A 57,671-nucleotide genomic window follows, 5' to 3' on the forward strand; every position below is an offset into this window, starting at 1 on the left:
CTCACCCGTCCGCCGCTAATCAACAGGAGCAAGCTCCTATTGATTCGCTCGACTTGCATGTATTAGGCACGCCGCCAGCGTTCGTCCTGAGCCAGGATCAAACTCTCCATGAAAGTTGATTAGCTCATTTTGTTACGTTGGCTTAGTTTCTATAATAGAAACTAATATTATTGTTTGTTGACGTTTTTGTTTGTTTAGTTTTCAAAGAACAATTTGGAGCGGGTGATGGGAATCGAACCCACTACATCAGCTTGGAAGGCTGAGGTTTTACCAGTAAACTACACCCGCATATAAAAATGTAAATGGTCGGGAAGACAGGATTCGAACCTGCGACCCCTTGGTCCCAAACCAAGTGCTCTACCAAGCTGAGCTACTTCCCGTTAAAATGGTGCGCCCTGAGAGATTCGAACTCCCGACCTTTTGATTCGTAGTCAAACACTCTATCCAGCTGAGCTAAGGGCGCTTATTTTTAAAGCAACTTTTAAATTATATCAAATCAACTTCACTTCGTCAACAACTTTTTTTGGTGCGGCCGAGAGGACTTGAACCTCCACGGGGTTGCCCCCACTAGGCCCTCAACCTAGCGCGTCTGCCATTCCGCCACGACCGCATATGAATTAGTGACAAAATCAATGATAACATTATACTCTAATTAATTCAAGAGGTAATTTATGGTGCGGGTGAAGGGAGTCGAACCCCCACGCCTTGCGGCGCCAGATCCTAAGTCTGGTGCGTCTGCCAATTCCGCCACACCCGCAAATGGTAATCGAATGGTGAGCCATGAAGGACTCGAACCTTCGACCCTCTGATTAAAAGTCAGATGCTCTACCAACTGAGCTAATGGCTCATACTTAGATGATTCCCTAATCTTATATCAAGGTAGTCAGATGCTCAAAAGAACTCACGTTCTTCCTCGCAGACTCGAAGCCGATTCACTGTAGCTTCGCTCGTTGCTCTACCAACTGAGCTAATAGCTCATACTTAATTTCAAAAAATGGCTGGGCTAGCTGGATTTGAACCAACGCATGTCGCAGTCAAAGTGCGATGCCTTACCGCTTGGCTATAGCCCAGTGATACATAATCATTTAAAGATAAAGAAACAGGAAATGAATCAATTTCACTCCCCATCCCTGATGACCCCTACGGGATTCGAACCCGTGTTACCGCCGTGAAAGGGCGGTGTCTTAACCGCTTGACCAAGGGGCCGAAATAATATATGGCGGAGAAGGAGGGATTTGAACCCTCGCGCCGGTTACCCGACCTACACCCTTAGCAGGGGCGCCTCTTCAGCCACTTGAGTACTTCCCCATATAAATGGCTCCGCAGGTAGGACTCGAACCTACGACCGATCGGTTAACAGCCGATAGCTCTACCACTGAGCTACTGCGGAATAATCAATATTTCTTTCAATAAGGCGTTTGCCCTATCGACTCTTTACATTATAAAGACCGATAACTATAAAGTCAACATTATTTTTACATAAAAATTATTACCAAGATGACAGAGAATTATAACTCCATCTCTTTAACTTTTAACAATTTGCCTCTACACTTACCACACACATATTTCGAAGTGTTAATACTTCTTTTTCTCTGATAAGTTTGCTTACAGCTTGTGCATTGATAAAAAAGTATTTTTTTCGCTGTTCGCTTTACATTTCTTTCAGGCAGTTGGCTGCAGAAGCGGGGTGCGTCTACCTGCTTTAATAAAATCTTAAAATCTTGGTCCTTGTGCTGATATCCCCTGCCTTCAAGATGAAGGTGATAGTGGCATAGCTCGTGCTTAATAATGCCGATTAACTCTTTCTCCCCCAGCTGTTCTAAATACTTTTTATTGATATCAATATTATGGGTGTTTAAAAGATATCTCCCTCCTGTTGACCGTAATCTCGGATTAAACAACGCTGTATGTTTAAACGGCTTACCAAAGTATTCAAGAGATATCTTTTCAACTAATAATTGAAGTTCTTTTTGCTCCATTTTTACAGTTCCCCACTTTCTAGCGAACATGACAACCTATTATAGCATATATTGTATATACCCTTAATTAATGATGTACTTTTCGGGAGGTTTTACACTATGCCAACTTGGTTGCAAAACCAAATGAAAAGGGCTTTCTATGAGAAGGACCGCTATCAGATTAAACTGCTAAACCAGTGCTGGTTTTTTTACAGAAAAAAACACTGCTCCTAAAAGCAGTGTTCCTCTATTTACAGCACCTATAGCCCCCGACCCTCTTTCTGACTATAGGTGCTTCTATTATTTTAGGAAGGCGGCAGCATAGTTAAGGCAACACGGCCCTTTTTCATATCTACAGAGTCCACCCAAACCGTAACGACATCACCTACTGAAACAATGTCCAAAGGATGTTTGACAAAACGATTGCTGAGCTTAGATATATGAACAAGCCCATCCTGTTTGACACCGATATCTACAAACGCACCGAAGTCCACAACATTCCGGACGGTTCCTTGAAGTTCCATTCCTGCTTTTAAATCTTCTAGCTTTAAGACATCTTTTTTCAGGAGCGGACGAGGCAGGTCATCACGCGGATCTCGTTCCGGTCTTACTAAGGCATCAATAATATCCTTTAAGGTTAACTCACCTACGGATAATTCTTCAGAAACTGCTTTTAAATCAAGTCCATTTAGTGCCGTCTTTAACTCTTCTGAACCTAAGTCATTTGCAGTAAAACCTAGACTTGTTAATAACTTTTTAACCTCATCATAGTTTTCAGGATGAATTCCGGTCCGGTCAAGTGGCTGTTTACCGTCGAGCACACGCAGGAAACCGATGGCTTGTTCATAGGTTTTTGCCCCTAAACGCGGTACCTTCTTTAATTGCACCCGGCTTGTAAATTTCCCTTCCTCCTCGCGCTTTTTAACAATATTATTGGCAGCGGTTTTGTTTAATCCTGCCACATACTGTAGTAACGAAGAAGACGCGGTATTCACATTCACACCGACCTGGTTAACGGCGGTTTCTACCACAAAATGCAGCGATTCGGAAAGGCGTTTCTGGGCAACATCATGCTGATACTGACCAACCCCCACTGATTTTGGGTCAATTTTCACCAATTCTGCTAATGGATCCTGCAGGCGTCGCGCAATCGAGACAGCACTTCTTTCTTCAACCTGAAAATTCGGAAACTCTTCTCTAGCAAGGTCGGAAGCAGAATAGACACTTGCACCTGCCTCGTTGACGATAAGATAGAAGATCTCTTCATCCATCTCTTTTAAAATATCAGCGACAAACTGTTCTGTCTCCCTTGATGCAGTACCGTTGCCAATAGCAGCCATTTCTACTTTATACTCACGGAGAATGTTAATAAACTTTTCACGTGCTTCTTTTGTTTTTGAAACAGGCGGATGTGGATAAATCACATCAATCTTTAACACCTTTCCCGTTTCGTCGACAACCGCTAATTTACAGCCTGTCCGGTAAGCCGGGTCGACACCAATGACCACTTTGCCCTTTAAAGGGGGCTGCAGCAGCAAATTACGAAGATTTTCCGAAAAAATATGTATAGCTTGCTCTTCCGCCTTTTCCGTTAACTCGGCACGGATTTCCCTTTCGATGGATGGCTGAATTAATCTTTTATAACCATCCTCTATCGCTTCTTGTACGATCGGAGCGGCAGGCGAATGCTGGACACGGATCCACTTTCTTGATAAATAAGCCGTAATCATATCTGCATTCATCTTAATTGAAACACGTAAAATGTCCTCCTTTTCACCGCGGTTTAAAGCGAGAATTCGGTGTGGGACAATTTTATTAACCGGCTCTTCATATTCATAGTACATTTCATAGACATTCTTTTCGTCTTTTTCTGCTTCTTTTACAACAGATGCAACCGTGCCGGATTTAAACGTTTCTTTACGAATCCATTTACGTCCTTCAGCATCATCAGAAACCATTTCTGCAATAATATCCTTGGCGCCTGCAATCGCGTCTTCAATCGTAAGAACTTGTTTTTCCTCCGATAGAAACTCTTTTGCTTTTTGCTCGATGGTGTCTTTAGGAAACGTCATCAGCCACTCTGCAAATGGTTCTAATCCTTTTTCTTTAGCCACAGTCGCTTTTGTTCTTCGTTTTTGTTTATAAGGTCTGTATAAATCTTCTACTTCTTGAAGCTTCTCAGCCTTTGTAATGTCTCTGCTTAATTCATCGGTTAATTTCCCTTGTTCTTCGATAATTCGCAAGACTTCTTCTTTTCTTTGCTCAAGGTTTTGAATGTACTGCCAGCGTTCTAAGATCGTCCGGATCTGCACCTCGTCTAGGGCCCCGGTCATTTCTTTTCTGTAACGGGCAATAAACGGTACCGTGTTTCCTTCATCAAGCAAGGAAATAACACTTTTTACTTGTTTATAGGATATAGTCAGCTCAGCTGCAATTTTACTTAAGAGCTGATTATCTTTTACAGCTGTATCGTTCACGCAACAATCCTCCATTTCTTTTTCAATTTATTGTATCAAATTAGAGCAATGGTTTCATCAAAGGCCCCTGCCACCTTTTGACAAGCCTCTTTTCGTAAACTTTGTTGCTCCTGCACCTTGAATTAGGGTCATTTACTAAGTTTCTGGCAATTTCCGCGAATATTCTTACGGAAAAACGCAACGAAATACCTAGTTATACAGGTTGATGAACGTATACGAAAAACAACAATCTATGCGAAAATAGCCTTTGACATAAAGAAAAGCAAGCTAGGATCAGCTTGCTCATAGGCAGAAAAAACAGAGGCAGGTTATGTATGAAAAAACGCTCTTTTAAAAGAGCGTACTTTAAACTAAAATTCGATGAGACCTAAACTTACCTGTAAGGCTTCATCCACTTTCTCCATCATTTCGTCATCGAGATGGGTGATTTTATCGGTTAACCGCTGCTTATCAATTGTACGAATTTGCTCTAGCAGAATGACCGAGTCACGTTCAAATCCGTAGCGCTTCGCATCAATTTCGACATGAGTAGGAAGCTTAGCTTTTTGAATTTGAGCTGTAATCGCTGCAACAATCACTGTGGGACTAAACCGATTCCCGATGTCGTTTTGGATGACAAGTACTGGTCGGACGCCGCCTTGTTCAGAACCAACAACTGGGGATAGGTCCGCAAAATAAACGTCACCACGCTTGACAATCAAAGGATTATCCTCCGCTTACAAGACGTTCAACTGTGTGTTCTGCCTCATATTCTGCTAAAAATGCTTCTGATGCAATTCTAAGATTGATTTTTGCCATTTCCATGTATCCACGTCGCATCGACTCGCGAATTTGTCTCTTTTTCCGTTCACGTAAATACATTTTTGTTGCTTGGTAAATAAATTCACTGCGGTTCACATTTTCTTGCTTAACGAAACCATCTAACTCTGTTAAAAGATGTTGCGGTAACTTCACTAAGATTTCCGTAGTTGCGCCAGTTTCAGACACAAACATACACCTCCACCATCACTACACACCATTTTTATCTAACCAGAATTTCATTCTGATGCTTAAATTTAACTGCGCTTCTGTCTGCGCCCCTTCGCGGTAAGTCATCAGCGAGTTTTAAATTTAATATCTGTACCATATTCAATAATAACACTAATCAAGCCCAATTCATAGACTAAATATAATTCTACTGTATTATAAGCCAATAAAAGATGCTTTTATGCACAATTTACCGCAATATCATAAATATGTTTAAATTTCTGTATTTAAGCCTGTGACTTATTAAGCAAGCCATTTTTTATATCGACAATTTTGCCATTCTTTTTATAAAGCCGCGGCACACGATTGGTTATAATACATGGGACTTCATAATTAATGGTTTCAAGCTTTGCAGCAATCTCATTTATAGAAATGAATTGCTGACCCTGCCGGCCAATTAGTGTGACATTTGTTCCAACAGGCAAATTAGCAGGTAGACGAACCATACACTGGTCCATGCAAATTCTCCCGACAATTGGGGAACGCTTTCCGTCCACTAACACTTCCTGCCCTTGCAGCCTGCGAATCCACCCATCAGCATAACCAATTGGGATAGTACCAATCCACTCATCTTCCTTACTTTCGTAAGTCGCCCCATAGCTGATCTTATCCCCTTTTTTAACCTGCTTCACATGGACAAGCTTCGTTTGCAGTGAAAAGGCCTCTTTCAATGGGAATGGAATCTCTTTTTCCATTTGAAGAGAGGGTGTGAGACCATACATGGCGATTCCAAGCCGGACTGCATTAAAATAGGCATTAGGAAATCTGATTGCTGCCGCACTATTGCTGGAATGAATATACTTCGGCCGCTTTGTTAATACCTTTAACAAATCTTCAAATAACGCTAATTGCTGCTGAAAATAACGGTTATCCAAGTCATCTGCTGTGGCAAAATGAGTAAAGATTCCTTCAAAATGAAATCGTTTATCCCCTAAAATCAATTGTTCTACGGTTGATAACTCTTCACGACTGCGGACGCCGATTCTTCCCATTCCCGTATCCACTTTGATATGCAGAGAAACCTTGTCACCAACAGACAAATGTTTTTGTGCCTCCTGAAGCCACGCCTGTTGAAAAACGGTAAGGGATATATCATACTTGGCTGCCACTTGAACATTTTCAGGCCGAGTTGCTCCTAAAACCAAAATGGGGGCATGAATTCCTTTATGTCTAAGTGCAACCGCTTCATCCAGTATAGCCACAGCAAGAAAGCTTGCTCCCGCTGAAAGGGCTGTTTTGGCTGCTTGAACATCACCATGACCATAGGCATTGGCCTTTACCACCGCAATAATTTCCACTTGACCTGGTAAATGTTTTTTTACAGAAGATACATTTTCAGCGATACAATCCAAATCAATTTCTGCCCATGTATCTCGATAAAAATAGACTTGCTCTTCCATCTGTCCACTTCCTAGTTAAAATGCATTTTTTTATTTTACCACAAAATTGGATTATGATAATTTATTTTAAGCGGGTGTCCGCTTTTTTGTTCAAAAATATCATACTACTTATAAACGCCAAAAAACAGGCACAAGGCCTGTTTTTCATTGATTATTATTTTACGGAGTCACCTTGAACAGATTTCGCTATTTCAACCATCTCGTCCCTAGTCAGGTTTTTGGATGCGATCATATAATCAACACCGCCTTGTGACCATGAAAGCGAATGATCCGACAGCGCCCCAATTGTTGCACCTAAATCAACAATATCACCTTCCATTAGCGTCGGATTAGCGGAGGCAACCTTTGTCGATACTTTTTCCTGTACAAGTGTATAGGATTTTTTTCCATCATAGGTAAGGACAACCCGCTTACCATCCTCAATTTTGACTGTTTTTTCTTCAAGTAACTTAGTGCCTGTTAATTCAAATGTTGGATACTTAATCGTAAATGACTGATCTTTATCTTTGCCGTTTGCCATTGCTGGTAAATTCAATTGTGCCCGTGTCATATTCTTTTTCATATCGAAATCGTCCTTGTCAAAATCAGCGTTAAATTTCACCTTTGAAAACTCCACCGTTACAAGAGGATTCCGGTCAGGGTCCATTACTTTGACTACAGCAGGTGATAAATCACTTTTATTCAGCTTAATCTCCTGATATGGAAGCATACTATTATTTTGATAACGTGTCTTTGTTTCAAAGATATAAAAGTCCTTTGTGGAAGAAAATTTAGCTTCTTTATCCGCTACAATATCCTTTATTAAAGATTCATACAAATAAGCTTGGCTGCTATTTTGCGGCCAATCACTTTGGAATCGGAAGCTTTTATTCAATGCAGGTGTAAGAACAAATACACCTTCTTTATTTCTTAAGATCATTTGACTTTGGTCTTTCTCAGCATTTTTTAAATTAACGCGATAGAAGGTAGGATCTTTATGCCAGATTTCTACATTATAAATCTGCGAATCCGTGCCCATTTTCAGCGTCATTTTCGCATTCACTTTATAGCTGGTTAAATCACTCTGCTTACCCTTTAGCTCCTTTACCACATCGTCTTGTGATTTTGATCCACAGGCAGCTAGCACGAACATGACCATTAGCCCTGTAATAAGCAGTAAAAACTTTTTCCTCATTCCTTCAACCCCTTCTTGTCTCATTTCATATGATTATCAAAGAAGAGAAAGGCAGGAATCAGGCATATAAACCATAGCTGACCTTGTCTCTCCTATTTCCCTATGAATATATGAGACAACCATGGGGATTATTCTTACAAAGAGCAAAATTGAAGTCGCAGCGCCTTGACCAGGCCCCTGGGCCCTAGGCGCCGCAGCTAGATAGTGTTCAAGTCAAATATGGTTAATTATTCGAGCACTTGGTAATAACTTCTAACCTTCTAGTACCACTTGAGCAACGGCATATTCCCCGCTATGTGAAATAGACAAATGTGACTGGACCTCTGGTTTTCGAAAAAATGGTTTTCCTGAGCCATCTGTCTCAATCTCCATGTCTTGAAAAGATAGTTCTCTTCCTATTCCAGTCCCAAATGCCTTGGAAAAGGCTTCTTTTGCCGCAAACCTTCCAGCTAAGAACTCCACTTTTCTTGACTCAGATAAGTCTTCATACTTTTTCTTTTCGTTAACCGTTAAAATTCGATCGACCAACTTGCTTTGCTTGTTGATCAATTCACGGATTCTATGCAATTCAATGATATCAATGCCAATTCCTTTAATCATGGTTTATCATCCTTCTATTTAATTTACAGTCAGCATAATAGTGTACAAGACCAAAAAACGGTTAAGATGTAATTGAAAGGGGGTTTTAACCATATTTAACAGAACCGAAAGCTTTCGTGAATTTATCCGCTTTTATCCGATGGTCTCTCTAATTACAACGATTCACTTAGTATTATACTTTTTAACCATTCTTCCCATATTCCCAAACAATTGGTTCTTTGAGACTCTCTCAGGCGTGAACCTTTATATTATGGAAGGAGAAGTTTGGAGACTAATCACTCCTACCTTTATGCATAGCGGTTTTTCACATATGTTGTTTAATAGTTTTTCCCTTATCCTATTTGGACCCGCTTTGGAACGGATGCTGGGGAGCGGCCGATTTCTATTCATTTACCTTTTCTCCGGTTTCGCTGCTAATGTGGCTACACTAATATTTGAGCCATTGACCTATACCCACGTTGGTTCAAGCGGGGCCATTTTTGGTCTATTTGGCTACTATATTGCCATTATTATTTTCAGAAAGAGAATGATGTCCCAGCAAAATACACAAATTATTCTCGTTCTCTGTGCAGTCAGCTTAATTATGACCTTCCTGCAGCCCAATATTAATGTAGTTGCTCATCTGTTTGGATTACTGGGTGGCTTTCTAGTGGGTGCTATTCCATACTTTAACAAAAAAGACCTTTCAGATTCCATTCAGACCACTGCATCTTGGGCCAGCAGTCAAAGGAGAAATGTCTCCTTTCAATCCCCGGTAAAAGTACTAATCTGGGCTGTGATAATCATCCTAGCCATTCTAGGGTTTTGGAAATAAATTAGGTAAAAACGACATTTAAAGGGAGTAACCCATGTTTATTCCGGGCCGCTCCCTATTTTACGCTCCCGTGAATACCATCGATAAATGCTCTGAAGGTCAGCCTGATCCATGTCGACCACACGGCCTCCTGTATTGACAGCCCCCGACTTGACAAAGACTTCAAGCGTTCCAAGTTTCTTTTTATCTTGAAAATAACTAACGCCGGCCTCTAAACTTTGTATCTTATTTTTCCTCATATAAATGGTGGTCCTCTTAAAACTTCGGAATTTTAAGCTAAGCTGATCCCGGCTCAATCCCCAGCCTGCCGATTTATAGTTTACATATGCTCTGATCGTCACTAGCACGAGTAAGCCTAGAGAAAGCAATCCCCAGCTCTTTAAAAAAATCAACGAAAGTAACACAATCGGGATAGCCACGTACCAGCCGCGAAAAATATACCTCCACATTGCCCGTCTTGGTAATGGCTTAAAATCTTCGGTCATTTCATATTCCGGTAAATAGGGACCTATAATAGCTGGAATATCCTTTACTTTTACGATAGGCAAGAGCATAACATTTGCGCCCTCTATATTGACAGAGGATCCTCCTGCACTTTCCAAGTATACCGTTCCAAGTCCAAGCATTTGTCTAATCAGATTTTCACTGATTCGGATTGCTTGAATTCTATTCAGCGGAATCGTCATTTGTTTTTTTTCCAGAAGGCCTTGTGAAATAACGAAATCTGTTTCTGTCTGAATAACCGTGAAACCTGTATATTTAAGCATCGTGATCATTAACGAAATAATCCATAAGAGGAAAAATCCTAAAAACACAATGAACGTTATGAGCATTATATTATGAACAGCCCATGTTTCTACTCCGCCAAATACCTTTTTATAAGGGATTAAGTCATCTAGCTGTGGAAAAATCGCGAAAACAGCTGAAATCACTACCCCCATTCCGCCTGATGTCAAGGAAAGCAAGAGTAACTTCTTTGTAGTAAGTGTAAACATCGGCTTTATCTCCACTGTCGTTTTAAGAGCATCCTGTTTAGCCGCATTGACATGTGCTTGAATCTGCGCAGCTTCCCTTTTTGGTATTGCCGATAGCACGGCTTCTGCCTCATCACCGCTGCCCGCTGTCTCAATCTCCACCTTAGCAAGTCCAAATAATCGCTGCAGCAGCCCTTCCGTTACGTTTATGCTCTGAATCCGTTCGAACGGAATGTTGCGTTTTTTACGAAGGAATACACCATATTCAATCCGCAGCTCATCTTCCTCAAATCGATAGGTATACCGGAGCCAGGACAAGATTCCCGTAATGAGAGTAATAAGCACCGCTATCAAGGATAGAATTAGAGAGATGAGCAATGCTGTTTTACTATCCCGTCCCCCAGAGATGTTGAGGAAAATCATGGGGAGGATGAGATTTCTTATTCTTTTTCCAGTCGTGACAATGCTGGCAACCGGGTGAAGTCGTTTTGGTTCAGACATCTTCTTCTGCCGCCCTTGCTAATTTTGAAATAAACTTTCGCAGTTTTTCTGCTTCATCTTCTTCTAAAGCAGGGATTTCATGTGCCGTTGCTGCTGTATGTATGAGAACAGAGGCTAATTTATACTTTCTTAAAAGCGGTCCTTGAATAGTATCGACATGTTGTACACGAACCATCGGAACTAGTGTCCGTGTTTTAATAAAGATTCCCTCCTCCAGTTCCACTTCTTCCTCACGCACCTCATATCTCCAGCTCTTCCATCTAAAGAGCGGAGAAATAACTATATGATAGAGAGGAAAAATCACTCCCAGGGTTATTAAAATAATGGAAATCCAAAAAGGAGCATTAAAAACCTCTAATATTAACAGAATTACTGCAGTTATCATCCAGCCAATCACTGACCTAATCACACCGGATATTCTCCAGACCGTTAATGCCTTCCTTGAAATTCTATTTTGCGGTTTTGCTAACAAATTATAGCCTCCTCCAAATCGTTAGGAAACACTCTCTCTAGTATCAATATATCCCATATGAATACGCAAAAAAATATCAACAAATAATCTTTTAATTTATATTTATTTATGATAACGTATAAAAACAAAAAGCATTAACTGCAACATTTAAATGAAGTGAAGGATTTCCTTCTTTTGGAAAGGTGGATAAGATGGAACCACTTCCTTTTAAACAATTAGTTAAGGATCAATTTAACCATTTATCGGCAGGGCAAAAAAAAGTAGCCACTTACCTGATTGAAAATTTAGATAAGGCTGCTTTTAAGACGGCTTTTCAAATCGGTCAGCAGGCATCGGTTAGCGAAACCACCGTCATCCGCCTTTCATACGCATTAGGATTTCAAGGATTTAGCCAAATGCAGGAACTCATTCAGCGGCAGATGCTATTGCAAAACCAAACCGCAGCGGCTGCCTCCTCGATTCAACCGACCGATAAACATGTTTTTACAAAGGTGATAGAAAACCAGATTGATATATTAAGGAATCTTCTAGACACTGCAAATATCCAAGAGATTTGGAAAGCCGTTGAGGCGTTAATCAAGGCAGACCAAATTTTAATCACAGGCCACCGCATTTCTCATGCGGCCGCCTATTGGTTCTCCTATATGTTGAGTACCATTCGAGAACAGGTAAATCTATGTTCAACGTCAGGTGACTTTTTCGAAAAGTTTTCCAATCTGACTAAAGACTCAGTTGTTGTTGTGTTTTCGTTTCCACGCTATTCCAATGAAACCATAAAAATTGCTGAGTGTGCAGTAGAGAATGGAATTACCCTTATATCGATAACCGATCGCCTTCTATCTCCTGCGGGAAGAATTTCCGACATCATACTAACTACTGAGGAAAATGCCGAAACAGGCACGAACTCCATTGCATCGGTTATTAGTTTATTAGATTTAGTGATAGAGGGAATCCAACAGAAAGATCAGGAGCGGATATTATCCTATCAGCAAAAACTGGAGAAGCTTTATACAACGTTTAATGTATTTAATGAATAGGATTAGAAGTTTAAGAGGTGAAAAGATTTGAACCCGCTAGACTTTATTGAGCAGCATAAAGAAGAGTTACTAACCACCTATCAAGAGCTTCATTGCCTGGCGGAACCCAGCTGGCAAGAAAAGAAAACTTCCGGCTACATTGCACAAAAACTGCAAACGGCCGGCTTCAGCGTAAAAAGGTTTAACGATCATTACGGAATAATCGCTGAAATACAGGGAACCTCTGGCCAAGTCGTGGCACTGCGGGCAGATATGGATGCACTGGTCCAAGAAGTGAATGGTGTGGTTAGACCCAATCATTCCTGTGGTCATGACGGACACAGCACAATGGTCCTATATACAGCATTGGCTCTGGCCTCAATCGACCTCAAACCAAAGCATACATTAAGATTCATTTTTCAGCCTGCCGAAGAAAAAGGAGAAGGCGCGCTAAAAATGATGGAGGACGGTGCGCTAGACAACGTCAGCTTATTATTTGGCACCCATGTACGGCCAGTTAGTGAACTCCCCTATCGGAAGGCCTCCCCTGTGATTATTCATGGTTCAGCCGGTACGATTCGGGGAAACATAAAGGGACGACAAGCACATGCAGCCCGGCCAAACGAAGGAATCAACGTAATTGAGGCAGCTGCCCTACTAGTGCAGAACCTTAAGGAAATTGATTTACAAACAGATGTTCCATACTCCATTAAAATGACACAGCTGACGACGGAAAGTGAAGCAACTAATGTAATCCCAGAAACGGCGCATTTTGCTCTCGATGTACGAGCACAATCCAACGAAGTTATGTCCAAGCTTGATCAGAGGACTAAAGCCGCGATGGAATTGGCAGCGGAGCAAACTGGAGCAGCCTTCACCTGGTCTATGGAGGAATTTGTTCCCGCCGCTGTTAAAAACGAAAAAGCGATGAAAATGGCAGAAAAGGCCATTGAAGAGGTACTCGGCGAAGAAAATGTTGTTCCGGTATGTATCTCCCAAGGCGCTGAGGATTTTCATTTTTACACCGCGAAAAATCCCGGTCTTGCTGCTACGATGATTGGTTTAGGCTGTGGTTTAACACCGGGGTTACATCATCCCGAAATGAAATTTAATCTAGATGCATTAATATATGGAACGAAAATATTAACACAAACGTTGTTAACAGCCTTACAAGAAACTTAAAAAACAATTAGGAGAGATGTGCAATGGAAGATACAGCACGTAAAATAGATACAACCATTGAGCGAATTAAAGCTCAAGAACCTTTGGAAAGAAAGTTAAAGACTAGACACCTATCGATGATTGCCATCGGTGGAACGATTGGTACGGGATTATTTTTAGCAAGTGGTGCAACGATTGCGGACGCGGGTCCTGGTGGAGCTCTTGCAGCCTATTTAATTGCCGGAATTATGGTTTATTTTATTATGACAAGCTTAGGAGAAATGTCGGCGTTTATTCCAATCACCGGCTCGTTCAGCACGTATTCGGACCGCTTTGTCGACCCTGCTCTTGGCTTTGCAGTCGGCTGGAATTATTGGTATAACAACGCTATTATTGTTGCCCTTGAATTATCAGCTTCCTCACTGATTATGAAATATTGGTTTCCGGATGTCCCAGGGATTGTTTGGAGTGCCATCTTCCTTGTGTTGATATTTGGATTAAATATTTTATCTGTAAAGGGTTACGGTGAATCTGAATTCTGGTTTGCAATTATCAAGGTTGCTACAATTATTATATTCATTGTGTTAGGTTTATTAATGATTTTTGGAATCATGAAGGGCCATACAGGCGGCTTCGAAAACTTTACAAAAGGCGAAGCACCATTTAAAGGCGGATTCCTTTCGATTTTAAGTGTGTTCATGATTGTCGGTTTCTCGTTCCAAGGCACAGAACTTGTCGGGGTTGCGGCTGGTGAAAGTGAAAATCCGGAAAAGAACATGCCAAAGGCGATTAAACAGATTTTTTGGAGAATTTTATTATTCTACGTTTTAGCGATTTTTATTATCGGCTGTTTAGTAAGCTACAAAGATCCATTATTATTAAGCACAGATGTCAAAGACGTGGCAGTAAGTCCGTTTACACTAGTTTTTAAAAATGCCGGCCTTGCCTTTGCTGCCGCCTTAATGAATACTGTTATTCTTACTGCCGTACTTTCTGCAGGTAACTCTGCACTTTATGCTGCTTCCCGTGTGTTATGGGTATTGGCGAAGGAAGGCAAAGCTCCTGCATTTTTAAAGAAGGTAAGCAAAAAAGGTCTTCCAACGAATGCTTTATTAGTTTCAACTGTGATTGGTATGTTTTGCTTCTTAACCTCCCTGTTCGGTGAGGGCACCGTTTACGGCTGGTTATTAAATGCCTCCGGTTTAGCAGGATTTTTATCATGGTTAGGAATTTCGATTTCTCACTACCGCTTCCGTAAAGCTTATATTGCGCAAGGAAGAAGTTTATCAGATTTACCATATGTAGCAAAATGGTTCCCGCTTGGACCAATCTTAGCAACAGTTTTATGCTTAGTAGCGGTCTTCGGTCAAAATTATGGCGCCTTTTTTGGACCAAAAATTGATTGGTACGGTGCATTGGTATCTTATATTGGCCTGCCTCTATTCCTATTAGCTTATTTCGGCTACAAGGTTGTGAAAAAGACCAAATTGGTTCCATTACAAGACGCGGATTTCAGCCGCGAATAGTTTTTAATGGGGGAATGGACATTGACAACAAAACAAATCGAAATTCGTTCCCTGTATACAATTAAAGAGCTAGAAGAAGTACGCAGACTTGAAAGTAAAATATGGGGGGAGTCTGACTCCATTCCCACACACCAAACCATTACCGCCGTCAAAAACGGCGGTTTAGTGCTTGGTGCCTATTGTGGCGATCAGCTTATTGCGTTTCAATACAGCTTCCCAGGCTTTAACGGCCAGTCTGTCTACCTTTGCTCTCATATATTAGGGACCGATAAACACTTTCGTAATAATGGGATAGGTGAAAAATTAAAACTAGCCCAACGCAATGAAGCATTAAAACTTGGCTACTCCCTTATCACTTGGACGTATGATCCACTTGAAAGCATTAATGGATATTTGAACATTGGCAAGCTTGGCGGTGTGGTCTCTACTTATCTTCCAAACTGCTACGGCGAAATGGAAGATTTGTTAAACAGCGGACTCCCCTCTGACCGCTTCCTTGTGGAGTGGCATATCCGTCACGAAAAATCTGCTGATACTATCGGGAACGCATTCGAACAAGACTTTGTTTTGACGAACTCGCTTCTTCAGTGGGATGTAAATGATAAAGGGCAGCCTTTTGTATTGCCTTTTACACTTAAAGACTTACATAAGGATGCGATTCAATTCGTGCCTGTCCCAAAAAACTATCGGACGATTCGCGAGACAGACATCGAGCTTGCTGGTGACTGGCGAATGCGAACAAGGGATGCTTTTTCTAAGCTGTTTAACCAAGGCTGGCAGGTAAGCGGTTTTAAAAAAATCAGCAATCCGAAGATTCAGGTAAATTTCTATATTCTCACTAAGAACTAACCCCCGAAGAGTTAAAGGAGACTTTTGTATGAAGATTAAGCAAGTGATTTTAAGACACTTAAAACTTGATTTACTCTACCCTTTTACAACTAGCTTTGGAACCGAATATGATAAAGATTTTATTTTAGTGGAAGTGAAAAACGAGGATGGTCTCTCAGGCTGGGCTGAATCTGTAGCGATGCTCGATCCGCTTTATAATGAAGAAACGGTCAAAACGAATTGGCATATCCTAGAGGATTATTTGATCCCTATCGTTTTAAAAAATAACATCCAGCATCCCGATGAACTGTTTGAGAAGTGGTTTGCTCACTTGCGCGGCAATTATATGGCTAAGGCAGCAATTGAGGGGGCTGTTTGGGATTTGTATGCAAAAGAGCAGAATATGTCCCTCGCCCGGGCTTTAGGTGGTGAAAGATCCAAAATTGATGTTGGTGTCAGCATTGGAATTAAGGACTCTATTGAAGAGACGATTGAAACGATTGGTGTACGCCTTGAGGAAGGCTATAAGCGGGTAAAATTGAAAATCAGACCAGGCTGGGATGTTGCTTTAATTGACCGGGTTCGCCAGGAATACCCTGAAATTCCGTTAATGGCGGATGCCAATTCTGCCTATACCCTCGATGATATGGACCGTTTGGCTGCATTAGATGATTATCAGTTAATGATGATTGAGCAGCCTTTGGCACATAATGATATTATTGATCATGCTGAATTGCAGGCTAGGATGAAAACGCCGATTTGTTTAGATGAGAGTATCCATTCTGTCGAGGATGCACGAAAGGCCTTGAAGCTTGGCAGCTGTAAAATTATTAATATTAAGATTGGTCGTGTTGGCGGGTTAACAGAATCACGCAACCTCCATGATTTTTGCCAAGCTAATCATATCCCGGTATGGTGCGGGGGGATGCTTGAGTCCGGGGTCGGCCGTGCCCATAATATTGCAATTACCTCTTTGCCGAATTTTACTCTGCCTGGTGATACAGCGGCTTCTTCGCTTTATTGGGCGGAGGATATTATTGAGCCTGAGGTAACGGTTTTTAACGGTGAGATTACGGTTCCGGCTTCTCCAGGGATTGGGTATGAGACTAGTTTGGAAAAGGTTAATAAGTATACAGTGTACAGCCGGACTTATCGTGCTTAAGGTTTGTTGACTGAGAATGGCCCTTCGTTGCGAGGGGCCATTTTGTTTTGTCTTATTGATTCAAATTTTAAGGACAGAACTTAGTTAAACAGCTTCATTCCCCTACTCCACCACAAAATTAGTCTGATCCAGCCACTTAAATGCCCCGCGCTCCTTCAAATCTCGAATCAATTGAAACAGTGCCGCATCCTTTTGTTTCGCTTCAATCATACAATGAATCTCCGGCACACTCCCCTTTATTTCATTTAAAAACGTCATAAACATTTCAGGATCAACGTTCTCGGCATGCGCTCGAAACTCCTTCTCTGACCGCGGGCTTGAAATATGCATCTTAATCGGCAGGGTGGAATGTTTCCAAGTAGTAACAATCCGTTCCCAATCAGACACCCAATCCTCCTCTTCGTGGTTTGCAAGGTGATGATGGTAATCGAAAACCATCGGAATTCCTAACTTCTCACAAAGATATAACGTGTCCTTAACTGTAAAAGTAGTATCATCATTTTCTAACATAATCATCTTTTGAATTCCAGGCTTAATATATCCCCAATTATGTATAAATTGTTCCAGCGCTTTCTCTTTATCCTCATACCCGCCGCCAACATGCAGAACACAACGATGCTCGGGATTGATTGCCATTCCCTTCAAGAGAGCCTCATGCATCGATAAGGTCTTGAGTGAGTTTTTTAAAATATCTTTATCTAGTGAATTCAACACAACAAAATGATCAGGATGAAAATCAACTCTCAACGGATGCTCCTTTAAAAAATCGGCTAATTTTTCAAGCGGTTCCTTCAAAGGCTTGATATAGTTCCAATCCAGTAAATCCTCATGATTGGCGAGCGGAATCAGCCTTGAGCTAAATCGAAAAAACTGAATATCATTCCCTACATTATGCTTAAGAAGGCGCAGACAATTCTCTAAATTAGATTCAGCAATCCTTTCTAATTTCCGAATCGCAGCTTCACGGTCCTTTATTTTGGAGAATTGGGCAAACGTCATGGTTTGAGAGGGGGATGCGTGCTGCAGTTCTGCACTCATCGCTACATACCCTAGTTTCACTATCATATCTTCCACCTCTACTTAGTCTATATTATTATTCTCACCTATCTATTTTTTTCAACTACAAATTATTTACTGTAAATAGGGAAATCTAAAAAAAAGTTTTGTGGAAAGAGTGACACCACCATGCCCTTTTTTTCAAAAGAAAAAAAACAAACCCCAAACACCAATACTCCTGGACAAGTTTTTTTAGGAAAAGATTTTGATGTCCGATATAAATGGCTAAAGCAGTCATTTAATCAATGTTCTGATATCACCATCTATGAGCTAACCGCTAAACATACGCGCTGCGGGATTGTTTACTTACAGGATATGGTTGATGAAAGTTTATTTGATGAGCAAGTCCTTTCCTATCTCGCAAATGAGGATTTTGCCTCCTCACATCAGGAATTTATTCATAAATTACTTGAATTAAAATTGATTAGCGCTATGTCAAGCAGTCTACTAACAGATATGCAGAAGGCTGTGGAACTTGTCCTTGATGGAAATATATTAATTTTTTTCGAGGGTGACCCGCGGATGCTTGCCTTCCCATTACAAAAATTTGAGAAAAGAGCCATCAGTGAGCCGGCAAATGAAAATGTCATCAGAGGACCTAGGGAAGCATTTGTTGAGGATATTCATACGAATATCACCATGATTCGCAGAAGAATTAAATCTCCCGCTTTAAAAATGGAACAGCAGTTGATTGGTAAATTCACAAAAACAAAAGTAGTCATTGGATATCTAGAAGGAATCTGCAAGCCAGACATCATCGAAGAAGTGAAACAGCGAATTGGCCGTATTCAAATGGATGGAGTTTTAGGAAGCAGTTATATAGAAGAAAATATGGATGATTTCCCATTATCGCCTTTTCCGCAGGCGCAAAAAACAGAGCGGCCAGATGTTGTTGCTGCAGCCCTGCTCGAAGGAAGAGTGGTTATTCTTGTTGATGGCACACCTATCCCTCTTATTGTACCGGTTACCCTTACAATGTTTCTTCAATCACCGGAGGATTATTATCAACGCTATGTTTTCGCCAATTTCGTCCGATGGCTGCGAATGGGTTTTTTAGTTATATCACTGCTGTTTCCATCCTTTTATATTGCGTTGACGACCTTTCATCCTGTGATGATTCCATATGACTTGTTATTGAGTGTTGCAGCTGCAAGAGATTTAGTACCATTTCCTGCAATGGTGGAGGCATTTATTATGGAACTAACCTTTGAAGCATTAAGAGAAGCTGGGCTTCGGATCCCAAAAGCAATTGGGCAGGCCATTAGCATATTGGGTGCATTAGTCATTGGGCAAGCTGCTGTTCAAGCAGGAATAATTTCTGCGCCAATGGTCATTATTGTTTCTTTAACAGGGATTGCCTCCTTCATCGTACCTTATTTCGATTTCGGTTTTTCGATTCGTCTGCTTCGCTTTCCCATAATGATTTTATCGGGAAGTTTTGGCATTTTTGGATTGATGATTGGCTGTCTTCTTATTTATATCCATTTGGTTCACCTTCGTTCTTTTGGAATGCCATACCTTACACCAATTGCACCGATCCGCGCTAATGATTTAAAGGATACCTTTTTACGAGCCCCTTGGTGGTTATTGAAACGTCGTCCTTCGTTCGTTGGCACAAAGGATCATAAGAGATCTAATCTTAATTATCCATTTGTGGAGGAGGATGATGATTGAAGATAGCCCTTATTTTCTCAATCGTTATTTGCACGTTTTTTTTAACAGGATGCTGGTCTCGTATAGAAATAAATGAGCGAGCGTTTGTCTCAGCCATCCTAGTGGATAAAGGGAAAAATGGCAATATTGATGTAACCTTAACCTTTCCACTTCCCAATCGACTTGCTACAGGACAATCAGGCGGAACGCTGTCATTAGGGAAACCTTATGCAACCTTAACTTATTCAGGCACAAATATCTCACAAGCCTTTCATAAAATGCAGGTTGATTTGCCTCGGAAAATTAGTTTTGGACAAGCGAAACTTGTGATTATTGGACAAGAAATGGCCAGGGAAGGGATTACCAAAATATTGGAATTTATTATCCGTGAACCAAGCCTTAACATCAATCTGGCTATGTTTGTAGCACCCGGAAAGGCAAAGAATATTATTAACATGGCTCCAACCTTTGAACGGTCGCAAACAAGAATCCTGTTAGGTTTCACAAAAAAAGAAATTGCTCTATTAACCACACCCAAGGACTTTCTTGAAACAGTAAATGGTGATATGGCAGTCAGTATTTTAAAAGTAGGAAAACGCAAAATGGTTAGTGAAAATGGAAAAAAAGTTGTTTGGGTTGGTACAGATGGAGTCGCCTTATTCAAAAATTACAGAATGGTCGGTAAGCTAACATCTTATGAAGGAAGAGGGGCCTTGTGGCTCCGAAACACGATTAAACGTGCACTGGTCACGATTTATTCACCAACGGATCACAAGGAAGTTAACTTAACTGTATTGCAAGCAGCAGCAAAAATTCACCCATCAAAAAACGAGCCATATACGTTTGATGTTCACGTCAATGTCGAAGATGACCTTTCGGAATCGGACTCAACAATCGATTTCAGCAAGGAGAAAAATATTAAAAAATTAGAATTAATTGCAGAAAAAGATATTAAGGACAGGATTGGGGCAGCATTTACCGCCTCTAAAAAGGCGGGTGCAGATGTCTTTCAATTTGGTGAATATTTATCATGGTATAAACCAAAAATATGGAAAAAATCTGAAAGGAACTGGTCGTCACTTTATCAAGACAAAGTAAAAGTTAATATCTATGTAGATCTAAAGATAAAACGAAAGGGTTCAGAGAATAATCCATTTTGGACAAAGGAACTAAGCCCATGATTATCATTATTTTATTTTTCATTATTATCTCTTTTTACGAATGGAATTACCTTAAGAATCGAAAGCGAAAAAAAAGAACATTCTTCATTGTCTTATGTATCATGGGTGTTTCTTTCTGTTATTGTATTTCGACGCATCTTTTCAAGTATAGTCTGAATCCTAATGAATTAATTGAAATCCTATTTAGGCCGCTGCAGGAAAAGATAATAGGTTAGGTGGGGAATAGTTGAAAACTGAGGGGATCTCTCAACATCAAATCATCCATTTTTTAATTCTCTTTTTTTTCTCGACATTTGTTGGGTTTTCTTCGGTCCAACTCGTTAAAATGGCACAATATGATTCCTTAATTGTCATTTTTATCGGAGGGTTAAGTGCGGTTGCTCAAGCCATTATAGGAATAAAACTTGCCAACCGAAGACCAGATCAATTTATTGTGACTTATGGAAAAGAAATCTTTCCTTACTGGGTCCATCTCCTCCTTATGGGGGCAATGTTCTTTTTTTGCTTTCACGGCAGTGCCTTTATGTTAAGAGAATATGAGGACTTCATTATCCAAGTCTATTTGCCCGAAACACCAAACTGGGCCATCGGGATTCTCTTTGGTGGTACTGTCGCCATAATGGCTCGATTAGGTATCGTCACGCTATTTCGATCAGCTCAAGGTTTATTTTTTATCACCATCTTCGCCATTCTTTTAAACACGGTCTTTGTTGGGAGAGAGCTAAAATGGGAGCGTTCGATGGCTTTTATAACCAATCATGATTTCCAGGGTATTGTACAAGGAAGTTATTTTATTTCGCCCTTTTTCTGCGAGATAGTCCTATTAATTTTTATCTATCCCTATATTATGGATATAGAAAAAACAAGAAGATCCTTTTTCTGGGCGATATTCTATTCGATTAGTCTGATTATCGTCTATATTGGTTTTTTATTACTTCTGTTTGGTCCAAATTTAACGGCTCATTTAGCCTTCCCAATATTAGAGATGGTTCGTTTCATTAAAATTGCTGAATTTATTGAGAACTTAGATCCGCTCTTAATTGCCGTGTGGTCCACAATGGTTTATATCAAAATTAGTTTTTTCTTTTATTTGGCCGTTCATATTCTTGCCCAGTTATTAAAACTAAAAGATTACAGGCCCCTGACGTTTTCATTAGCAGCAATTGTCGTTTCCATGTCGGTAACTATGGCGGAGAACTTTGCAAGTCTTAGTGATGTTTATGAACACTCCTGGCCAACCTTCGCCCTCTGTGTAGAATCCATCCCTTTATTATATCTTCTGATGGATACCATTAAGAACTATGTGAAGAAGAAGTCGATGACCCCGGTTGAGAATAAAAAAACATAAAAGAGCAAGGACCTCGTCCTTGCTCTTTTTCCGTTTATTGATGATTATAGCTTCTTGGCTTTGATGACTTACCGCCAGTTCGTTTTTCACCGCTTCTTGGCTTTACCGGCGCTTTTTTTCGGTTACGATCAGAGCTGTACGAACCTCTGGAATCGTCTCTTCTGCGGCGGTCGCCACGGTCAAACTGTTTTCTATCTCTTTTTTGTGGCAGTGGAGATTCTTCTGTCAATTTTACAGGAGTAGTATCCGGCTCTTTTGTTAACATCTTTAATACAGCAGCCACAACAGTTTCAGCTTCATTGCCTTCTAGTAATTCCTGTGCTGCAGCTTTGTAATAATGAAGGTTGTTGGATTCAATTGTTTGAACAATTTTATCAACAACTGCACGTTGTTGACCTTCTAGTGCTTCATCAAGGGTTGGAGCCTGCATTCTTTCCATCTTTCTCTTCGTTGTTTTTTCCACAACAGCAAGGTAAGATTTCTCACGTGGTGTGATGAAAGTCATCGCAACACCCGTCTTTCCGGCACGACCTGTACGGCCGATACGGTGAACATAGCTCTCCGGATCCTGCGGAATATCAAAATTATATACATGTGTAACGCCGGAAATATCCAGACCCCTTGCCGCTACGTCAGTTGCAACAAGGACATCAACCGTTCCTTCTTTAAACTTTCGAAGGACTGACATACGCTTTGCTTGAGTTAAATCACCATGAATACCCTCTGCTGTATATCCTCTTAAAGTCAATGCTTCCGCTAATTCATCAACACGGCGCTTTGTCCGGCCAAACACAATGGCAAGTTCCGGTGATTGAATATCAAGAAGTCTTGTTAACACGTCAAATTTATTTTTTTCTTGCACTTCAATGTAATATTGTTCAATTAAAGGAACGGTCATTTCTTTCGTTTTTACACGAACAATTTGAGGATTCTTCATGAATTTTTCGGCCATTCTTTGAATTGGTCCAGGCATTGTTGCTGAGAACAATAGCGTTTGGCGGTCTGCAGGTGTTGAAGCAAGAATCGATTCAATATCTTCGATGAATCCCATGTTCAACATTTCGTCTGCTTCATCAAGAATAACCGTATTAACGGTATCAAGACGCATTGTTTTCCTATTAATGTGATCTAATACACGTCCAGGGGTTCCAACAATAATATGTGGAGCTTTCTTTAATGAGCGAATTTGGCGGCTGATATCCTGGCCACCATAAATCGGCAGCACGCGTACTCTTTTTCCTGCCCCGATTTTATACAGTTCTTCTGAAACCTGGATCGCTAACTCACGAGTTGGGGCGATAATAATTCCTTGGATGGCATCCATTTTTACGTCAACTTTTTCAACCAACGGAATTCCAAAAGCAGCTGTTTTACCTGTTCCTGTTTGAGCTTGCCCGATCAAATCTATACCTTTTAGCCCCAACGGAATCGTTTCTGATTGGATTGGTGTAGCTTCCTCAAAACCCATTTTGAGTACAGCTTTTAAAGTAGCCTGACTTATACCTAATTCTTCAAACTTTGTCAATGTTTTCATTCTCCTTCATCTATATAAAAAATATTTGGTATATAAGTGCTGAATATACAAACATACGCATCAAAATGCGGTAATTTCCACTTCTTTATTTTACCAAAAAAAAGACATTCTCCAAAAGAGTATGCCTTCAATCTTCGTTCTTTAGACACGTTGATGAATATCATACCACTGTTACTATTAATTTGCAATAATGACATCTTTTAAACCATCTTCAAGCCTTAAAAAGGCTATTTCTCCATTAAAAAATCAAACACTTGAGAAAACAGGGAATCCCGTGCCTCACAGTGGCATATAAGATGCTTGGAATGCTTGATATAGGTGAGTTTTTTCTGCCTTGCACTTATGGTTTGGAATAAATATTCAGCACTTTTGGGCGGCACAATCCCGTCACTCTCCCCTTGTGCAATGAAGGTTGGCACGTTTACCTGATGCAACAGAGGTTTAATAAAAGAAACAAGCCTGCGGAACTGTAAAGCAGCCGCAAAGGGTGTTTCTTTTATTTTTCTTTTATAACGGAGAAATAATTCATTCGCTCGTAAGTTTCCGTGCAGGGAATCCTTGGCTATTTCTTTTATGTCGACAGCTAACTGTTTCGGGTTCAGATAGAAAGCAGCTGTACTCAATAGAATCAGCTTTTTTACAGGATACTTGGCGGCGAGATAACTGGCTATCATACCACCCATTGAAAAACCAACGACATATACCTCGTTACAAGTATCAATCAGTTTCGATAATTCAGCCTCGGCATGATCAATCCATTCCTGAAAATGAACTCCTTTTAAGGAGCCGGGAACACCGTGTCCCGGCAATGTCGGAATACTAAATTTCCAATCTGTCCGTTCCTGCAAATACTCTGCCAGCGGCTCTACTTCATAAGGAGCACCCGTGAAGCCATGAATAAGTAAGCAGCCAATCACATTCTCACCGCCCATCCCCTTTACTTCTTTTGTAAAGCTTGAACAATCTCCTCTAATCTCATCCCGCGTGAAGCCTTAACAAGGACAAGTGTGGTTTCATCTACATATGTCTTTAATTTTTCAATCAGTTTTGACTTATCTTTAAAGGCAAATACTTTCTCTTCGCTTAAAGCCTGATGGGCTCCTTTGGCAATGTGGCTGCCTAACTCACCATATGTGAACAGATAATCAATTTTTTCCGGATTTAGTCCTGTCCCTATTTGCAAATGGTACTGCTCTTCCTCTGGGCCAAGCTCGAGCATATCCCCCAGCACGAGAATTTTCCGTTTGTATCCCTGAAGATTGGATACAAGTTCAATTGCCGCCATCATCGATGTAGGGCTGGCATTATAAGCATCGTTAATGATCTTTTCACCTTGTTTTCCTTCAACAAGTTCCATACGCATGTTAGTAAGCTTAATGTTAGCCAATCCTGCATTCATTTTTTCATATGGAATGGAAAAATAATGGGCGATTGACATAGCGGCGAGAGTATTCAATATGTTATGTGTACCAAGAACAGGCAGCTCAAAGACCGTATCCGAGACATTTATTTTAAAGGAGTTGCCTTGCTCAATTTGTGTTATATCCTTAGGATAGAGGTCATTCGTAGAATTTCGGCCAAACGTTTGGATATTAATGTTTCCTTTATATTCGAAAATCCTCTCCATTAATAAAGGCTCATCACCATGAAGAACGGCAAGTCCACCATCACGCAATCCCTGAAGTATTTCTAGTTTCGCTTCCGCTATTCCTTCTCTTGAACCGAGGTCAAGCAAGTGCGATTCTCCAATGTTAGTAATCACAACCGCATCAGGGCAGGCAAGTTTAGTCAAAAAGGCAATTTCCCCTCGGCCGCTCATTCCCATCTCAAGTACCGCAATTTCAGTATCTTCACTTAACCCTAAAACGGTTAACGGAAGACCCAGGTGGTTGTTATAATTTCCCTCGGTTTTTTGAACCTTATATTGAGTCGATAGTAAACTAGCTGTTATATCCTTTGTTGTTGTTTTACCATTACTGCCCGTAATCCCAACTACTTTGACCGATAATTCCTGCCGATATTTTCGTGCCATTTCCTGCAAGGCTACAAGACAGTCGTCAACAACTAAGATTGGCAGCCCTTGCGGTGGATTTGGAACATCCTTCTGCCATAGAGCCGCGGCTGCCCCTTTTTTGATTGCCTCTTCCACATGCTTATGACCGTCTGAACGTTCACCTTTAAAGGGTACAAATAAATTTCCTGCCTGAATTTTTCGTGTGTCGATGGTAACCCCCTCAATGATAACATCTGCAAAAGGGGTAATATCATTTATGGCCGAGGCCATTTCTGAAATCTGTTTCAAAGAACGTTTGATCAATTGGATACCCTCCTTTTTCTCATTATAAATCTACCCACATTTCTCAAATAGAAACGGACACGGCGTACAAGCCGTGTCTTAGTTTTTTATTAAAACGTATACTTAATTTGCTGTTTCTCCGCATGTCTTTCTTGTGCAAGCTGAACCAGGCGTTCAATCAGCTGTGGATATTCTAAGCCTGTATGCTTCCATAATAGCGGGAACATACTGAAAGGGGTGAAGCCAGGCATTGTATTTACCTCGTTAATTAACGCCTTGCCATCCTTTGTTAAAAAGAAATCTGCACGAACAAGACCGGAACAGTCTAGTGCCTTAAACGCACGAACAGCCATCTCCTTCATTTGTGCATATTCTTCTTCGGTAATATCTGCAGGGATAATTAGTGCTGTATCCCCGTCTTCATATTTTGCTTTGTAATCATAAAAATCCTTCTTTGGAACAATTTCACCAGCCACAGAACATTCTGGCTCATCATTGCCAAGGACAGCAATTTCAACTTCGCGGGCAACAACGCCTTCTTCAATTATGACTTTGCGGTCAAATTGGAAGGCTTCCTCAAAGGCTTTGTCTAACTCAGTACGATTTGTGCATTTGCTAATTCCGACACTAGAGCCAAGGTTTGCTGGTTTCACAAAACACGGATAACCAAGCTGCTCTTCAACACGGGAATAGGCGTCTTCCTTTGCCTTTGCCCATTCACTTTTAATAAAAGAGACATAGTTTACCTGCGAGAGCCCGGCTTGTGCAAAAATATTTTTCATCAGCACTTTATCCATCCCGGCAGAGGAAGCAAGAACACCATTTCCAACATACGGCAAATTGAGAAGTTCTAATAAGCCTTGGACCGTTCCATCCTCGCCGTTTGGTCCGTGTAACAATGGAAAAATAACATCAAGCTGCGCAGATTCTTGCTGATTGGCCTGAAAAAGAGCAGGTGCCAATGATAACGGTGATAATTGTGGCGCATTGGTAAATTCAAGTGCCTGCACATTTTCAACCGGCTCAAGTAACTGCGGCCCTTTAATCCACTGTCCTTCAACATTTATGTAAATTGGATAGATTTCAAATTTTTCAAGGTCTAATGCTCGGATGACAGCAAGTGCTGTTTGTAAGGAAACCTTATGCTCAGCGGATTTTCCGCCATATAATAACCCTAGTTTTGTTTTCATTACTATTCCTCCAAATTCTCATTCACATTATATTTTAACACTATACTAAATAAGATAGGAAATGTGGCTGACCTGTTTTTTAATGTTTTTTCTCATTGATTATTTTATGATACCTAGTGCTTGCTTCAATACAAATCTATCCACATTTTGTTATAGCTTCTATCACAGGGCTACCCGGAAATATTTAGATAAACCTATTGCAGACAATAGTCACTATTTATGATATGAAAAACAGTCCTGCTAGTAGGACTGTTCTGCAAACTATATGACATTGAGCTTCCACTCTTTGGTTCTTTTATCAAAGATTAGTTTAGCATGGTAAGGCTTATTGGAGATTTGTTGGTACTCTTCATACATATCATCCATATTGTCAAAATCACCCATGACCCAAATTGGAATGTCAATTCGTGTGCGCTGGTGTTCTGCATCCCGTAAAGAAATACAAATCCCCTCTTTCATAAACGGGGTTAATGAAAGCAGGATTTCTTTATTGACCTGCGGGTATGTCCGTTTCTTCCTAATCCCTAAAATGGATTTTTCAAGCTTTAATTCGCCAAGCTTACCTGCAATCACTTCACTTAGTAAATGAAAAAAGTCCTTAAAGCTTCGATAGTAAATTTTGTTATACCAGCCATCATCATGGGCTAGATAAACAAAACGGTTGCCGAGTTTGTTGTAAAAGGGCAACTTTAAATGCTGCTTCTGATGGCCGAGGAATAGTAATTCAGCTAACTCCTGACCTGAAAGTTCATTCAATACTTCTTCCTCTGTAAAATCAATCCAGCAAAAGTTTCCATATCCGTATACATCCTCGGCTGCTAACTTATCAATTCGGTCGTCCGGACAATATTCGAGTAGTGTATGCATATTAAAATCAGCATCATCAAAACGGTGCTTTAGTAAAAGCAAATGATTTAATGAACCTGAAAAAGCAGCAGCAAATTCGCTGAATTCAATACCGTAGGACATTACATACTGATCTGATTGATTAAGGTGTACATAGATGAGATCCCGTATGTCTTGATGATGCTTTTTCAAAGCCAAACTCCTCCGATCAACCACATGTAATATGTTAACGGACAGTTTCCATGAAACTTCCAATTATTCTTTGTAAATCCTTCCTTATTTTATCAAATTATAGGCCTAATAGCATATTTCATTTCTTTTACAAAAAATTTTCTTCAGTTACACATACTATTTTTATATATCCTACTCCTTATTATTTGTTCATCTACCATTTTTAACAGCTAATTTTTATCGGCACCCACAGAAAGGGGCAAATAAGTATGATAAAAGATATGACTGCGGATGAAATCAGCCTTTATATTATTAAAACTCTAAAGGATAACAAAAAGGCAGAATTTAAAGCCATCCTCGAGGAGCTCCAGCCCTATGATGTGGCTAAAATTTATGAAGACCTTCCGGAAAAGCATAAAGGGAGATTCCTACTTTATTTAGACACAGATGTCCTGGCAGATTTGATGGAGGAGCTTGATAAAGAGGAGCAGCTCGAGTTATTAAATATTCTTGGAATCGAAAAGACCAGTAAAGTTTTAGATCTGATGGACAATGATGATTTGGCCCTGTTGTTAAATGAATTGTCTCCTGAAAAGAAGGATTCGCTCCTATCTGGTATGAAAAAGGAAGAATCAAGTGCCGTTCGAGGCATTATGAATTATCCTCCAGAAACAGCCGGTCGAATTATGACCAACCGTTTTATTTGGATTCGTGACTATTTTACTGTCCGGGAAGCCGTAGACAAGTTTAAGGTATTTGCTGAGTTTGCTGAATCCATTAATTATCTGTATGTCATTGATGAGGCCCGCAAGCTTGTTGGTGTAGTTTCTTACCGAGATTTATTGCTGGCAGAACCGGAAGAAAAGATCCGTGAGATTATGTATGAACGGGTCATTTCTGTTTCGGCTGCAACTGACCAGGAAGTCGTCGCCCAAACGGCTGAACGGTACGATTTCTTAGCTATACCGATAGTCGATGAAAACAACGTCTTGGTCGGGATTGTGACGGTCGATGACATCATTGATATTTTCATCCAGGAGGCAAATGAGGATATTGAAAAATTATCGGCATCAGGGAAATCAATCGATTTTGAAACAAAAACCTTCGTAGCAGCCGCGAGGCGTTTGCCATGGTTGATTTTATTATTATTTATCGGTGTTATTTCGGGAAGGATTATTAGCAGTTTTGAGGAGACTCTGCAACGCGTGGTGGCGCTCGCCTTTTTTATGCCGATGATTGCCGGAATGACTGGGAATACCGGGACCCAATCGCTTGCAGTAGTAGTGAGGGGGCTGATTACACAGGATATCAATAGAAGGGTGATCACTCGCTTAATCGCACGGGAACTTGGTGTTGGGATCACCATTGGTGTGACCTGTGCGATTATTATCGCCATTATTGCTTATATTTGGCAGGGCAATTTAATTTTAGGGGCTGTCGTAGGTTCCTCCCTCTTTTTTACACTGATTATCGGCACCCTCGCCGGTACGATCATTCCTTTAATTTTATACCGCTTGAAGATTGACCCGGCTGTGGCATCAGGACCGCTGATTACTACTTTAAATGATATCTTTTCGCTGATGACTTACTTTGGAATTGCAACAATGTTTCTGAAGCATTTGATGTAATTTCACTATAAAAGATGAAACCTTTCGCTTATCTAATCGTTACTATAAATGTAATAATGAAAGCCGTCACATTCAAAAAAAAACGATTGATAATTATGCATGATTTCTTTAGTACCACCATATTGATTTCAATATGAGACAAACTGGTATAAAATAAGAAACATAAATTGTTAAAGAAGAAATAAGCGAAGGTGAACTATGACAGACTATATTAACTCAATTTTGGAATTCTTTTCGCAGTTAGGCTACTTTGGGATTGCTTTAGGACTGATGATTGAAATCATCCCCAGTGAAATTGTTTTAGGCTATGGCGGCTACATGATATCCCAAGGACATCTCAACTTTGTCGGTGCGGTCATTGCCGGAACGGTCGGCGGGACGATTGCCCAGCTCTTTTTATATTGGGCAGGTTATTATGGCGGAAGACCCTTTTTGGAGAAATACGGGAAATACGTCCTTATTAAAAAGAAACATATTGATGTCGCTGAACAATGGTTTGAAAAGTATGGTGCGGGGGTCATCTTTTCCGCCAGGTTTATCCCTGTTGTAAGACACGCTATCTCCATTCCTGCAGGGATTGCCAAGATGCCGGCCAGTAAATTTACTCTTTACACTGTCGCTGCAGTATTGCCATGGTCAATCCTCTTTTTATATTTAGGAAAGGCGTTAGGCAGCAACTGGTCACATGTAAAAGAGGTCGCACATCCTTATGTATTACCGCTCATTATCGCTGCTATTGTTTTAGGTGTGATCTATTATTTAGTCAAGAGAACGAAAAAAACCACCGATTAATTGCTCGGTGGTTTTCTCATGAGATAAGAAAGTATAAAAGTTTTTGGCTTTGAGAATTGTCTAGCTCCAGGCGCCATCGGCTCGAGGTCACAAGCTTATCCAGTTGCGGCTCCTTGGGACGCAAGTCTAGCCATCCCCTGAAGAAGGCAAAAAGCGCCTTCTTGCAGGGTACGTCTTAGCCTAGAGTCCCAGAACAGTCGCCTCCACATTTAGATCAATCCGTCCAAAAGGTTAAAAAACAACCTTTCAGCCGGCTCGTCTTGTGCTTGTCGCCGATAGGCAGGCGCCTTGCGCTTTTCTTATGTCGACTGCTTAGAGAATTTCGCTTGGGCCCAGGCATCAAGTTTTTTGATATGTTGTTTTCCAATCGTAAAGCCATATACAAGAAGCAGAATGATTATAAGCGTAAACATATCGATTCTTTTCGTTGAAATAAAATTTATAATCCCCATTAGGACTTGTGGGATGACTCCTGTTAGAGCAAATAAAACGGTTGCCACTTTAAACCAAAAGGCTGATTTGAGCCCATACCGTGCATACAAAAGAAAAAAAGTAGACGTCCAAGCTAGTACTTCAAGACTGACTAATATCACCCATTTATGTTCAAGCAATAAATCCAAGTAAAAAACTCCCTTCAACTCCATATTAAAAAGCCTGGAAGAACGCGTCACGACGCTTTCTCCCAGGCTTTTCTCCTTCCGTGTATACAGAAACCGCTTCTTCTGTACGTCTTCTCTCGGACCAGACTGACATCCTGCCACGGAACCCTAGAAAACCTTTTATAAATATGTTTTTTAGCAAAGCGGACATTCCTATTTTTTAAAATGATATGGAAGTGTCGCTACAATAACCTTCTTCTTAAAAATCAGGTAGGCCCGAATTAATAAACTTGATTGATTGTGAAGTATATTATGCCAGCTCTTTTTCGTAATAAACTGCGGAATCAACACGGTGACCCGATAATTGTTTTCGCTAGCTTTGTGCTCAACTGTATCAATGAACTTTGATAATGGGTGTAAGATGCTGCGGTAGTGAGACTGCAATGTCACAAGCCTAACATCTGGCTGCCATTTCTGCCATTTTTCCTCAAACCGCTTTTCGTCTTCCCTGTCAAAGGACACATAAACAGCAAAGATTTGGTCGGTTAGAGACTTGGCATAGTTGATAGAGTTTTCAACTACCTTTGTAATACCTGCCACCGGAACAATAATCACATTCCCTTGAACCGGCATCGCTTCATCTTCTGGATGGATTCGCAACTGTTCCCCGACTGCCTCATAATGCGAGTTAATTCTTTTAAACATAAGGACAATCAGCGGCAAGAATATAACCACAAACCATACCTGGCTGAACTTTGTAACAAAGAAAATAATTAAAACTGTTAAAGTGATAAGGGCACCAACTAAATTGGCACTTAGCTTTGCCACCCAGCCGGCAGGTTTTTCACGAAGCCATTTAATAATCATCCCTGTTTGTGATAGCGTAAATGGAATAAAAACCCCTACAGCATACAGCGGGATTAGATGCTCAGTCTGGCCCTTTGAAGCTATAATCAGAATGATGGAAGCCACTCCAAGTGAGACAATTCCATTGGAATAACCTAGACGGTCTCCTCGAATCGTAAACATTCTTGGCATGTACTTATCTTTTGCTAAAGCAAATGCTAAAAGCGGAAAGGCCGAGTACCCGGTATTAGCAGCTAAAACCAAGATCAGTGCAGTTGTCCCTTGAACAAAGAAGTAAAGATAATTTCGTCCAAAGGTTTCCTTAGCAATTTGTGAAACAACCGTTTCCTCCGCTTTTGGTGCAATTCCATAATAATAGGCCAAAAAGGTAATTCCAGAAAATAATAAAGCCAAAAGGGAGCCCATTAATATTAATGTTTTCGCCGCATTTTTAGGTGCCGGGTCTTTAAAGGTTGGGATGGCATTGGAAATAGCTTCTACCCCTGTTAAAGCCGAACATCCTGATGCAAAAGCGCGAAGCAGCAGAAACAATGTGATTCCCTGAACAGGTGCGCCAATTGGTGCATGTTGTGCGGAAGGAGTAATATGCCCCGTTGCAATTCTAAACAGCCCTATACCGATCAAAACGAATAGTCCAATCACAAACAAATAGACCGGATATGCCAATATAGAGGCAGACTCTGTTATACCACGCAGATTTAAGATGGTAATAAAAATAACTAATACACAAGCAATAAAAACAGAGTGTGCATGTAAAGCGGGAAAAGCGGATGTAATCGCATCTGTACCGGCCGTCACACTTACTGCCACTGTTAATATGTAATCAACTAATAAAGAGCCGCCGGCAATTAAGCCTGCTTTTTCACCGATATTTTCCTTTGATACGACATAAGCCCCTCCACCCTGAGGGTACGAATAAATAATCTGACGATAAGATAATATGAGTGCTGCTAAAAGGAATAATACTCCAATAGCAATAGGTACGGAATACCAGAACGCAACAATGCTAATGGTTGCTAATACAATTAGAATTTGTTCTGTCCCGTAAGCTACTGAAGACAAGGCATCTGAAGATAAAATAGCTAACGCCTTTAAAATACTTAACTTTTGCTCGCCTAATTCCGTTGATTTTAACGGACGCCCAATTAAAAAACGCTTAAAAGAAGAAAGCACGTGATTTCACCTACCACTTTTTGAAGTAGAATTACCGATTGATTTTAACATAACAGTGTGATCAATATGAAGTATTTCTTAAAAAAAACGCACCATATTTAACATTTTAATGAACGCTTTTTATGTAAGCGCCTATCATTAAAAAATGGATAGCTACCTTTACTGTCTCCGTTTTCCAATGGAATCATCCAATTTTATCAGAAAGGATAGAAAAAGGTATGGAATACTCCATACCTTTTTCTACCCATTTTGTGAGACACTTAAGCGGTCCCGGTATAAGAAATAGAAGTAGAGCAGCATTGAAATAGCAATCGAGACAGCCGCCATCCAATAGATACTGCTGTAGCCAAGCAGATGGCTTATTTGGCCGAAACCCATTGCCCCTAGGCCGATTCCCAAGTCGAAAAAAGAATAAAAGGTTGCATTTGCCATTCCCCTTCGATTTACTGGCACCTTTTCAATCGACCAGGATTGAAGGGCCGGCTGAACCATACCAAATCCTAATCCATAAAACGCCGCGGCTGTATATAAGATTAGGCTATTAGGCAGCCAAGCTAACAAAATCATAGCTGCCAATATTAGTACGGTACCAGGAAGAAACACAGCCCGAAGTCCTTTTCGGTCATATAACTTTCCTGCAAAGCTTCGCGTAATCATTAAAGCCAGTGCGTAAAATAGGAAGTATAATTGAATTCCTGAAATATGCCTTTCAGCTGTATATAAGGGTAGAAAGGCAGCAATTCCGCCAAAGGTGACGGTAATAAAAAACATCAGAATGGATGGCTTCAAGGCCCCTTTTTCATAAAGCTTACTCTTTGTTTTTTCCATGCCTGGTTTTGGATCGATTTTTTTATAGGAAATTCGGGATGATAAAATTAATGCGATCAGTCCCAATCCTGCACATATCAGAAAAAATGGTTTAAAGTTGATTATACCCGTTAAAGTTAGTCCCAGTGAGGGGCCAATCGCCAGTGCCAAATTACCTGAAAGTCCGTAAAAGCCCATACCTTCACCACGTCTCGAACCTGGGATTAAGTCTGAGGCAATCGTACCTGACGCGGTCGTGGAAAAGCCCCAGCCGCCACCTTGAACGACCCTCATCATAAATAACAACACCATACTGGTTAAGAAACCAAAGGAACCGACTGAAAGCACAAAGATGGTTAAACCGACTATATAGACAAACCTTCTTCCTTTTGTTTCAAGAGCGGTACCCGCATATGGACGAAGCAGTAACGCAGAAAATGTAAAAATTCCGACAACAAAGCCAATGAGCTGGTCATTTCCGCCTAAATCTTCCACAAACAATGGAATCGTTGGAAGAGTCATTTGAAATCCTAGAAAGATAAAGAAATTAGCCAAACAAATAAGCACAAAGTCTTTTGTCCAAATCTTTTCCTTTTGAAGCTGTTCTTCCATACAAAAAACAATCTCCTTCTCAATTATGGTGAAAAGCCGTTTCTACGGCTGTAAAAACGACTTTTCATTAATTATTATTTGGTTTTCGCTATCTCGATTACTCGTTTCATAGCTTGAATTTGACCTAGATGGTTCGCCTCATGGAAGATGGCAAAATTGGCCAGCTCACCAAAGGTTTCTTGACCAAGAAATGGTGTTTTTAACTTCTCATTAAAGCTTTCTCCGGGTATTTCTTTGATCCTTTTGATTTGCTCCTTTAACTGCTCAGTTAATTCTTTTATGGAAGGAACCTCTCCTTGCCAGTCAGCCGGTTTGGTTCCTGTTGCAAATAACTCCATGTAATTGGCTGGAAGGTTGGTTGATTTTTTTGGAAAACCAAACATAAATTGTTCCGCAACCGTTAGAACATGCCCCACATGCCAATGAATGGTATTGTTAAAACCCTCTGGCTGTACATCTACGTTTGCCCCATCGATTCCTTCGACCTTTCTCACTAAGAAACTTCTTGTCAGCTCAAAGCTTTTAAATAAAAGTTCACTCATTTTAATGGCCTCCTCTTTCAATTTCAGCTTCTATTTTATACCATTAATGGATTATTAATAAACAAAACGTACTTACATTTCTTCCGGTGCTTCAATCCCTAACAGACGCAAGCCCTCTTTAAGAACAACCGTAACCGAAAAGACTAGGGCTAAGCGGGCTTCTAAACTTTCTTTTTCCTCTAAAATTTTTACTTCTGCATAATACTTGTTAAAGCCTTGAGCTAAGTCGATAATATACTTCCCGATAAGCGACGGGTCATGATTCTCACAAGCTCTTTTAATAGCAGGTGCAAATTCCATCAAGAGACTTGCCACTTTCCATTCCTTTTCCCAAGTAGTTGACTCGTTTTCCGGAAGAACTACTGCTTGATAGTTTGCTTTTCTTAAAATGGAACAGGCACGGGCAAACGTGTATTGAACATATGGCCCTGTCTCTCCCTCAAATCGAAGCATTTCCTCAAGAGAGAACTCTATATCGTTCATGCGGTTATTTTTTAAATCATGGAAAATAACCGCCCCTACACCTACCTGTTTAGCTACCTGATCCTTATTTTTTAAATTAGGATTCTTTTCTTCGATATTGTTTCTTGCCATCGCAATTGACTCGTTTAGTACTTCCTCTAATAACACAACCTTACCTTTACGCGTGGACATCTTTTTGCCGTCTTTTAACATCATTCCAAATGGTACATGAACCATATTTTCTGCCCATTCATAGCCCATTTTTCCCAGAACAGCTATTAGTTGCTTAAAATGCAGACTTTGTTCATGGCCCACTACATATAATGAATGAACAAAATCGTAGTTTTCTTTACGATATAGCGCCGCTGCCAAGTCACGGGTGGCATACAGCGTTGCACCATCTGACTTCTTAATAAGACACGGAGGCAGTTGTTCCTCGGATAGGTCCACGACCATAGCGTGGTCTGATTCTACCAATAACTGCTTTTCCTCGAGGAGGTTAACAATCCGATCCATTTTATCATTGTAAAAAGCTTCACCGGCAAAAGAATCAAATTCCACGTTCATCAGCTCATAAATACGCGAGAATTCTTTTAGTGATTCATCACGGAACCATTGCCAAAGTAATAAGGCTTCCTCGTTGCCATCTTCTAGTTTTTTAAACCAGCTGCGCCCTTCAACCTCTAATGTTGAGTCACTTTCTGCCTCTTCATGAAACTTAATATACAGAGCAAGGAGTTCTTTGATGGGATTTTGTTTAACCTTTTCAGCATCGCCCCAAAGTTTATAAGCAGTAATTAACTTCCCAAACTGTGTCCCCCAATCGCCAAGATGATTAATCTTAAACGGTTTATATCCGCATTTTTCGGCAATAAGTGCGATCGCATTCCCAATCACGGTTGAACGCAAGTGCCCCATCGAAAATGGTTTGGCGATATTCGGTGATGAAAGATCAATCGTCACCGTTCCGCCCTTTCCGAAATCAAGGCCGGCAAACTGGCCCTTTTCATCGATTACTTGATTTATTAGCGTTTCAGAGACGAGCTTTTTATTTAAAAAAATATTGATATACCCGCCTACAACCTCTATCTTTTCGAATGCTGCTGATTGGATTTTCTCACTTAGTTCTTGGGCAATAACGTTAGGTGATTTTCGTTTCAATTTAGCCAGTGTAAAGCATGGGAATGCCATATCCCCATGGTCTGGGTTTTTTGGTTTTTCAATCAAAATTTCCAATTGGTCTGCAGGTATTCCCTGCCCGAGCAGACCATAAAGTATGTCAGCTAGCTCCTTTTTATAATTCATGTTAATGACCTCCTTTGCTTCTATAAAAATAAAAAACCCCCGCATCTATATAAGAGACGAGAGTATGGTTTTCCCGCGGTACCACTCTAATTGTTCACAAAGAACCAGCTTTCTTTTGTAACGGAGGATTCTCCGGCCTCGCCCTACTTTATTCAGGCTGGCATCTCAAAAGTGCGTTTCATTATCTGTTCTTGTGTCAGGCTCTCACCCTCCCTGACTCGCTATAACTTCCCAGATAACTACTTTCTTTCTCATTGACTTTTCCAGTTTGATTATCAGTTATTATACTGGAAAGATTAGGATTTATCCATAGGTGTTGATTATTTTTTCATTAGGGAACCTTACTGGTAAAGGAGGGATTTTTATGGCCAGACGAAATAAAATACTTGTTCCGGAAGCCCGTAATGGATTAGATGCCTTGAAGGCAAGAGCTGTTCAATCCGGAAGTCCTGAAGATGCTAAATTTGAAGCGGCCGAGGAGGTTGGTGTTCCTTTAAAAAAGGGATATAACGGCCAGCTGACCTCTGTACAAGCTGGGAAGGTTGGCGGAAGGCTCGGCGGCAGTATGGTTCGCGAATTGGTTAAAATGGCACAGGAGAACTTAAAAAATAAACAATAAACTAAGGGAGCCATTTGTCAAGGCTCCTATATTATTTTAAAAAAAGTTTGACAATTCTGTGACAATTGGTAGAATATTCAGTATAAGGAGTTGATGGATATGCATGAAAAATATGTAAAGAATTTACAAACTTTTAAAACGGCATCAACCTACGTTGGAGGATTTGGAATCATTTTTCTTTTATTCAGTATTTTTGAAAACGGTTTCAACCTCGCGCTCGGATTGGGTATCGGATTAACCGCTGCTTCAGTCGTCCTTTTCTTACTTGGAATCTTTTTGGGGTTAATGGAGGAGTACACGCTTGCAAGTAAACGGAAAACACCGGTACCCCGATCATCACATCAATTTTATTATTAAAATACACGAACAGACTTGTGCGCCTGACACAAGTCTGTTCTTATTTTATCCCCTCTCTAAGCAGAAAATTTTTCATGACGTCGGCAATTTGCTCGGAACTCAATGGGTCGTGGTTTCTTTCCCAATCAGAGACGAGGGCTATGTACATTTTTAGCAATAGAAAACTGATTACTTCCGTATTTGCAGGTGGAATGGCTCCCTTTGCAATTGCCGTTTCAATCTTTTCTCTTAAATATGCAATAATTTCATCCTCTACATGCTTCAACATTTCGGATACCGCTAATGTCCCCATTTCTGTTTCTTCTTGGACAAGCTTGATCATCAACTGGTGCTGAGAACGAAAGGCTAATAATCGAGTCAGGGCCCGGTGGACATTCTCCGTAAATGGTAATCCCTTGTCGATGACGGCCTCAGCTTCAGCAATCATTTCTTTTACTAATTTAGATATGATTTCTTCAAAAAGTTCTTCTTTATTTTTAAAAAAGGTATAAATTGTTCCTTTACCAACATTTGCGAGCCTTGCTACCTGGTCCATGGTGGTGGCCTTATAGCCGAATAACGAGAAAGACTTTGTTGCCGCTTCTATGATCATTGTTCTTCTATCGGGAGCCATGTTTTGGTCCTCCTATTTGACTAAATTAGTTTTTTGGTCAATGCCTTATTAATATATCATAGCTTATGATTTGTTTCAAACGGATGAGACATTATATCTCATTTGGAAGTAAACGAAATAAATTTTTAATTAAACGTTTGATTAGCCTTCTTAAAAGCCCTTTCCAGCAGTTCTAATCTCATTTAATCAAACGTTTAATTAGTTTTTCCTCCACCCTCAATAATTTTAATCAAACGTTTAATTAGTTATTTCGCCGACTTAAAAAAATTGTTTGTTCACAAGTCATTCACTTGATAAAAAGGGAAAAGAAATGAAGTAAGTCTCCACCATTCCAGGGCCAGTCAATCACCTAGGAAGGACTGACCTTTTTTTAAAAGATTACGCGAACATAGACAGGACTTAGTTTCACGAAAATTTCGTATACTATGCTAGTATAGTCAATGAAAGTAAATGAATGGAGGGAAACAAAGTGCTTTCTAACTTTGAAGAAAATCTACATAAATATGCAAGGCTGCTTGTTGCCAAAGGAATCAATGTTCAGCCCGGCGATTGGGTTAAAATGACGATCACGGTTGACCAGGCTCCTTTAGCTCGTTATATTACCAAAGAAGCCTATGCACTAGGTGCTGAAAAAGTAATTGTAAAATGGTCTGATGATGAAATTAGCAAACTGAATTACTTACATCAACCAGTGGATGTGCTAACCAACATCCCCGACTATGAAATTCAAGAATCCGAACACCATGTTTTAAATCATCGTGTTAGCCGGCTTTCAATCGTATCAAGTGATCCTGGGCTATTAAATGAAGTGGATCCAGCTAAAATTGCTGCCTATCAAAATAAAGCAGGGAAAGCATTCAAGGCACAACGTGTGGCTACACAAAACGATGAGCTGAAATGGACTGTTGCCGCAGCTGCCGGGGCTGGCTGGGCGGCTAAAGTATTCCCTGACTTAGCTACTTCAGAAGAACAAGTAGATGCTCTTTGGGATCAAATCTTTAGAACTTGCCGTGTATATGCTGACGATCCCATTGCTGCATGGGATGAACATAAACAGACATTGAATGAAAAAGCAGCAAAATTAAATGAAATCCAGTTTGATGCTCTGCATTACACAGCTCCTGGTACCGATCTGACGTTAGGACTTCCAAAGAATCACATTTGGATGAGCGCGGAAAGCCGTAATCCAAAAGGGGAAGAATTTATCGCTAACATGCCGACGGAAGAGGTTTACACAGCCCCAGATACCCATCGTATGGATGGTGTCGTTCGCAGCACCAAGCCTCTTAGCTACGCGGGTACGTTAATAGAGGGTATTGAAGTACACTTTAAAGACGGAAAAATTGTTGATATTTCAGCAGAAAAAGGCGATGAAACCATTAAGAAACTCGTATTTGACAATGAAGGCGGTACCGGCCTGGGTGAAGTTGCTTTAGTTCCAGACCCATCACCTATCTCTCAATCTGGCATTACCTTCTTTACTACTCTTTATGATGAAAATGCATCGAACCATTTAGCCATTGGGGCGGCGTACCCTACTACCATACAGGGTGGTACGAAAATGAGTGAAGAGGAATTATTAAAGCATGGTATGAACACTTCTACTGTTCATGTCGATTTTATGATTGGTTCTGACAAAATGAATATTGATGGAATTAAGCAGGATGGCACTATTGTTCCGATCTTCCGTAACGGCGACTGGGCATTCTAAAGAAAAGCGCAAGCGCCTTGGTCAGCCCCGATATAGGGCGACTTGTCGACTGGCCAGCGAAAGCAGGGCCAGAGACTAGTCGCCCTTAATGCGTACAGAAAGCAATAGCTTTCTGTAGCCAAGCACAAGACGAGCCGGCCGAAAGGTTGCTCTTTAACCTTTTGGACGGATTGTCCTAAATGTGGAGGCGACTGTCCTGGGACTCTAGGCTAAGACGTACCCTGCAAGAAGGCGCTTTTTGCCTTCTTCAGGGGATGGCTAGACTTGCGTCCCAAGGAGCCGCAACTGGATAAGCTTGTGACCTCGAGGGGCTAGGCGCTGGAGCTGGACAATTCTCTAAGTAAAAACTTTTATACTTTCTTATCTTACCTGATAAAAAAACAATCCAGTTTCTATGAAGCTGGATTGTTTTTTTAGTGCCTTCTTGAAAAGGGAATATTTAGTCCCCGTTAACTACACGAATAGATACATGTTGTTCGTCTACAGGGATGACAGCAGCTGTTAAATTTTGTTCGAGTAATACTGAATAATTATTTTTAACTTGTTCCGTCCAATTTAGTTTCTCTGCCATGCAGGCAAGTACCTGCTTCTTCCACTTTTTCACTGTTTGAATATCAAACAAAATAGCCCCAGTACGGCGGTTAAAGAAATCAATTGGTGTTACTACCATCTCATGTTCAATTCCATAAATTAATTTTGCAAAGAGAGGCAGCGGCAAGTTATATTTCACTGCATCAGCTGCATTCTCCTCGAAGATGTTAAAAACAGCAGCTGCGTTCGAACCATACATTCTCGTTAAATGTTCCGCTTCTGCTTTTGTTAATCCAGCTTCTTCTCCTTTTTTAAGCATCTTATCAACATAACTATTAAAATTACTCGAACCTCCAACGTCACCTCCGGAAACCGGAAGATGAATTGTTTGACAAGGTAAGAAACTTCTTGATTCTTCAACTTGAAATATAGATACTAATCGATCAACCACAATTTCAGCCATTTTACGATAACCAGTTAATTTGCCTCCAGCAATGGTAATTAATCCTGATTTCGATTCCCAAATCTCATCTTTTCGAGAGATTTCAGAGGCATTTTTTCCTTCTTCATAGATCAGCGGCCGAACACCTGCCCAGCTTGATTCAATATCTTTCTCGCTTATCTTTACCTCTGGGAACATATAATTGATAGCATTGATAATATAACTCCGATCAGCAACAGTCATGTTAGGATTTACTGCATCCTCATTATAAAAAGTATCCGTGGTTCCAACATACGCCTTACCATCACGAGGAATCGCAAATACCATTCTGCCATCAGGTGTATCAAAGTATATAGCTTGTTTTAAAGGGAATCGTGATTGGTCGATCACAAGGTGGACACCTTTTGACAGCTGCAGCACCTTTCCTTTTTTTGAATGATCCATTTCGCGGATTTTATCAACCCACGGTCCCGCCGCATTGACCACTTTTTTCGCATGGATCTCGTATTTATCACCGGTTAACAGATCTTGTACAAGTGCTCCAATCACTTTTCCATTGTTGTAAACCAACTCCATTACTTTTGTATAATTGATAGCAGTGGCACCTTTTTCAACGGCAGCCTTCATTACTTCAATCGTCAAACGAGCATCGTCGGTGCGATATTCTACATAATAACCGCCGCCCTTTAATCCACTATTCTTAACCAGCGGTTCTTTGGCAAGTGTCTCCTCAGCTGAAAGCATTTTTCTACGTTCTTGCTTTTTCACTCCCGCTAAAAAATCATAAACCCGCAAGCCGATTGATGTACTAAACTTACCAAACGTTCCCCCTTTGTGAATCGGCAATAACATCCATTCAGGTGTTGTTACATGGGGGCCATTCTCATAAACGATGGCCCGTTCTTTTCCAACTTCCGCTACCATTTTTATTTCAAATTGTTTTAAATACCGTAAGCCGCCATGAACGAGTTTTGTTGATCTGCTTGATGTACCGGCTGCAAAATCCTGCATTTCAACAAGAGCCGTTTTCAATCCACGTGATTCAGCATCCAATGCTATCCCTGCGCCGGTAATACCGCCTCCAATAACTAATGCATCAAATGTTTCACCTTTTAATTTATTGACTATCTCTTTCCGATGTAAAGTTGAAAATTTCATCGTCTCTTCCTCCGATTAAGTGTCTTATTATTTACATATGCATTAAAATATAGGATGGAAATAGAAAAAGACCACAAAAGACATTATCCAATTCCGATAATGTTTTTGTGGTCTCTCCGATTTCTCCTGACAAATATTAACTTATCTATAGCTTACCATACTGAATCATCTAGATACAACTATTATTATTTGAAGGCCATTGCAGCTTTAACTGCCTTTTTCCAGCCATCATATAGATTGTTTCGATTGTCGTCTGTCATTTTTGGATCAAACTTGCGGTCTACCGCCCATTGTTTTGCAATTTCCTCCTGACTTTCCCAAAAACCTACTGCGAGTCCCGCTAAATAAGCCGCTCCCAATGCCGTTGTTTCATTTACCACCGGACGTTCAACCGGAACATTTAATAGATCACTTTGAAACTCCATTAAAAAGTCATTTTTCACAGCACCGCCGTCCACACGAAGCGCTTTTAGTTCAATTCCAGAATCTGCTTCCATTGCGGATAATACATCCTTTGTTTGATAGGCTAATGACTCAAGCGTTGCCCGGATAAAGTGTTCCTTCGATGTTCCCCGTGTTAAACCAAACACAGCTCCGCGGACATCGCTATCCCAATAAGGTGTTCCTAATCCAACAAAAGCAGGGACGACATACACACCTTCAGTAGATTCAACCTTTTTCGCATATTCCTCACTATCTTTGGCGTCCTTGAACATTCTTAAGCCGTCACGAAGCCATTGGATTGCTGAGCCTGCTACGAAAATACTGCCTTCGAGTGCATATTCTACTTTGCCATTTAAACCCCAAGCAAGGGTAGTTAATAAGCCATGTTCAGATCGAACTGCTTTTTCTCCCGTATTCATTAACATAAAGCAGCCTGTGCCATATGTGTTTTTAGCCATTCCGTCTTCAAAACAAGCCTGCCCAAACAATGCTGCCTGCTGATCCCCTGCCACTCCAGCGATCGGGATTTCTTTGCCAAAGAAATGGTAATCAATGGTGTTTGCATAAACTTCTGATGAAGGGCGTACATCTGGAAGCATTGATTTTGGAACCCCTAGTATTTCTAATAATTCATCATCCCATTTAAGTTCATAAATATTAAACATTAGTGTACGAGATGCATTAGAATAATCCGTTACATGAGCACGGCCTCCGGAGAGCTTCCAAATCAGCCATGTATCGATTGTTCCAAACAAAAGCTGGCCTTGCTCTGCTTTGTCCCGTGCACCCTCTATATTATCAAGAATCCATTTTACTTTGGTTCCGGAAAAATAGGCATCGATGAGCAGCCCTGTCTTTTCCCGGAAAAGATCATTATATCCCTTCACTTTCAGCTGTTCACAAATTTCACTAGTTTGGCGAGACTGCCAAACTAGTGCATTGTATACTGGCTCTCCTGTTTCTTTATCCCATACAACCGTTGTTTCACGCTGGTTTGTTATACCGATTCCGGAAATCTGTTCAGGTTTGATCCCCGACTCAGAGAGCACTCCAGCGATGACAGAAAGAATAGAACCCCAAATTTCATTTGCATTATGTTCCACCCATCCTGGTTTCGGAAAGTGTTGTGTAAATTCCTTTTGAGCAGTATGAACAATTTCTCCATTTTTATTAAAAAGAATAGCCCTTGAGCTTGTTGTACCTTGATCTAAAGATAAAATATACTTTTCCATGATAAATTCCCCCATTTAAAAATAACTTACTATTAAGCTACTTGGTTAGCCCGACTTCTAAGAGAACTCTGCTTTTTACTAGAAACAAATGAAAGTATTAGTACCACAAGACTGATTCCTAATACAATCCAAAGAGACCCTGTTGCTTTTCCTAGAAAGACTACTTTATAAAAAACTGCACCAAGGCAGCCGCCTAAAAGCGGTCCGACAACCGGAATCCAAGAATAGCCCCAATTAGAACTTCCCTTACCACTGATTGGCAATAAGAAGTGGGCAATTCGCGGACCGAGGTCACGAGCAGGATTGATCGCATAACCAGTTGTCCCACCTAAGGACATCCCGATGACCACGATTAATAAACCAACAGCAATTGGATTTAATCCTTCTGTAAATTTATTAGCCCCAATAAATAATAGACCAAGTACAAGGATAAAGGTACCAATAATTTCACTTAATAGATTTGAAAAAGTATGCGGTATAGCAGGACTTGTTGCAAATACCCCAAGCTTTGTTGCAGGATCTTCCGTTTCCCTCCAATGAGGCAGGTAATGTAAATAAATTAACACCGATCCTAAAATAGCGCCAAGCATTTGTGCCAAAATATAGGATGGCACATTAGACCAAGGAAAATCTCCATTTAATGCTAAGGCTATTGTTACTGCTGGGTTTAAGTGAGCTCCACTCACCGACCCTACCGCCAAAACTCCCATTGTTACTGCAAGTCCCCATCCAACTGTAATTACGATCCATCCCGCATTATTGGAATATGACTTCTTTAAAGAGGAGCCAGCGCCAATTCCTGTACCAAACACAATAAGAATCATTGTTCCAATCATTTCCCCAACGAATGGTGTCATTTTTCTTTCCCTCTCTCTTATAATATTATTTTTTTCTGTCTGTCCAAGCTGTAAACGAAAAAAAGAGATCCACAACAGAATGAACCCATAAATGGGTTTCTGTGTGAATCTCCTTATCTCCGTCACAAATTATTAACTTAAGAAGAGTATATTACGCAAGTGAAAGCGGTGTCAACACATATTTATGATTAATATAGTATTAAAGTTGAAAATTTATTTAGCAAATAGGTTCCATAGCTCTTTTTTAGAAGTTGTAATTCCAGAGGCACCTGCTTCTAATGCTGCATAAACGTCTTCAGATGTACGAATGAGTCCTCCAGCTAATATAGGCGTTTTCACTCGTTCTTTTACCTCCGTTATCATTTTAGGCATTGCTCCAGGAAGTACCTCAATAAAATCCGGCTGTGTTTTTTCAATTAACTTGTAGCTTTTTTCTAGCGCATGACTATCAATTAAAAAAATCCTTTGCACGGCAATTACACCCTTTTGCTTTGCCTTTTGGATGACGCTTGACTTGGTTGAAATTAATCCGTAAGGCTTGAATTCTTGGCATATATATTCGGTTGCATATTCATCATTTTTAATTCCATGGATTAAATCAACATGATAAATCATTTTTTTATTATGTTGATTTGCCATTAAACTAATATTTTTTAGTTGCGCTATATGCATATCTAAATAAACACCGATTTCATATGGGCTTTTTAGGAAGTTCTCAAATTCCTTCATATTCCCAGAAGCAGGTAATATTTTTTGTTCCAATTGACTCCATCCCCTTTGTAACAACCTTTCTACTATCTTAAAGAGAAAATATCTATTATTCAATAGTAAGAAAGGCGCAAGCGCCTTGGTCAGCCCCGACAAGCACAAGACGAGCCGGCCGAAAGGTTGCTCTCTAACCTTTTGGACGGATTGGCTTGTGACCTCGAGGGGCTAGGCGCTGGAGCCGGACAATTCTCTAAGTAAAAACTTTTATACTTTCTTACCTGTTAAAAAAGGGTCAGTCTCCCGCTGCTTTGAAGCAGCAGGGCTGACACCTTTCCTTTATTTCTTTAACATATCATAATATCTAATTACTTCTTGGGTGATTTCACTGGTTTCATCCAACCCGCTTACTTCTTTTAAAACAGCAGAAAGTCCATTTTCCTTAATCATTGCTTGCAGTTTAGCAGCTTCTGGATCTTCTTGATGATCAAAAAGTAAAGCAGCAGCAATTGCCTTTGCAAGATTGGTGTATGAAAGGCCAGCCTTTTGGGCTTCGACAGCAGGTCGTACAAGACGGTCATTAGGACCAAGTTTACGGATTGGTGAACGTCCTACTCTTGTTACGTCATCATTTAAATAAGCATTTTGAAAACGATGAATAATCTTGTCGATGTATTCGCTGTGTTCTTCAGGATTGAGGCCATATTGATAAATTAAATAAGCGCCTGTTTCACCAAGAGTGGCTTGAACTTGTTTTACAATTTCTTCATCTGCCAATGTCTGATCAATAGTAGACTTATTCTCCAGATATCCCAAATAGGCAATAACAGCATGGCCTGTGTTTACCGTAAATAACTTCCGTTCAATAAAAGGAGCAAGGTCTCGGACCAATGTCATCCCTTCAACTGGCGGGATAGTTTCACTTGTTTCTACTACCCATTCATAATAAGGTTCTACTAAAACATCGAGTGAGCCTTGATTGTTTTGAAGAGGTACAATCCGGTCAACAGCGGAATTAAAAAAGTAAACTTTATCCGCTAACTTCTCCTTTGTTTCACTATCTAAATGTTCATAAATATATCCTTTTAATAGGTCGGTTGCTGAAATTTGATTTTCGCAGGCTATTACATACAACCTCTCATCGTTATTTTTTACTCGCTCAGCCAAACCCTTTGCAATGAGCGGTGCAATATGAGGGAGAATATTTGGACCTATCGCCGTAGTTACGTAAACAGCTTGTTTGATTGCTTCAACTACTTCGCTTTCTTGTGTCATATTATTTAATCCGGAAACATTCTTGATTGTCATGCTCTCTTGTTCAGGTGTGGCTAATTTTACTTGATATTGTTTTTCCTCATTTAACTGATTGATAATTTGGTCGGCAATATCAACAAATGTCACGTGATAGCCAGACTGTGAAAAAAGTGCTCCGATAAATCCTCTTCCAATGTTTCCTGCTCCAAAGTGAACTGCTAGTTTCATCCTAATCATTCCTTTATTATTTTTGTTTGAAGGTAATGTAAAAAAATATTTTCTAATTTTCCGCGAATAACATCCTCATTCGAAGATGAAAAAATCATAATGGCTTCACTGTCTTCAATTAAACTCGTGCTAATCAAGCTTACTATTTCCTGCTCTCTAACACTTAATTCCTCAGGGGCTAACAGCAATAGTAAATTTTTCATGTACATATCGCTGCCGTCCATACCTTTTACCAATATTGGTGCATGTAAATGGGAGATTTGAAAAATGACTTTATGAATATTCTTATCTCTGCAATGAAAAAGGCCCATACCAGTCCCTGGTATTCCTAAACCTCCTATTCTTTCCCTCTCCCTTAACGAGGTTAGAACATCTATCGCAGAGTTTAAAAGCTCTTCCTTTTGGGCGTTGATGACCATTTCTGCCAACACTTTATCATGATTATTAACATGGTGCATTTTATATACTCTAAAATTATTTAAGACTGACTCTATACTTTCTTGGATGGCCTTAAGCTGGCTTAGAAGTTCTACTATTGTTCCACTAGATGCCACACCTGTTGAAGAAACTTCTGGACTAGGTATAGGAATATACTCTCTATTTTCCGTAAGTTTTTTTAAGTTATTTCTTAGATAGCTCTTAATCGCAAGTATGTTTTCCTCTGTTAAAAGAGGTGAAACCAAGAGATAGCCATTATTTAAAAATGGAAGTTTTACGGTGGAAATAATTAAATCGTAATTTTTTATATTTGTTTGATCTTGAACTTCCTTAATAGATTTAATATCTATATGATCAATTCCGATGATCTCTTTTTTAATCCTACTTGCTAACATTTTTGATGTGCCAATACCAGTTGGACAAACAACCAGTGCCTGTATCAATAATTTCTCCTCCCTCATGACGAGGGCAGACCCAAAATGCAGGACAATAAAAGCTACCTCATCATCAGGGATTGAATCAATCTCCGTAAACAGCTGCTCAACACTATTTTTTACCGCCAAAAACAGGAACGGATACTTCTGTTTTATTTCCTCTTTTAAAGGATTAAACAATCCCATTTGCTGCTTAATCCGATAGAGTGATGGTTCCATATGAGCTAATAGGCCTTGGTACAGGGAAAAATCATTTGTCAAATCAATATGAAGCTGTGAAGAAACATCCTGTATCAGGCTCTTGACCATTTTACTTAAAACGACACTATCATATGGAACGATATTCACAGCCTGAAGCTTTGAGCCTTTTAGGATAACAGCCAAATAAATTATATCTTGTTCCGTAAAGGCTACCGAAAAGACAGTTTCAAGTTCAGCACATATTTCATTGATCAGGTTATATTCATTCGTTAAGTTATGGATAGACCCTTCATCTTCTTCTAGAAAAAAAGAGGCATCTACCCGTTGTATGGTTATACCTATATGTACTATAAGCCCGATATAATCATTATCCGCAAGACGCTGCTGGGTACGATCAAAAATTGTATTTACTATCCGGTCTATAACAACAATGTACTCCGGATGAAAATAATGTAAAATTAATTCTTTTGCGTATTTATGATTTTCTAACAAAAATAAACTCTCAATTAGCTCTTCGTTAAAAAACAACAAGAAGTAGCTAGCTAGTGCTTTTCGTTTAGCTGACTCCGATCCTATCAGATCAACGCCAACTCCCCTTTTTCTTGTAATCGTCACATTAAAAGAACTTAACCATTCGGTCAATTCTTCTAAATAAGTTGTTAAAGTTGCGTTACTAACCCCAAGTTCATTGGCTAAAGCTTGTATCTTAAAGGCTTCCTCTTGCATCAGGGCTATCAGCAGCAGCAATTTCTTTTCTTCCGGGGGTTGATCAATTGGGACAATAGTCGTTACATTTTGAACCAAACGAAATATATTTTCGTTTTTCCCCTCAATCCTAAGCCCTGTTTCTATCTGCCGAAGTAAGTGAAGATTAAAGGATTGTAGAATTTTTTCTACCCCGATTAAATCTCGGTGCACCGTACGAACACTTACATTCAAGTGGTTTGCAAGTGATGTTACTGTATGTTTACCCGATGTTTTAACAAGTAACTCGATAATTGCCTTTTCCCTTGTAGTAATATACATGCTACCAACTCGATTCTGTGAAGTAACATAAATGAGCCTGAAGGTAATTTTTAAAATAATAAAAAAGTGAATACAAAAAGCGGCTATGCCGATTTTTGTATTCATTCGATATATTATTTAGTATTTAGGATATCCATAATTTCTCTTGCTGATTTTGCCTCAACTAATTTTTCAATATTAGCCATATCTGAGCATGTAACCGCAATACCTGATAGGATTTCAAGATGTGTACCATCTTTCCCTGCGATACCGAATATCAGACGAACCTTCTGGCCATCAAAATCCACGCCGCCTGGTACTTGCAAGACGGTAAAGCCTGAATTTAAGACATCTTTTTTAGCTTCTTCTGTTCCATGTGGGATTGCTACATCGTTACCCATGTAAGTCGATGTCATTTCATCTCTTGCGATCATGGCTTCAATATAGCTTTCTTTAACATATCCCGCATTAACCAACGCTCTTCCTGCAAAACGAATCGCCTCTTCCTTCGAGGAGAAGGACTGATTTAAGAAAATATTTTCCTCAAGAAGTAGTGCGTCGTTCGCTTGGTTTTCTGCTTCCGGAACATTCGCTTCCGCGTCTTCAACGATTTCTTGAAGTTGAGCAGTTTCCGGATTTTTAAGTTGGTTAATTAATTTATCATACTCTGGACTCGATAGGAAATTATCAACCGAAATATGGTATGCATTTGGCAATTTATTCTGTGCTCTAGGTGTCAACTCTTCTTGTGTGACAACAACTTGTGCATCCGCTGGCAAGTTACTAATGGCCGTATTTGTAACTGAAATATTCAAGCCTGCTTCTTTTACCTTTTTACGCAGTAAGGAAGCACCCATTGCACTTGAACCCATTCCTGCATCACAAGCAAAAACAATTTTGTTTACTTTTTCAGGCATGGTGCCGGTATTAGCTTCAAACACATTAGAAACCGAGCTCTTCTTCCCTTTCATTTCCTGCATTTTTCTTGCAGCTTCCTCGATATCTTCCTCTTGTTCTTTACCTGTTTTTAAAATAAATGATGAAATAACAAAAGATACAATTCCTGCAACAAGTACTCCTGCAAGGTTGGCCATGTAGGTTCCTGCATGATGAGGAGTAACTGCCATAATAGCTAAGATACTACCTGGTGATGCCGGCGCAAGTAATCCGCCGCCTAAAAGAACCAATGTAAATACGCCGCTCATCCCGCCTAGAATGACTGCTAGGAACAACATTGGGCGCATTAAAATGTAGGGGAAGTAGATTTCATGAATTCCGCCAAAGAATTGAATAATAGCAGCACCTGGAGCCGTTCTTTTTGCCGTACCTTTTCCAAAGATACAGTAGGCAAGCAACACACCAATACCAGGTCCTGGGTTTGCTTCTAGAAGGAATAGTAATGACTTTCCTGCTGTTTTTGCTTGCTCTACACCGATTGGTGAAAGAACACCATGGTTGATCGCGTTATTTAAGAATAAGATCTTCGCAGGTTCAATGATAATACTTGTTAGTGGTAATAACCCTGTACTAACTAACCAATCGACACCTGCAACAAGCCAGCCTGTAAACACATCTACTGCTGGTCCGATTGCCAAGAAAGATAGAATGGCCAGCAATCCACCTAAAATACCTGCTGAAAAGTTATTAACCAGCATTTCAAAGCCAGCTTTAATTTTCCCTTCGACTGATTGGTCAAATTTCTTGATCACCCAGCCGCCGAATGGTCCCATGATCATGGCACCTAAGAACATTGGAACATCTGGTGCCCCCACAATGACCCCCATGGTTGCAATGGCACCAACTACTCCTCCGCGTTGCTCATGTACAAGCTTACCGCCTGTATATCCAATTAAGAGTGGCAGTAAGTAACTAACCATTGGGCCAACCATTTTGGCAAGGCTTTCATTCGGAAAGAAACCTGTTGGAATAAATAAGGCCGTAATTAGACCCCATGCTATAAAAGCGGATATATTCGGCATAACCATTGAGCTTAGGAAATTACCAAACTTTTGGACCGCTACTTTTATATTTGATTGAGCCATTTGCTCTCATCCCTTCATTGTTTAGTACATTATTTATAGTAAAGTACTAGTCCTCTGTATACAATAAAGAGGAAAGTGATGTTTGTCACAGTCAAAGCGACAAACATATTGTTTCTCAAAGAATATGAAATATTCACCTATTCTTCTTAGCAATAAATGAAGGGGTGAGCTCCAAGATTGATGGTCAATCGATTCCTTTAGGGTTTACTTAAGTCAGTAGCTATGAAATTAATTAACATCTTCAAAAATAGCAAGTATTTCATTAACAGATTGTGCGGAAACAAGTTTCTCGATGTTCTCTTCTTCGGAACAAACAATGGCAATATTAGATAGGATATCTAGATGTTCATTATCTTTTCCGGCAATACCAATAAGCAGTTTAACAATATTTCCTGCACCAAAGTCTACCCCTTGAGGTACTTGAACAAACGATATGCCTGATTCCTTTACAAAAGGCTTCGAGTCCTCTGTGCCATGTGGAATGGCTACAAAGTTCCCCATATAAGTAGAAGTTAATTGTTCCCTCTCGAGCATCTTTTCAATATAGTTAGGCTCCACATAGCCTTTTTTAACAAGAATTTTACCCGTTAATCTAATTGCCTCCTCTTTTGAATGAACGGTTGTGTTTAATTGAATATTGTCTTTTGCTAAAATTGAATTTGCCATTTCTTATACACTCCTTAATTCTGTTAATTTTTGATTAAAAAATTGCTCAAATCTGGCCGTTAGTAATCCTGTAATTTGTTCTTTACTATTAGATTGAAAAATTCTAATCGTTTCTTCGCTTTCGATTAACAATGAGCTTAGAAAGCTCAATACCTCTAAAGTCTTATTGGTTGTATGACTAGGTGATAAAAGCAGAATCAGAGATTTCATGTTCATTTCTACCCCATCCATACCAATAACCACGATTGGTGTATGAAGGATGTTGATGATAAAACAAGGCTGCAGGACATGCTGCGAACGGGCATGAAATAACGCCATGGCTGTTTCAGGGATACCAACTCCCCCCAGACTCTCTCTTTCAAGGATGGACTGTATTACCTTTTCGGCATCATTTATCCTTTGTTGATCAGACAGGTTTTTACAGGCAATCGTTAAGAGCCCTTCCACCGTGTGGCAGCCATTTACATCTATTACTTCAAATCCCTCTAGAACGGTTGCAATCGTGCTTGCATATTCCTTGATACTTTTCATTTCCTCTATAAAACTAATAGTATTTTTTGCAATCTGATTTGTTTGGAAAGTAACTGGATGTTGTTTTTCTGAACTAATAGCAAACTTGTATTCATTTAAAAAAGACCGGATTTTTACAATTTCATCCTTATTTAAAAATGGATTTACCACTATATAATCCGAATCATACTCCGGAATAGGGATGGTTGATATCACAAGTTGATATTCTTCCTTATTCATTTTTTGAAATTCCATTACCGATACATTTTGGATTTGTTTTAGGTCTGGGAATTCTTTTTGTAATCTTGTTGCCAGCATTTTAGATGTGCCAATGCCACTAGAACAAACCACAAGTGTTTTAAAGCTTCCGAGGTCCTTATTTCCCATTATAGCCGCCCCAAAATGCATGACTAGATAGCCTGTTTCCTCATCCGGAACAAAAAACTCAGGGAACACCTCGTCTACAGCTTGTTTGACGATTGCAAATAAATCCTCATAATCCTTTTTTATTTTATCTAGCAAAGGGTTACTAATGCCCATCTTTTCCTTTATCCGATAGATTGCTGGCTTTAGATGTACAATAAGACCTTCACAAAGAGAACGATTGGACGTTAAATCTATACCAACTAACTTCCCGACTATTTCTATAAGCCTTTTTGTTTTTATGGCGGTCTGTAAACTTGCATCCTCTATTACATGTTCATTTTCATGCCTTAGTTTAGCTCCCTTTAAGTGTATGGTAATATAGGCTACTTCGGCATCCGGTATACTAATTTGAAATACCTGCTCCAATTGGGAGACTATTTTTTGTGCATAAGTGTATTCCTTGGTTACCTTCTGGTCCACCAAATAGGCCAAATTTATTTTAATGCCTTCCCCTTTTTGGATTCTTTCTAAAGCCAGAGCTAAATGAACCACAAGACCAATATAAGCACTGTCTGCCATTGAGAAGGGCAGCTCTTGAACAATAGACTTAACTATGTTTTCAACAATAACTAATTTCCTTTTTTCAACCAGTCCCATTAGTCTTTCAGAAATAGTGTGGTTTTGCTGAGTCGATCTCATTTGAATATTATCTCGTGTTAAGGAAAGAAGCTCTTTCTACACCGTATCCTCTTCTTCGGATAAGATCTAATCCAAACGATTTTAACTTCTCGTCCAATTTTGTTAAGTCAGAGCTTACAGTTGCAATGGTTACGTTTAGGTCTGTGGCAAGTGCAAGAAGTTTTACAGGTTCATTTGTTTCTAAAAGCTCACATAGCATAATGGTTTGTCGTTCATCTGGTGTATATTCTGTATGTGACAGATTAAACAAATAGAGTTCCAGATCCGCAATTCCTTTTTTCTCGCCGGTTAGTTGGACACCGACTCCTGATTTTTTTTGTAATGTCAGGTTATAATCGTTCAAAATATCTTCTATGTTTTTTAAATCTCGATGGATCGTTCTTCCACTAACACCAATTAAATCTGCAAGATCCTTTACGGTTGTTTCATCAGTGGTTTTTAATAGGATTTCAAGAATTTGCCGTTCTCTTGCCGAAATATACATTTCGCACCTTCCTCAAGGCAGGAAGGGCCTATCACATTATGTGTAGGCCCCTATGACTTATTTTTTCAGGTTATTTACTAACTCATCATATTTAGGGCTGTTTAAAAAGTTTTCAACTGAGATATGCTTGGCATTTGGTAATTTAGCTTTTGCACGGTCTGTTAAATCCTTATGTGTAACAACAACATCTGCATCTGATGGTAAATTACTAATCGCCGTGTTCGAAACGGTTACATCTAAACCTGCTTTATTTACTTTATTTCTTAGAATAGAAGCACCCATTGCACTAGAACCCATTCCAGCATCACAAGCAAAGACAATTTTATTTACATTTTCAGGCTTGATATCATCTTGTGTTGTTAAGACAGAAGTCACTGAGCTTTTTTTACCTTTCATCGCTTCCATTTTAGCAGCTGCAGAAGATAAGTCCTCCTCAGCTGTTACTTTGCTTGTTCTTAGAATCAAGGCTGCTACCGCAAAGGACACGGCCGTTGCCACGATTACACCCGCTAATGTTGCAAAATATCCACCTCTTGGTGTCATTGCAAGCAGCGCAAAGATACTTCCTGGTGATGGAGCTGCAACAAGTCCTGCATGAAGAATGTTAAATGTGAATACTCCACTCACACCCCCTGCCATTGCTGCAAAAATTAACATTGGCTTCATTAAGATGTATGGGAAGTAAATTTCATGGATACCACCTAAGAAGTGGATAATTACCGCACCTGGTGCCGTTTGTTTTGCAGTTCCTTTTCCAAATAACCAATAAGCAAGTAAGATACCAAGACCAGGACCAGGGTTTGTTTCTAGTAAGAATAGAATGGATTTTCCTGCTTTTGTTGCTTGTTCAATTCCTAGAGGACTTAGAATACCATGGTTGATCGCGTTATTTAAGAATAGTACTTTTGCTGGTTCAATAAATATGTTAGCAAGTGGAAGCATGTTATGATCCACGATGAACTGAACTCCAGATGCTAAAAATTTGCTTAAGGCTTCAACAACGGGGCCCACACCTTTATAAGCTAAAAGCGTTAAAGCGCCTCCAAGAATACCTGCTGAAAAGTTATTAACTAACATTTCAAATCCTGACTTTACTTTTCCCTCAATCAGTTTGTCGAACTTCTTAATGACAAGCCCGCCAAGTGGTCCCATAATCATGGCGCCCAGGAACATTGGGATATCGGTTCCGACAATCACACCCATTGTTGCTGTAGCTCCGACTACTCCACCGCGGATATCATATACCATCCGGCCACCGGTAAAACCTATTAATAATGGCAATAAGAATGTGATCATTGGGCCGACTAGTGTAGCGAGATCCTTGTTTGGAATCCATCCTGTTGGAATAAATAATGCTGTAATTAGCCCCCATGCAATAAAGGCACCAATATTCGGCATGACCATTCCACTTAAGTAGCTTCCAAATTTTTGTATTTTAACTTTTACATCTGATTTTTCTTTCGCTGTTTCATTTGGTACATTTATATCTTTCTTAAGTGCTTGACTCATCACTTTTTCCCCCTTCTTTATTTTGTTGCTCTATCTACTTTTAATAATAAAGCGGTTTCATTAGGTAAACAATCGATACAAAATTTCATTTTGTCACACTGATTGTTGCCAACATTTAGTTTTCATAAAGCTCTGTTATTTGGCTTTGATTTCCTCTCCAGGCGCTCGCTTTCCGCGGGCGTGCCGGGGAGCCTCCTCGGCGCATTAGCGCCTGTGGGGTCTCCCCTGCCCCGTACTCCCGCAGGAGTCGAGCGCCTTCCGCTCCAATCAACAGAGTCCAAAAAAAACAATAATCTAGTTTAACAGAGCCTTTCAAAAAAACAAAAAAGGCTGGAGAGGAATCAAGTAATGATTCTACTCCAGCCTTATATTAGACCTATTACTCAACCGTTACCGATTTAGCAAGGTTACGCGGTTTGTCAACATCACAATCACGGTGTAATGCAGCGTAATAGGCAAGTAATTGCAATGGTATTACAGAGATAAGTGGTGTTAATAATTCATGTACTTCTGGGATGACAAAACTATCTTCATCCATATTTAGACCATCCATTGAAATAATGCATGGGTTCGCTCCTCGTGCTACAACTTCCTTTACATTTCCACGAATACTCAAGTTGACGCTCTCTTGTGTAGCAAGGGCAATAACAGGTGTGCCTTCTTCGATTAATGCAATCGTACCGTGCTTTAATTCACCGCCGGCAAAACCTTCTGCTTGAATATATGAAATTTCCTTAAGCTTCAAGGCACCTTCAAGGCCAACATAATAATCAACCCCGCGGCCGATAAAGAAGGCATTGCGTGTGACGGATAAGAACTCTCTTGAAATATGTTCAATTAGCTCTTTTGAGTCACATAGTACTTCCATAGCATTCGCAATAATACCAAGCTCATGGATCAAGTCAAAATCAACTGGAATTCCTTGGCTTTTAGCCGTAACATCCGCTAAAATCGCTAACACAGCCAACTGTGCAGTATAGGCTTTGGAGGAAGCTACCGCAATCTCAGGACCCGCATGCAATAATAGTGTGTAATCCGCTTCACGTGAAAGCGTCGAACCTGGTACATTCGTAATCGTTAATGTACGATATCCGAGCTCTTTCACTTTTACAAGTACTGCACGGCTGTCAGCAGTTTCACCGCTTTGTGAAATGAAGATAAACAACGGCTTCTTAGTTAGAAGCGGCATATTATAAACAAATTCACTTGCAATATGAACTTCCACTGGCAGTTTAGCAATGGTTTCAATAAACTGCTTTCCAACCAATCCTGCATGATAAGATGTTCCAGCCGCGATAATATAGACACGGTCAGATTCATTCATGGCAGTAATGATTTCAGGGTCAATTGTCAATGCCCCTTGCTCATTTTGATAAGTTTGGATAATTTTACGCACGACCAGCGGTTGTTCATCGATCTCTTTTAACATGTAGTACGGGTAGGTTCCCTTTTCAATGTCACTTGCATCCAATTCAGCAGTATATGGCTTACGGCTAATGATATCGCCTTGCAGATTTTGAATGGTAACTTCATCTTTTGTAACAAGGACAATTTCCTTATCCATTAATTCAAGATATTGATTTGTTACTTGTAGCATCGCCATTGCATCACTGGCGACTACATTAAAATCATCACCAAGGCCGACTAAAAGCGGGCTTTTATTTTTTGCAACATAAATGGTTTCATTGTCTTGTTCATCTAACAGCGCAATTGCGTATGATCCATGTAAAAGGGTTAGCGTCTTACGAAATGCCTCAATAACCTCTAAGCCCTCATTAACAAATAACTCAATCAGCTGAACAACCACTTCAGTGTCTGTTTCGCTTCTGAATGGTACGTTTGTTAGATATTCGCGTTTTAAAAGATCATAGTTCTCGATAACGCCATTATGCACTAGCGTAAAGCGGCCTGATGTACTTTGGTGTGGATGAGAGTTTACTTTGCTTGGAACGCCGTGTGTTGCCCATCTGGTATGGCCAATTCCGATATTCGCTTTAACATCAAAATCAACAATT

Annotated in this window: 48 protein-coding genes, 10 tRNA genes, 1 rRNA gene, 1 riboswitch and 1 other annotated feature (1 of these 61 running past the window's edge); of the genes, 15 read left to right on the top strand and 44 right to left on the bottom strand. The window is 40.1% G+C overall.

Annotated features, from left to right (window positions below; all coding sequences use genetic code 11):
* From M3226_RS25630 to M3226_RS25685, 12 genes are all read right to left on the bottom strand, one after another.
* Positions 1-113, bottom strand: a 16S ribosomal RNA gene (locus tag M3226_RS25630); the annotation flags it as partial.
* Positions 114-214: 101 nt separating this feature from the next.
* Positions 215-288 (bottom strand) — tRNA-Gly (locus tag M3226_RS25635).
* 15 nt (positions 289-303) lie between these two features.
* Positions 304-380, bottom strand: a tRNA-Pro gene (locus M3226_RS25640).
* Between the two features lie 6 nt (positions 381-386).
* Positions 387-463: transfer RNA gene (locus M3226_RS25645), tRNA-Arg, on the bottom strand.
* A 61-nt stretch (positions 464-524) separates the two neighbouring features.
* A tRNA-Leu gene (locus M3226_RS25650) sits at positions 525-610 on the bottom strand.
* Between the two features lie 62 nt (positions 611-672).
* Positions 673-757 (bottom strand) — tRNA-Leu (locus M3226_RS25655).
* A gap of 14 nt (positions 758-771) precedes the next feature.
* Positions 772-847: transfer RNA gene (locus M3226_RS25660), tRNA-Lys, on the bottom strand.
* A 148-nt stretch (positions 848-995) separates the two neighbouring features.
* A tRNA-Gln gene (locus tag M3226_RS25665) sits at positions 996-1,070 on the bottom strand.
* A 64-nt stretch (positions 1,071-1,134) separates the two neighbouring features.
* Positions 1,135-1,206, bottom strand: a tRNA-Glu gene (locus M3226_RS25670).
* A gap of 11 nt (positions 1,207-1,217) precedes the next feature.
* A tRNA-Ser gene (locus M3226_RS25675) sits at positions 1,218-1,308 on the bottom strand.
* A gap of 7 nt (positions 1,309-1,315) precedes the next feature.
* Positions 1,316-1,390, bottom strand: a tRNA-Asn gene (locus M3226_RS25680).
* A gap of 118 nt (positions 1,391-1,508) precedes the next feature.
* The gene (locus M3226_RS25685) at positions 1,509-1,979 is read right to left on the bottom strand and encodes a SprT family protein (protein ID WP_251571530.1); all 471 of its coding nucleotides are present in this window, start codon (positions 1,977-1,979) and stop codon (positions 1,509-1,511) included.
* 99 nt (positions 1,980-2,078) lie between these two features.
* On the opposite strand from M3226_RS25685, the gene cmpA reads away from it, so the two are divergent.
* Entirely contained in the window at positions 2,079-2,192 is a 114-nt protein-coding gene (gene cmpA, locus M3226_RS25690; RefSeq protein ID WP_007083554.1) for a cortex morphogenetic protein CmpA, read from the top strand.
* A gap of 71 nt (positions 2,193-2,263) precedes the next feature.
* Here cmpA and M3226_RS25695 read toward each other — a convergent pair whose 3' ends face one another.
* The 6 genes from M3226_RS25695 to acpS all read right to left on the bottom strand — a co-directional run bounded on the left by M3226_RS25695 (position 2,264) and on the right by acpS (position 8,635).
* Positions 2,264-4,435 carry a Tex family protein gene (locus M3226_RS25695; RefSeq protein ID WP_251571532.1) on the bottom strand — a complete coding sequence of 724 codons (2,172 nt, stop codon included), beginning with the start codon at positions 4,433-4,435 and terminating at the stop codon, positions 2,264-2,266.
* 350 nt (positions 4,436-4,785) lie between these two features.
* Positions 4,786-5,136, bottom strand: coding sequence for a type II toxin-antitoxin system endoribonuclease NdoA (gene ndoA, locus M3226_RS25700; RefSeq protein WP_007083556.1), 351 nt, complete (start codon positions 5,134-5,136; stop codon positions 4,786-4,788).
* Positions 5,137-5,140: 4 nt separating this feature from the next.
* Entirely contained in the window at positions 5,141-5,422 is a 282-nt protein-coding gene (locus M3226_RS25705; RefSeq protein WP_098531723.1) for a CopG family ribbon-helix-helix protein, read from the bottom strand.
* Positions 5,423-5,688: 266 nt separating this feature from the next.
* Positions 5,689-6,861, bottom strand: coding sequence for an alanine racemase (alr, locus tag M3226_RS25710; RefSeq protein ID WP_251571534.1), 1,173 nt, complete (start codon positions 6,859-6,861; stop codon positions 5,689-5,691).
* Positions 6,862-7,015: 154 nt separating this feature from the next.
* A complete protein-coding gene (locus M3226_RS25715) occupies positions 7,016-8,035 on the bottom strand; it encodes a LolA family protein (RefSeq protein ID WP_251571536.1) in 1,020 nt (339 codons plus the stop codon).
* A gap of 252 nt (positions 8,036-8,287) precedes the next feature.
* Positions 8,288-8,635, bottom strand: a complete 348-nt coding sequence (gene acpS / locus M3226_RS25720; RefSeq protein ID WP_251571538.1) for a holo-ACP synthase — start codon at positions 8,633-8,635, stop codon at positions 8,288-8,290.
* A 310-nt stretch (positions 8,636-8,945) separates the two neighbouring features.
* Between acpS and M3226_RS25725 the strand changes: the two genes are divergently transcribed.
* A complete protein-coding gene (locus M3226_RS25725; protein ID WP_251571540.1) occupies positions 8,946-9,449 on the top strand; it encodes a rhomboid family intramembrane serine protease in 504 nt (167 codons plus the stop codon).
* A gap of 38 nt (positions 9,450-9,487) precedes the next feature.
* On the opposite strand, the gene M3226_RS25730 is transcribed toward M3226_RS25725, so the two are convergent.
* Together M3226_RS25730 and M3226_RS25735 are read right to left on the bottom strand one after the other, a co-directional pair.
* Positions 9,488-10,924 (bottom strand): PH domain-containing protein, encoded by a 1,437-nt coding sequence (locus M3226_RS25730; RefSeq protein ID WP_251571542.1) that lies wholly within the window; start codon positions 10,922-10,924, stop codon positions 9,488-9,490.
* Positions 10,917-11,396, bottom strand: a complete 480-nt coding sequence (locus M3226_RS25735; protein WP_251571544.1) for a PH domain-containing protein — start codon at positions 11,394-11,396, stop codon at positions 10,917-10,919. The genes M3226_RS25730 and M3226_RS25735 overlap by 8 nt, the downstream gene beginning before the upstream one ends.
* A 191-nt stretch (positions 11,397-11,587) precedes the next feature.
* On the opposite strand from M3226_RS25735, the gene M3226_RS25740 reads away from it, so the two are divergent.
* From M3226_RS25740 to menC, 5 genes are read left to right on the top strand one after another with little or no spacing between them, the layout of a single operon-like run.
* Positions 11,588-12,433 (top strand): MurR/RpiR family transcriptional regulator, encoded by an 846-nt coding sequence (locus M3226_RS25740; RefSeq protein WP_251571546.1) that lies wholly within the window; start codon positions 11,588-11,590, stop codon positions 12,431-12,433.
* A gap of 27 nt (positions 12,434-12,460) precedes the next feature.
* Entirely contained in the window at positions 12,461-13,594 is a 1,134-nt protein-coding gene (locus tag M3226_RS25745) for an amidohydrolase (protein ID WP_251571548.1), read from the top strand.
* A gap of 23 nt (positions 13,595-13,617) precedes the next feature.
* On the top strand, positions 13,618-15,099 hold the full coding sequence (locus M3226_RS25750) for an amino acid permease (RefSeq protein WP_285857997.1): 1,482 nt from the start codon (positions 13,618-13,620) through the stop codon (positions 15,097-15,099).
* 21 nt (positions 15,100-15,120) lie between these two features.
* Complete coding sequence (locus M3226_RS25755; RefSeq protein ID WP_251571550.1) at positions 15,121-15,948, top strand: GNAT family N-acetyltransferase; 828 nt, start codon at positions 15,121-15,123, stop codon at positions 15,946-15,948.
* Between the two features lie 28 nt (positions 15,949-15,976).
* The gene (gene menC / locus M3226_RS25760) at positions 15,977-17,089 is read left to right on the top strand and encodes an o-succinylbenzoate synthase (RefSeq protein WP_251571552.1); all 1,113 of its coding nucleotides are present in this window, start codon (positions 15,977-15,979) and stop codon (positions 17,087-17,089) included.
* A gap of 102 nt (positions 17,090-17,191) precedes the next feature.
* Here menC and uvsE read toward each other — a convergent pair whose 3' ends face one another.
* Complete coding sequence (uvsE, locus tag M3226_RS25765; RefSeq protein WP_251571554.1) at positions 17,192-18,154, bottom strand: UV DNA damage repair endonuclease UvsE; 963 nt, start codon at positions 18,152-18,154, stop codon at positions 17,192-17,194.
* Positions 18,155-18,274: 120 nt separating this feature from the next.
* Here uvsE and M3226_RS25770 point away from each other — a divergent pair, with 120 nt between their 5' ends.
* The 3 genes from M3226_RS25770 to M3226_RS25780 all read left to right on the top strand — a co-directional run bounded on the left by M3226_RS25770 (position 18,275) and on the right by M3226_RS25780 (position 22,327).
* On the top strand, positions 18,275-19,819 hold the full coding sequence (locus M3226_RS25770; protein WP_251571556.1) for a spore germination protein: 1,545 nt from the start codon (positions 18,275-18,277) through the stop codon (positions 19,817-19,819).
* Positions 19,816-20,979: a Ger(x)C family spore germination protein gene (locus M3226_RS25775; protein WP_251571558.1), complete on the top strand. Its 1,164-nt coding sequence runs from the start codon at positions 19,816-19,818 to the stop codon at positions 20,977-20,979. The genes M3226_RS25770 and M3226_RS25775 overlap by 4 nt, the downstream gene beginning before the upstream one ends.
* A 226-nt stretch (positions 20,980-21,205) precedes the next feature.
* On the top strand, positions 21,206-22,327 hold the full coding sequence (locus M3226_RS25780) for a GerAB/ArcD/ProY family transporter (protein ID WP_251571560.1): 1,122 nt from the start codon (positions 21,206-21,208) through the stop codon (positions 22,325-22,327).
* A gap of 34 nt (positions 22,328-22,361) precedes the next feature.
* Here the strand turns inward: M3226_RS25780 and M3226_RS25785 are convergent, their stop codons facing one another.
* The 5 genes from M3226_RS25785 to M3226_RS25805 form a co-directional block, all read right to left on the bottom strand.
* Positions 22,362-23,861, bottom strand: a complete 1,500-nt coding sequence (locus tag M3226_RS25785) for a DEAD/DEAH box helicase (RefSeq protein ID WP_251571562.1) — start codon at positions 23,859-23,861, stop codon at positions 22,362-22,364.
* 227 nt (positions 23,862-24,088) lie between these two features.
* Positions 24,089-24,793: an alpha/beta hydrolase gene (locus tag M3226_RS25790; RefSeq protein ID WP_251571564.1), complete on the bottom strand. Its 705-nt coding sequence runs from the start codon at positions 24,791-24,793 to the stop codon at positions 24,089-24,091.
* A gap of 5 nt (positions 24,794-24,798) precedes the next feature.
* Positions 24,799-26,178 carry a UDP-N-acetylmuramoyl-tripeptide--D-alanyl-D-alanine ligase gene (locus M3226_RS25795; protein ID WP_251571566.1) on the bottom strand — a complete coding sequence of 460 codons (1,380 nt, stop codon included), beginning with the start codon at positions 26,176-26,178 and terminating at the stop codon, positions 24,799-24,801.
* Positions 26,179-26,267: 89 nt separating this feature from the next.
* Complete coding sequence (locus M3226_RS25800; RefSeq protein WP_251571568.1) at positions 26,268-27,347, bottom strand: D-alanine--D-alanine ligase; 1,080 nt, start codon at positions 27,345-27,347, stop codon at positions 26,268-26,270.
* Positions 27,348-27,608: 261 nt separating this feature from the next.
* Entirely contained in the window at positions 27,609-28,385 is a 777-nt protein-coding gene (locus tag M3226_RS25805; RefSeq protein ID WP_251571570.1) for a hypothetical protein, read from the bottom strand.
* A gap of 248 nt (positions 28,386-28,633) precedes the next feature.
* Between M3226_RS25805 and mgtE the strand changes: the two genes are divergently transcribed.
* Both mgtE and M3226_RS25815 read left to right on the top strand, forming a co-directional pair.
* The gene (mgtE, locus tag M3226_RS25810; RefSeq protein ID WP_251571572.1) at positions 28,634-29,992 is read left to right on the top strand and encodes a magnesium transporter; all 1,359 of its coding nucleotides are present in this window, start codon (positions 28,634-28,636) and stop codon (positions 29,990-29,992) included.
* A 198-nt stretch (positions 29,993-30,190) separates the two neighbouring features.
* On the top strand, positions 30,191-30,784 hold the full coding sequence (locus M3226_RS25815) for a DedA family protein (RefSeq protein WP_251571574.1): 594 nt from the start codon (positions 30,191-30,193) through the stop codon (positions 30,782-30,784).
* Between the two features lie 299 nt (positions 30,785-31,083).
* On the opposite strand, the gene M3226_RS25820 is transcribed toward M3226_RS25815, so the two are convergent.
* The 5 genes from M3226_RS25820 to argS all read right to left on the bottom strand — a co-directional run bounded on the left by M3226_RS25820 (position 31,084) and on the right by argS (position 37,151).
* Positions 31,084-31,404 (bottom strand): hypothetical protein, encoded by a 321-nt coding sequence (locus M3226_RS25820; RefSeq protein ID WP_251571576.1) that lies wholly within the window; start codon positions 31,402-31,404, stop codon positions 31,084-31,086.
* 57 nt (positions 31,405-31,461) lie between these two features.
* Positions 31,462-31,566, bottom strand: a riboswitch (guanidine-I (ykkC/yxkD leader).
* 30 nt (positions 31,567-31,596) lie between these two features.
* The gene (locus M3226_RS25825) at positions 31,597-33,423 is read right to left on the bottom strand and encodes an APC family permease (protein ID WP_251571578.1); all 1,827 of its coding nucleotides are present in this window, start codon (positions 33,421-33,423) and stop codon (positions 31,597-31,599) included.
* A 240-nt stretch (positions 33,424-33,663) separates the two neighbouring features.
* Positions 33,664-34,842 (bottom strand): MFS transporter, encoded by a 1,179-nt coding sequence (locus M3226_RS25830; RefSeq protein WP_251571580.1) that lies wholly within the window; start codon positions 34,840-34,842, stop codon positions 33,664-33,666.
* Between the two features lie 74 nt (positions 34,843-34,916).
* A complete protein-coding gene (locus tag M3226_RS25835) occupies positions 34,917-35,384 on the bottom strand; it encodes a DinB family protein (RefSeq protein ID WP_251571582.1) in 468 nt (155 codons plus the stop codon).
* Between the two features lie 72 nt (positions 35,385-35,456).
* Positions 35,457-37,151: an arginine--tRNA ligase gene (gene argS / locus M3226_RS25840; RefSeq protein ID WP_251571584.1), complete on the bottom strand. Its 1,695-nt coding sequence runs from the start codon at positions 37,149-37,151 to the stop codon at positions 35,457-35,459.
* A 49-nt stretch (positions 37,152-37,200) separates the two neighbouring features.
* Positions 37,201-37,415: a binding site (T-box leader), on the bottom strand.
* A gap of 100 nt (positions 37,416-37,515) precedes the next feature.
* Here argS and M3226_RS25845 point away from each other — a divergent pair.
* Together M3226_RS25845 and M3226_RS25850 are read left to right on the top strand one after the other, a co-directional pair.
* Entirely contained in the window at positions 37,516-37,770 is a 255-nt protein-coding gene (locus M3226_RS25845; RefSeq protein WP_251571586.1) for an alpha/beta-type small acid-soluble spore protein, read from the top strand.
* Between the two features lie 99 nt (positions 37,771-37,869).
* Complete coding sequence (locus tag M3226_RS25850; protein WP_251571588.1) at positions 37,870-38,127, top strand: hypothetical protein; 258 nt, start codon at positions 37,870-37,872, stop codon at positions 38,125-38,127.
* A 40-nt stretch (positions 38,128-38,167) separates the two neighbouring features.
* Here M3226_RS25850 and M3226_RS25855 read toward each other — a convergent pair whose 3' ends face one another.
* Positions 38,168-38,740: a TetR/AcrR family transcriptional regulator gene (locus tag M3226_RS25855; protein WP_251571590.1), complete on the bottom strand. Its 573-nt coding sequence runs from the start codon at positions 38,738-38,740 to the stop codon at positions 38,168-38,170.
* A 454-nt stretch (positions 38,741-39,194) separates the two neighbouring features.
* Here M3226_RS25855 and M3226_RS25860 point away from each other — a divergent pair, with 454 nt between their 5' ends.
* Complete coding sequence (locus M3226_RS25860; RefSeq protein WP_251571592.1) at positions 39,195-40,451, top strand: aminopeptidase; 1,257 nt, start codon at positions 39,195-39,197, stop codon at positions 40,449-40,451.
* A 439-nt stretch (positions 40,452-40,890) separates the two neighbouring features.
* Here the strand turns inward: M3226_RS25860 and M3226_RS25865 are convergent, their stop codons facing one another.
* From M3226_RS25865 to glmS, 12 genes are all read right to left on the bottom strand, one after another.
* Positions 40,891-42,582 carry a glycerol-3-phosphate dehydrogenase/oxidase gene (locus M3226_RS25865; RefSeq protein ID WP_251571594.1) on the bottom strand — a complete coding sequence of 564 codons (1,692 nt, stop codon included), beginning with the start codon at positions 42,580-42,582 and terminating at the stop codon, positions 40,891-40,893.
* A gap of 185 nt (positions 42,583-42,767) precedes the next feature.
* Positions 42,768-44,258: a glycerol kinase GlpK gene (glpK, locus tag M3226_RS25870; RefSeq protein ID WP_251571596.1), complete on the bottom strand. Its 1,491-nt coding sequence runs from the start codon at positions 44,256-44,258 to the stop codon at positions 42,768-42,770.
* 32 nt (positions 44,259-44,290) lie between these two features.
* Complete coding sequence (locus M3226_RS25875; protein WP_251571598.1) at positions 44,291-45,115, bottom strand: MIP/aquaporin family protein; 825 nt, start codon at positions 45,113-45,115, stop codon at positions 44,291-44,293.
* A gap of 213 nt (positions 45,116-45,328) precedes the next feature.
* The gene (locus M3226_RS25880; RefSeq protein WP_285857998.1) at positions 45,329-45,877 is read right to left on the bottom strand and encodes a glycerol-3-phosphate responsive antiterminator; all 549 of its coding nucleotides are present in this window, start codon (positions 45,875-45,877) and stop codon (positions 45,329-45,331) included.
* 282 nt (positions 45,878-46,159) lie between these two features.
* Positions 46,160-47,302: a mannitol-1-phosphate 5-dehydrogenase gene (locus tag M3226_RS25885; protein WP_251571599.1), complete on the bottom strand. Its 1,143-nt coding sequence runs from the start codon at positions 47,300-47,302 to the stop codon at positions 46,160-46,162.
* Between the two features lie 5 nt (positions 47,303-47,307).
* A complete protein-coding gene (locus M3226_RS25890; RefSeq protein WP_251571601.1) occupies positions 47,308-49,401 on the bottom strand; it encodes a BglG family transcription antiterminator in 2,094 nt (697 codons plus the stop codon).
* A gap of 113 nt (positions 49,402-49,514) precedes the next feature.
* Positions 49,515-51,422 carry a PTS mannitol transporter subunit IICBA gene (locus M3226_RS25895; protein ID WP_251571603.1) on the bottom strand — a complete coding sequence of 636 codons (1,908 nt, stop codon included), beginning with the start codon at positions 51,420-51,422 and terminating at the stop codon, positions 49,515-49,517.
* Positions 51,423-51,650: 228 nt separating this feature from the next.
* Complete coding sequence (locus M3226_RS25900; RefSeq protein ID WP_251571605.1) at positions 51,651-52,088, bottom strand: PTS sugar transporter subunit IIA; 438 nt, start codon at positions 52,086-52,088, stop codon at positions 51,651-51,653.
* Between the two features lie 3 nt (positions 52,089-52,091).
* The gene (locus M3226_RS25905) at positions 52,092-53,663 is read right to left on the bottom strand and encodes a BglG family transcription antiterminator (protein WP_251571607.1); all 1,572 of its coding nucleotides are present in this window, start codon (positions 53,661-53,663) and stop codon (positions 52,092-52,094) included.
* A 7-nt stretch (positions 53,664-53,670) separates the two neighbouring features.
* A complete protein-coding gene (locus M3226_RS25910; protein ID WP_251571609.1) occupies positions 53,671-54,147 on the bottom strand; it encodes a BglG family transcription antiterminator in 477 nt (158 codons plus the stop codon).
* Positions 54,148-54,204: 57 nt separating this feature from the next.
* Positions 54,205-55,551 carry a PTS mannitol transporter subunit IICB gene (locus M3226_RS25915; protein WP_251571629.1) on the bottom strand — a complete coding sequence of 449 codons (1,347 nt, stop codon included), beginning with the start codon at positions 55,549-55,551 and terminating at the stop codon, positions 54,205-54,207.
* A gap of 484 nt (positions 55,552-56,035) precedes the next feature.
* Positions 56,036-57,671, bottom strand: the 3' portion of a protein-coding gene (glmS, locus tag M3226_RS25920; RefSeq protein ID WP_251571611.1) for a glutamine--fructose-6-phosphate transaminase (isomerizing). The gene runs 167 nt beyond the window's last position; only the last 1,636 of its 1,803 coding nucleotides appear in the window; the start codon falls outside the window, past its right edge — the gene reads right to left on this strand; the stop codon is at positions 56,036-56,038.

Source organism: Neobacillus cucumis, from assembly GCF_023715505.1.

Bases quoted from the DNA above. Each gene is read 5' to 3' on its own strand.
- M3226_RS25910 (WP_251571609.1), bottom strand. From the start codon at position 54,147: ATGTATATTTCGGCAAGAGAACGGCAAATTCTTGAAATCCTATTAAAA.
- M3226_RS25685 (WP_251571530.1), bottom strand. From the start codon at position 1,979: ATGGAGCAAAAAGAACTTCAATTATTAGTTGAAAAGATATCTCTTGAA.
- M3226_RS25740 (WP_251571546.1), top strand. From the start codon at position 11,588: ATGGAACCACTTCCTTTTAAACAATTAGTTAAGGATCAATTTAACCAT.
- M3226_RS25885 (WP_251571599.1), bottom strand. From the start codon at position 47,302: ATGAAACTAGCAGTTCACTTTGGAGCAGGAAACATTGGAAGAGGATTT.
- M3226_RS25900 (WP_251571605.1), bottom strand. From the start codon at position 52,088: ATGGCAAATTCAATTTTAGCAAAAGACAATATTCAATTAAACACAACC.
- M3226_RS25790 (WP_251571564.1), bottom strand. From the start codon at position 24,793: ATGGGCGGTGAGAATGTGATTGGCTGCTTACTTATTCATGGCTTCACG.
- glpK (WP_251571596.1), bottom strand. From the start codon at position 44,258: ATGGAAAAGTATATTTTATCTTTAGATCAAGGTACAACAAGCTCAAGG.
- cmpA (WP_007083554.1), top strand. From the start codon at position 2,079: ATGCCAACTTGGTTGCAAAACCAAATGAAAAGGGCTTTCTATGAGAAG.
- M3226_RS25860 (WP_251571592.1), top strand. From the start codon at position 39,195: ATGGAGGGAAACAAAGTGCTTTCTAACTTTGAAGAAAATCTACATAAA.
- M3226_RS25845 (WP_251571586.1), top strand. From the start codon at position 37,516: ATGGCCAGACGAAATAAAATACTTGTTCCGGAAGCCCGTAATGGATTA.
- M3226_RS25850 (WP_251571588.1), top strand. From the start codon at position 37,870: ATGCATGAAAAATATGTAAAGAATTTACAAACTTTTAAAACGGCATCA.
- uvsE (WP_251571554.1), bottom strand. From the start codon at position 18,154: ATGATAGTGAAACTAGGGTATGTAGCGATGAGTGCAGAACTGCAGCAC.
- M3226_RS25815 (WP_251571574.1), top strand. From the start codon at position 30,191: ATGACAGACTATATTAACTCAATTTTGGAATTCTTTTCGCAGTTAGGC.
- M3226_RS25800 (WP_251571568.1), bottom strand. From the start codon at position 27,347: ATGAAAACAAAACTAGGGTTATTATATGGCGGAAAATCCGCTGAGCAT.
- mgtE (WP_251571572.1), top strand. From the start codon at position 28,634: ATGATAAAAGATATGACTGCGGATGAAATCAGCCTTTATATTATTAAA.
- M3226_RS25715 (WP_251571536.1), bottom strand. From the start codon at position 8,035: ATGAGGAAAAAGTTTTTACTGCTTATTACAGGGCTAATGGTCATGTTC.
- M3226_RS25725 (WP_251571540.1), top strand. From the start codon at position 8,946: ATGTTGTTTAATAGTTTTTCCCTTATCCTATTTGGACCCGCTTTGGAA.
- alr (WP_251571534.1), bottom strand. From the start codon at position 6,861: ATGGAAGAGCAAGTCTATTTTTATCGAGATACATGGGCAGAAATTGAT.
- M3226_RS25890 (WP_251571601.1), bottom strand. From the start codon at position 49,401: ATGTATATTACTACAAGGGAAAAGGCAATTATCGAGTTACTTGTTAAA.
- M3226_RS25830 (WP_251571580.1), bottom strand. From the start codon at position 34,842: ATGGAAGAACAGCTTCAAAAGGAAAAGATTTGGACAAAAGACTTTGTG.
- M3226_RS25895 (WP_251571603.1), bottom strand. From the start codon at position 51,422: ATGGCTCAATCAAATATAAAAGTAGCGGTCCAAAAGTTTGGTAATTTC.
- argS (WP_251571584.1), bottom strand. From the start codon at position 37,151: ATGAATTATAAAAAGGAGCTAGCTGACATACTTTATGGTCTGCTCGGG.
- M3226_RS25750 (WP_285857997.1), top strand. From the start codon at position 13,618: ATGGAAGATACAGCACGTAAAATAGATACAACCATTGAGCGAATTAAA.
- M3226_RS25865 (WP_251571594.1), bottom strand. From the start codon at position 42,582: ATGAAATTTTCAACTTTACATCGGAAAGAGATAGTCAATAAATTAAAA.
- menC (WP_251571552.1), top strand. From the start codon at position 15,977: ATGAAGATTAAGCAAGTGATTTTAAGACACTTAAAACTTGATTTACTC.
- M3226_RS25855 (WP_251571590.1), bottom strand. From the start codon at position 38,740: ATGGCTCCCGATAGAAGAACAATGATCATAGAAGCGGCAACAAAGTCT.
- M3226_RS25905 (WP_251571607.1), bottom strand. From the start codon at position 53,663: ATGAGATCGACTCAGCAAAACCACACTATTTCTGAAAGACTAATGGGA.
- M3226_RS25785 (WP_251571562.1), bottom strand. From the start codon at position 23,861: ATGAAAACATTGACAAAGTTTGAAGAATTAGGTATAAGTCAGGCTACT.
- M3226_RS25835 (WP_251571582.1), bottom strand. From the start codon at position 35,384: ATGAGTGAACTTTTATTTAAAAGCTTTGAGCTGACAAGAAGTTTCTTA.
- acpS (WP_251571538.1), bottom strand. From the start codon at position 8,635: ATGATTAAAGGAATTGGCATTGATATCATTGAATTGCATAGAATCCGT.
- M3226_RS25915 (WP_251571629.1), bottom strand. From the start codon at position 55,551: ATGGTCATGCCGAATATTGGTGCCTTTATTGCATGGGGGCTAATTACA.
- M3226_RS25730 (WP_251571542.1), bottom strand. From the start codon at position 10,924: ATGTCTGAACCAAAACGACTTCACCCGGTTGCCAGCATTGTCACGACT.
- M3226_RS25770 (WP_251571556.1), top strand. From the start codon at position 18,275: ATGCCCTTTTTTTCAAAAGAAAAAAAACAAACCCCAAACACCAATACT.
- M3226_RS25875 (WP_251571598.1), bottom strand. From the start codon at position 45,115: ATGACACCATTCGTTGGGGAAATGATTGGAACAATGATTCTTATTGTG.